The sequence below is a fragment of the Rhizobium sp. O111 genome, from assembly GCF_055616315.1.
In genome coordinates this window covers 2,962,806-3,017,872 of sequence record NZ_JBSHXL010000001.1, presented here as the reverse complement: position 1 = coordinate 3,017,872, position 55,067 = coordinate 2,962,806, and the positions used below count along the sequence as shown (strand labels likewise).

53 protein-coding genes and 3 pseudogenes (2 of these 56 cut by a window edge) are annotated in these 55,067 nt (G+C 62.6%); 30 read left to right on the top strand and 26 right to left on the bottom strand.

The genetic code is table 11. From position 1 onward, the window contains the following. Positions 1-548: the 5' portion of an SDR family oxidoreductase gene (locus ACVTFQ_RS15195; RefSeq protein WP_111564925.1), read on the bottom strand. The gene continues 511 nt to the left of window position 1, outside the view; 548 of the gene's 1,059 nt are visible here — the first part of the coding sequence; its start codon is at positions 546-548; its stop codon lies off the left edge, out of view. 119 nt (positions 549-667) lie between these two features. On the opposite strand from ACVTFQ_RS15195, the gene ACVTFQ_RS15190 reads away from it, so the two are divergent. From ACVTFQ_RS15190 to ACVTFQ_RS15175, 4 genes and pseudogenes are all read left to right on the top strand, one after another. Continuing rightward, a complete protein-coding gene (locus ACVTFQ_RS15190; protein ID WP_111564924.1) occupies positions 668-1,045 on the top strand; it encodes a winged helix-turn-helix transcriptional regulator in 378 nt (125 codons plus the stop codon). Positions 1,046-1,195: 150 nt separating this feature from the next. Further along, positions 1,196-2,245 carry an alpha/beta fold hydrolase gene (locus ACVTFQ_RS15185; protein WP_111564923.1) on the top strand — a complete coding sequence of 350 codons (1,050 nt, stop codon included), beginning with the start codon at positions 1,196-1,198 and terminating at the stop codon, positions 2,243-2,245. A 24-nt stretch (positions 2,246-2,269) separates the two neighbouring features. Further along, positions 2,270-2,768, top strand: a pseudogene (locus ACVTFQ_RS15180) (cytochrome P460 family protein). 198 nt (positions 2,769-2,966) lie between these two features. Next, positions 2,967-3,425, top strand: a complete 459-nt coding sequence (locus ACVTFQ_RS15175) for a hypothetical protein (RefSeq protein ID WP_111564921.1) — start codon at positions 2,967-2,969, stop codon at positions 3,423-3,425. A gap of 18 nt (positions 3,426-3,443) precedes the next feature. Here the strand turns inward: ACVTFQ_RS15175 and ACVTFQ_RS15170 are convergent, their stop codons facing one another. Then, on the bottom strand, positions 3,444-4,475 hold the full coding sequence (locus ACVTFQ_RS15170) for a LacI family DNA-binding transcriptional regulator (RefSeq protein ID WP_047509703.1): 1,032 nt from the start codon (positions 4,473-4,475) through the stop codon (positions 3,444-3,446). A 167-nt stretch (positions 4,476-4,642) separates the two neighbouring features. Between ACVTFQ_RS15170 and ACVTFQ_RS15165 the strand changes: the two genes are divergently transcribed. The 3 genes from ACVTFQ_RS15165 to ACVTFQ_RS15155 all read left to right on the top strand — a co-directional run bounded on the left by ACVTFQ_RS15165 (position 4,643) and on the right by ACVTFQ_RS15155 (position 8,274). Then, on the top strand, positions 4,643-6,166 hold the full coding sequence (locus ACVTFQ_RS15165) for a sugar ABC transporter ATP-binding protein (protein WP_111564920.1): 1,524 nt from the start codon (positions 4,643-4,645) through the stop codon (positions 6,164-6,166). An 81-nt stretch (positions 6,167-6,247) separates the two neighbouring features. Beyond that, positions 6,248-7,249 carry an ABC transporter permease gene (locus ACVTFQ_RS15160; protein WP_018901969.1) on the top strand — a complete coding sequence of 334 codons (1,002 nt, stop codon included), beginning with the start codon at positions 6,248-6,250 and terminating at the stop codon, positions 7,247-7,249. Between the two features lie 77 nt (positions 7,250-7,326). Then, positions 7,327-8,274: a substrate-binding domain-containing protein gene (locus ACVTFQ_RS15155; protein ID WP_018901968.1), complete on the top strand. Its 948-nt coding sequence runs from the start codon at positions 7,327-7,329 to the stop codon at positions 8,272-8,274. A gap of 42 nt (positions 8,275-8,316) precedes the next feature. Here the strand turns inward: ACVTFQ_RS15155 and ACVTFQ_RS15150 are convergent, their stop codons facing one another. Beyond that, a complete protein-coding gene (locus ACVTFQ_RS15150) occupies positions 8,317-10,119 on the bottom strand; it encodes an adenylate/guanylate cyclase domain-containing protein (protein ID WP_111564919.1) in 1,803 nt (600 codons plus the stop codon). Between the two features lie 267 nt (positions 10,120-10,386). On the opposite strand from ACVTFQ_RS15150, the gene ACVTFQ_RS15145 reads away from it, so the two are divergent. Together ACVTFQ_RS15145 and ACVTFQ_RS15140 are read left to right on the top strand one after the other, a co-directional pair. Beyond that, positions 10,387-11,439, top strand: coding sequence for a sugar phosphate isomerase/epimerase family protein (locus ACVTFQ_RS15145; protein WP_112437354.1), 1,053 nt, complete (start codon positions 10,387-10,389; stop codon positions 11,437-11,439). Positions 11,440-11,611: 172 nt separating this feature from the next. Then, a complete protein-coding gene (locus ACVTFQ_RS15140) occupies positions 11,612-12,799 on the top strand; it encodes a Gfo/Idh/MocA family protein (protein ID WP_111564917.1) in 1,188 nt (395 codons plus the stop codon). Positions 12,800-13,020: 221 nt separating this feature from the next. On the opposite strand, the gene ACVTFQ_RS15135 is transcribed toward ACVTFQ_RS15140, so the two are convergent. The 3 genes from ACVTFQ_RS15135 to ACVTFQ_RS15125 all read right to left on the bottom strand — a co-directional run bounded on the left by ACVTFQ_RS15135 (position 13,021) and on the right by ACVTFQ_RS15125 (position 15,230). Continuing rightward, positions 13,021-13,428 (bottom strand): DoxX family protein, encoded by a 408-nt coding sequence (locus ACVTFQ_RS15135; protein WP_111564916.1) that lies wholly within the window; start codon positions 13,426-13,428, stop codon positions 13,021-13,023. A 112-nt stretch (positions 13,429-13,540) separates the two neighbouring features. Then, positions 13,541-14,269: an esterase family protein gene (locus ACVTFQ_RS15130; protein ID WP_112437464.1), complete on the bottom strand. Its 729-nt coding sequence runs from the start codon at positions 14,267-14,269 to the stop codon at positions 13,541-13,543. Continuing rightward, positions 14,241-15,230 carry an acetylxylan esterase gene (locus ACVTFQ_RS15125; protein WP_111564914.1) on the bottom strand — a complete coding sequence of 330 codons (990 nt, stop codon included), beginning with the start codon at positions 15,228-15,230 and terminating at the stop codon, positions 14,241-14,243. The genes ACVTFQ_RS15130 and ACVTFQ_RS15125 overlap by 29 nt, the downstream gene beginning before the upstream one ends. A 409-nt stretch (positions 15,231-15,639) precedes the next feature. Here ACVTFQ_RS15125 and ACVTFQ_RS15120 point away from each other — a divergent pair, with 409 nt between their 5' ends. From ACVTFQ_RS15120 to ACVTFQ_RS15090, 7 genes are all read left to right on the top strand, one after another. Then, complete coding sequence (locus tag ACVTFQ_RS15120) at positions 15,640-17,238, top strand: ABC-F family ATP-binding cassette domain-containing protein (RefSeq protein ID WP_111564959.1); 1,599 nt, start codon at positions 15,640-15,642, stop codon at positions 17,236-17,238. A 113-nt stretch (positions 17,239-17,351) separates the two neighbouring features. After that, entirely contained in the window at positions 17,352-18,755 is a 1,404-nt protein-coding gene (locus ACVTFQ_RS15115; protein ID WP_313760335.1) for a GH1 family beta-glucosidase, read from the top strand. A gap of 365 nt (positions 18,756-19,120) precedes the next feature. Next, positions 19,121-20,152, top strand: coding sequence for a methionine ABC transporter ATP-binding protein (locus ACVTFQ_RS15110; protein WP_112437342.1), 1,032 nt, complete (start codon positions 19,121-19,123; stop codon positions 20,150-20,152). Continuing rightward, positions 20,142-20,810, top strand: a complete 669-nt coding sequence (locus ACVTFQ_RS15105) for a methionine ABC transporter permease (RefSeq protein ID WP_111564912.1) — start codon at positions 20,142-20,144, stop codon at positions 20,808-20,810. Before ACVTFQ_RS15110 ends, ACVTFQ_RS15105 begins: the two co-directional genes overlap by 11 nt. Positions 20,811-20,849: 39 nt before the next feature. Next, complete coding sequence (locus tag ACVTFQ_RS15100) at positions 20,850-21,626, top strand: MetQ/NlpA family ABC transporter substrate-binding protein (RefSeq protein WP_111564911.1); 777 nt, start codon at positions 20,850-20,852, stop codon at positions 21,624-21,626. A 94-nt stretch (positions 21,627-21,720) separates the two neighbouring features. Then, entirely contained in the window at positions 21,721-22,284 is a 564-nt protein-coding gene (locus ACVTFQ_RS15095) for an NADPH-dependent FMN reductase (RefSeq protein WP_111564910.1), read from the top strand. A 139-nt stretch (positions 22,285-22,423) separates the two neighbouring features. Then, positions 22,424-24,634 carry a bifunctional diguanylate cyclase/phosphodiesterase gene (locus ACVTFQ_RS15090; RefSeq protein WP_111564909.1) on the top strand — a complete coding sequence of 737 codons (2,211 nt, stop codon included), beginning with the start codon at positions 22,424-22,426 and terminating at the stop codon, positions 24,632-24,634. A gap of 30 nt (positions 24,635-24,664) precedes the next feature. Here ACVTFQ_RS15090 and trhO read toward each other — a convergent pair whose 3' ends face one another. Genes trhO through ACVTFQ_RS15075 form a run of 3 tightly spaced genes read right to left on the bottom strand, consistent with a single transcriptional unit; the run spans position 24,665 to position 27,034 of the window. Continuing rightward, a complete protein-coding gene (trhO, locus tag ACVTFQ_RS15085) occupies positions 24,665-25,600 on the bottom strand; it encodes an oxygen-dependent tRNA uridine(34) hydroxylase TrhO (RefSeq protein WP_111564908.1) in 936 nt (311 codons plus the stop codon). 59 nt (positions 25,601-25,659) lie between these two features. Further along, positions 25,660-26,568 carry a CHAD domain-containing protein gene (locus ACVTFQ_RS15080; protein ID WP_111564907.1) on the bottom strand — a complete coding sequence of 303 codons (909 nt, stop codon included), beginning with the start codon at positions 26,566-26,568 and terminating at the stop codon, positions 25,660-25,662. After that, positions 26,546-27,034 (bottom strand): CYTH domain-containing protein, encoded by a 489-nt coding sequence (locus ACVTFQ_RS15075; RefSeq protein WP_111564906.1) that lies wholly within the window; start codon positions 27,032-27,034, stop codon positions 26,546-26,548. The genes ACVTFQ_RS15080 and ACVTFQ_RS15075 overlap by 23 nt, the downstream gene beginning before the upstream one ends. A gap of 154 nt (positions 27,035-27,188) precedes the next feature. On the opposite strand from ACVTFQ_RS15075, the gene ACVTFQ_RS15070 reads away from it, so the two are divergent. From ACVTFQ_RS15070 to ACVTFQ_RS15060, 3 genes are all read left to right on the top strand, one after another. Further along, positions 27,189-27,827, top strand: a complete 639-nt coding sequence (locus tag ACVTFQ_RS15070) for a 2-dehydro-3-deoxy-phosphogluconate aldolase (protein ID WP_018901951.1) — start codon at positions 27,189-27,191, stop codon at positions 27,825-27,827. A 276-nt stretch (positions 27,828-28,103) separates the two neighbouring features. Then, complete coding sequence (locus ACVTFQ_RS15065; RefSeq protein ID WP_111564905.1) at positions 28,104-28,817, top strand: tellurite resistance TerB family protein; 714 nt, start codon at positions 28,104-28,106, stop codon at positions 28,815-28,817. Positions 28,818-28,937: 120 nt separating this feature from the next. Beyond that, positions 28,938-29,153 carry a hypothetical protein gene (locus ACVTFQ_RS15060; RefSeq protein ID WP_111564904.1) on the top strand — a complete coding sequence of 72 codons (216 nt, stop codon included), beginning with the start codon at positions 28,938-28,940 and terminating at the stop codon, positions 29,151-29,153. 40 nt (positions 29,154-29,193) lie between these two features. On the opposite strand, the pseudogene ACVTFQ_RS15055 reads toward ACVTFQ_RS15060, so the two are convergent. The 6 genes and pseudogenes from ACVTFQ_RS15055 to ACVTFQ_RS15030 all read right to left on the bottom strand — a co-directional run. After that, positions 29,194-29,340, bottom strand: a pseudogene (locus ACVTFQ_RS15055) (endonuclease domain-containing protein); the annotation flags it as partial. Between the two features lie 6 nt (positions 29,341-29,346). Then, on the bottom strand, positions 29,347-30,438 hold the full coding sequence (locus ACVTFQ_RS15050; RefSeq protein ID WP_470423907.1) for a nickel/cobalt transporter: 1,092 nt from the start codon (positions 30,436-30,438) through the stop codon (positions 29,347-29,349). After that, the gene (locus ACVTFQ_RS15045) at positions 30,432-31,073 is read right to left on the bottom strand and encodes a DUF1007 family protein (RefSeq protein ID WP_111564901.1); all 642 of its coding nucleotides are present in this window, start codon (positions 31,071-31,073) and stop codon (positions 30,432-30,434) included. Before ACVTFQ_RS15045 ends, ACVTFQ_RS15050 begins: the two co-directional genes overlap by 7 nt. 145 nt (positions 31,074-31,218) lie before the next feature. Then, positions 31,219-32,112: a LysR family transcriptional regulator gene (locus ACVTFQ_RS15040; protein WP_111564900.1), complete on the bottom strand. Its 894-nt coding sequence runs from the start codon at positions 32,110-32,112 to the stop codon at positions 31,219-31,221. A 27-nt stretch (positions 32,113-32,139) separates the two neighbouring features. Then, the gene (locus tag ACVTFQ_RS15035) at positions 32,140-32,466 is read right to left on the bottom strand and encodes a type II toxin-antitoxin system PemK/MazF family toxin (RefSeq protein WP_018901945.1); all 327 of its coding nucleotides are present in this window, start codon (positions 32,464-32,466) and stop codon (positions 32,140-32,142) included. After that, positions 32,463-32,777 carry an antitoxin MazE-like protein gene (locus ACVTFQ_RS15030; protein WP_313760333.1) on the bottom strand — a complete coding sequence of 105 codons (315 nt, stop codon included), beginning with the start codon at positions 32,775-32,777 and terminating at the stop codon, positions 32,463-32,465. The genes ACVTFQ_RS15035 and ACVTFQ_RS15030 overlap by 4 nt, the downstream gene beginning before the upstream one ends. A 450-nt stretch (positions 32,778-33,227) precedes the next feature. Between ACVTFQ_RS15030 and odc2 the strand changes: the two genes are divergently transcribed. Continuing rightward, positions 33,228-34,361: an ornithine/lysine decarboxylase gene (gene odc2, locus ACVTFQ_RS15025; protein WP_018901943.1), complete on the top strand. Its 1,134-nt coding sequence runs from the start codon at positions 33,228-33,230 to the stop codon at positions 34,359-34,361. A gap of 139 nt (positions 34,362-34,500) precedes the next feature. Continuing rightward, positions 34,501-35,091 (top strand): GNAT family N-acetyltransferase, encoded by a 591-nt coding sequence (locus ACVTFQ_RS15020; RefSeq protein WP_111564899.1) that lies wholly within the window; start codon positions 34,501-34,503, stop codon positions 35,089-35,091. A gap of 147 nt (positions 35,092-35,238) precedes the next feature. On the opposite strand, the gene ACVTFQ_RS15015 is transcribed toward ACVTFQ_RS15020, so the two are convergent. Continuing rightward, positions 35,239-35,373 carry a hypothetical protein gene (locus tag ACVTFQ_RS15015; RefSeq protein WP_018901941.1) on the bottom strand — a complete coding sequence of 45 codons (135 nt, stop codon included), beginning with the start codon at positions 35,371-35,373 and terminating at the stop codon, positions 35,239-35,241. 606 nt (positions 35,374-35,979) lie between these two features. On the opposite strand from ACVTFQ_RS15015, the gene ACVTFQ_RS15010 reads away from it, so the two are divergent. From ACVTFQ_RS15010 to ACVTFQ_RS15000, 3 genes and pseudogenes are all read left to right on the top strand, one after another. Then, positions 35,980-36,210: a DUF6719 family protein gene (locus ACVTFQ_RS15010; protein WP_111564898.1), complete on the top strand. Its 231-nt coding sequence runs from the start codon at positions 35,980-35,982 to the stop codon at positions 36,208-36,210. A gap of 94 nt (positions 36,211-36,304) precedes the next feature. Then, a complete protein-coding gene (locus ACVTFQ_RS15005) occupies positions 36,305-37,312 on the top strand; it encodes a serine hydrolase domain-containing protein (RefSeq protein ID WP_111564897.1) in 1,008 nt (335 codons plus the stop codon). 102 nt (positions 37,313-37,414) lie between these two features. Further along, positions 37,415-38,571 (top strand): annotated as a pseudogene (locus ACVTFQ_RS15000) (GGDEF domain-containing protein). Between the two features lie 11 nt (positions 38,572-38,582). On the opposite strand, the gene cysE reads toward ACVTFQ_RS15000, so the two are convergent. The 6 genes from cysE to ACVTFQ_RS14970 all read right to left on the bottom strand — a co-directional run bounded on the left by cysE (position 38,583) and on the right by ACVTFQ_RS14970 (position 43,408). Continuing rightward, positions 38,583-39,392, bottom strand: a complete 810-nt coding sequence (cysE, locus tag ACVTFQ_RS14995) for a serine O-acetyltransferase (RefSeq protein WP_112437183.1) — start codon at positions 39,390-39,392, stop codon at positions 38,583-38,585. Between the two features lie 187 nt (positions 39,393-39,579). Continuing rightward, positions 39,580-40,569, bottom strand: a complete 990-nt coding sequence (locus ACVTFQ_RS14990) for a WD40 repeat domain-containing protein (protein ID WP_111564895.1) — start codon at positions 40,567-40,569, stop codon at positions 39,580-39,582. Continuing rightward, positions 40,569-41,705, bottom strand: a complete 1,137-nt coding sequence (locus ACVTFQ_RS14985; RefSeq protein WP_111564894.1) for a CobW family GTP-binding protein — start codon at positions 41,703-41,705, stop codon at positions 40,569-40,571. Before ACVTFQ_RS14985 ends, ACVTFQ_RS14990 begins: the two co-directional genes overlap by 1 nt. Before the next feature lie 117 nt (positions 41,706-41,822). Next, complete coding sequence (locus ACVTFQ_RS14980) at positions 41,823-42,221, bottom strand: type II toxin-antitoxin system VapC family toxin (protein ID WP_111564893.1); 399 nt, start codon at positions 42,219-42,221, stop codon at positions 41,823-41,825. Beyond that, positions 42,218-42,544, bottom strand: a complete 327-nt coding sequence (locus ACVTFQ_RS14975) for a type II toxin-antitoxin system Phd/YefM family antitoxin (protein ID WP_111564892.1) — start codon at positions 42,542-42,544, stop codon at positions 42,218-42,220. The genes ACVTFQ_RS14980 and ACVTFQ_RS14975 overlap by 4 nt, the downstream gene beginning before the upstream one ends. Positions 42,545-42,616: 72 nt before the next feature. Continuing rightward, positions 42,617-43,408: a creatininase family protein gene (locus ACVTFQ_RS14970; protein ID WP_111564891.1), complete on the bottom strand. Its 792-nt coding sequence runs from the start codon at positions 43,406-43,408 to the stop codon at positions 42,617-42,619. Between the two features lie 185 nt (positions 43,409-43,593). On the opposite strand from ACVTFQ_RS14970, the gene ACVTFQ_RS14965 reads away from it, so the two are divergent. The 4 genes from ACVTFQ_RS14965 to ACVTFQ_RS14950 all read left to right on the top strand — a co-directional run bounded on the left by ACVTFQ_RS14965 (position 43,594) and on the right by ACVTFQ_RS14950 (position 47,821). Next, positions 43,594-44,106, top strand: coding sequence for a MarR family winged helix-turn-helix transcriptional regulator (locus tag ACVTFQ_RS14965; RefSeq protein WP_026283624.1), 513 nt, complete (start codon positions 43,594-43,596; stop codon positions 44,104-44,106). 136 nt (positions 44,107-44,242) lie between these two features. Beyond that, a complete protein-coding gene (locus tag ACVTFQ_RS14960) occupies positions 44,243-45,265 on the top strand; it encodes a LacI family DNA-binding transcriptional regulator (protein ID WP_111564890.1) in 1,023 nt (340 codons plus the stop codon). 57 nt (positions 45,266-45,322) lie between these two features. Then, the gene (locus ACVTFQ_RS14955; protein WP_111564889.1) at positions 45,323-46,270 is read left to right on the top strand and encodes a 2-hydroxyacid dehydrogenase; all 948 of its coding nucleotides are present in this window, start codon (positions 45,323-45,325) and stop codon (positions 46,268-46,270) included. A gap of 549 nt (positions 46,271-46,819) precedes the next feature. Beyond that, on the top strand, positions 46,820-47,821 hold the full coding sequence (locus ACVTFQ_RS14950) for an adenylate/guanylate cyclase domain-containing protein (protein WP_111564888.1): 1,002 nt from the start codon (positions 46,820-46,822) through the stop codon (positions 47,819-47,821). Positions 47,822-47,824: 3 nt separating this feature from the next. On the opposite strand, the gene ACVTFQ_RS14945 is transcribed toward ACVTFQ_RS14950, so the two are convergent. After that, positions 47,825-48,604: a gamma-glutamyl-gamma-aminobutyrate hydrolase family protein gene (locus ACVTFQ_RS14945; protein ID WP_111564887.1), complete on the bottom strand. Its 780-nt coding sequence runs from the start codon at positions 48,602-48,604 to the stop codon at positions 47,825-47,827. Positions 48,605-48,905: 301 nt separating this feature from the next. Here ACVTFQ_RS14945 and ACVTFQ_RS14940 point away from each other — a divergent pair, with 301 nt between their 5' ends. Further along, entirely contained in the window at positions 48,906-50,012 is a 1,107-nt protein-coding gene (locus ACVTFQ_RS14940; RefSeq protein ID WP_018901926.1) for a TRAP transporter substrate-binding protein, read from the top strand. A gap of 208 nt (positions 50,013-50,220) precedes the next feature. Here ACVTFQ_RS14940 and ACVTFQ_RS14935 read toward each other — a convergent pair whose 3' ends face one another. The 3 genes from ACVTFQ_RS14935 to ACVTFQ_RS14925 form a co-directional block, all read right to left on the bottom strand. After that, entirely contained in the window at positions 50,221-51,288 is a 1,068-nt protein-coding gene (locus tag ACVTFQ_RS14935; RefSeq protein WP_162718251.1) for an IS5 family transposase, read from the bottom strand. Between the two features lie 178 nt (positions 51,289-51,466). After that, a complete protein-coding gene (locus ACVTFQ_RS14930) occupies positions 51,467-52,975 on the bottom strand; it encodes a TRAP transporter large permease (RefSeq protein ID WP_111563442.1) in 1,509 nt (502 codons plus the stop codon). Positions 52,976-52,996: 21 nt separating this feature from the next. Continuing rightward, positions 52,997-53,536 carry a TRAP transporter small permease subunit gene (locus ACVTFQ_RS14925; protein ID WP_018899834.1) on the bottom strand — a complete coding sequence of 180 codons (540 nt, stop codon included), beginning with the start codon at positions 53,534-53,536 and terminating at the stop codon, positions 52,997-52,999. Positions 53,537-53,866: 330 nt separating this feature from the next. On the opposite strand from ACVTFQ_RS14925, the gene ACVTFQ_RS14920 reads away from it, so the two are divergent. Beyond that, positions 53,867-55,067 carry the 5' portion of a putative bifunctional diguanylate cyclase/phosphodiesterase gene (locus tag ACVTFQ_RS14920; RefSeq protein ID WP_470423906.1) on the top strand. It continues 1,103 nt past the right edge of the window, so the window shows 1,201 of its 2,304 coding nt (coding positions 1-1,201); the start codon lies at positions 53,867-53,869; its stop codon lies off the right edge, out of view.

The following is a 55,067-nucleotide window of genomic DNA, read 5'->3' as shown; positions in this document are numbered from 1 at the left end:
GTGGTGCCCATGTTCATGGCGTTACCCACCGCCTTGCCGACGATGGTGTGCGGACGGTGGACGCTCCAGGTGAAGCCGTCGCGGGCGGCCGCCGCGAAGACCTCGTCTTCCTGAGAGTAATAGAAGTTGTCGATGTCGAGACGGCCCTGCTCTTCGCGGAACGGCGTCTGCGGCAGGCTGCCCTTGCCATAGGCTTCGAAGGGGCCGAGATAGTGCTTGAGGCCGGTGACGAGCGCGACGTGGCGCACGGTTCCCGACGGCCTGACAGCATCGAGCAGATTGCGGACCATGGTCGAGTTCACGCCGATGTTCTCCGCTTCCGTCGGCTGCCGCAGCCAGGTGGAGATGACGATGTGCGTGGGGGCGACATCGGCAAGCGCCGATTTGAGCGACGCGGGATCGAGCAGGTCGGCGGCAAGCGGCTGGACGCCGGGCGCCTGTTGCGGCTTGCGGGCGAGGCCGAAGACCTGCCAGCCCTTGCCGCTCAGAAGTTCCGCCGTTGCGCTGCCGACGATGCCGCTTGCGCCTGCGATCAATGCCTTGTTCAAATGCCTGTCTCCTGATGTTTTTCTGGACGTCTATCGGGCTGTTTTTCCGCATGTAGCCATTTCGATCGTTTGTCGCTAGAAGGCACCCATTCGAGACATAGACACCCTGAGGTAACCACATGCGAGCCGGCTCACCCGATCACGAATGGCGCGAGGATTGCGCGCCGCGCCGCGTTTTGGAGATCTTTTCCAGCAAGTGGACGAGCATGATCCTGCATGTGCTGGACACGCGGCTCGACGGCTGCGCGCGCACCGGCGTGCTGCAGCGAAGCCTTCCCGGCATATCGAAGAAGATGTTGACGCAGACGCTGCGCGACATGGAGGCGGACGGGCTGGTGACGCGTAGGGTCTATGGAACGGTGCCGCCCGCCGTGGATTACACGCTGACGCCGCTTGGCAAGCGGTTCGTGGAGCCGATCGAACTGCTCTACGGCTGGGGGCGGGCCAATGCGGATGCGCTCGACGATCTTGCCGCCAGGCGCGCGGAAAAGGGGTGAGCCTATCCTTGCCGCGCATGGCCGTGTCCGCGCTCTATACCAACATATAGGCCATTTCATACCTCGGTTGCCTGTCGGTCCGTTGGGGCTCGCGCTAGCTCTCAAGCTGAGCATTCGCGCTCTCCTGCAACCGACAATCGAGAGGCCCCCATGTCCGATGATACCAATCACCAACGCCGTCTTTTCCTTGGCGCCGCGGCCTTCGCTGCCGCCGCTGTCGGCATTGCTGGCACTGTCCGCGCGCAGACGGCAGGAGCGGGAAGTAGCGCGCTTGCGTCGGTCAAGTCCGGCACGCATACGTCCTTCCCGGCGCTGAAGCAGGTCAAGACCGGGGTGCTCGATATCGGCTACGCGGAGCTTGGCCCGGCCGATGGACCCGCCGTGTTGCTGCTGCATGGCTGGCCCTACGACATCTATAGCTTTGTCGATGTCGCGCCAGTTCTTGCCGATGCCGGTTATCGCGTGCTCATTCCCTATCTACGGGGATACGGGACGACGCGGTTCCTGTCTTCGAAGACACCGCGCAACGGACAGCAGGCGGCGATCGCCGTCGACATGATCGACTTCATGAATGCGCTGAAGATCGAGCGCGCGGTTATCGGCGGGTATGACTGGGGCGGGCGGACGGCGAATATCATGGCGGCGCTCTGGCCGGAGCGCTGCAAGGCCATGGTGTCAGTCAGCGGCTACCTGATCGGCAGCCAGGCGATCAACGAGAAGCCGCTGCCGCCGAAGGCCGAACTCTCCTGGTGGTATCAGTTCTATTTCGCCACCGAACGCGGACGTGCGGGCTACGATGCCAACAGGCATGATTTCGCCAAGCTCATCTGGACGCTCGCCTCGCCGCAATGGCACTTCGACGACGCCACCTTCGATCGCACGGCGAAAGCCTTCGAAAATCCGGATCATGTCGCGATCACCATTCACAATTATCGCTGGCGGCTCGATCTCGCCAAGGGTGAGAAGAAATACGATGCGCTGGAGCGCAAGCTCGCGAAGCTGCCCGATATCGGCGTGCCGACGATCACCATGGAAGGCGATGCCAATGGCGCGCCGCATCCGGATCCTGCCTCCTACGCCAAGAAATTCACCGGCAAGTACGAGCATCGGACGATTGCCGGCGGCATCGGGCACAATCTGCCGCAAGAGGCGCCGGCGGCCTTCGCCCAGGCGATCATCGATGCCGATAGACTTGCGTGAGTGGTTGCCATGACAGGGAAAATCATGCTGCTTGCCGCCGCCACCGCTGTCGGCGCCACCGTGTTCGCGATCGGCTCGCTCGCCGGCGAGACACCCGCCGCCAAGCCTGTCTCGCCGATCTACGGTGTCTCCCTTCCTGACGGCTACCGGCAGTGGGAGTTGATCGCGCCGGGCACTCGAGGATGCGCCGTTGAACGAGCTGCGCGTGGTTGTCGGCAACGACATTGCCGTCAAGGCCTATCGCGATGGTACGCTTCCGTTTCCTGATGGCAGCGTGCTCGTCAAGCTCGCGTGGAAGCGGACACCATCGGCCGAGTTCGCGCCCGCCTCCGTCCCCGGTGAGGCAACGACGGTGCAGGTCATGGTCAAGGATGCGAAGAAGTACGCAGCCTCCGGCGGCTGGGGATTTGGCCGGTTCATCAATGGCGTTCCAGCCGACCAGGCTCAACACGAGACCTGTTTTGCCTGTCACGAGGCGCGCGTGAACAATCACGACTATGTCTTTACGCGCTATGCGCCGTAACTGACATTGCGCCCCATACTGGCCTAAGGCCGGGAAGTGCAAGCCTCCCGGCCTTTTCCGTTCGGATCAGGTGACGCCGACAGCTCTGCGGTATCTGGTCGCATCGGTGCCTTAAATGCGAATCTGAACATCCGCTTAAGTTGTTTTCAAGCAAATGAGCCACTAAGGGCTGCTGTTCGTGGACAGCGGGTTGCAGAGATGGGCTATGCGACCGTTGTCGATGCTCAGATCATAAAGCCTGAAATTGAATCCATGAATTTTAAAGCAATTTACCTGGCCATGTCTCCGCTGAAGAGACTGCCATACCTCGCCGGACAAATCGGACTTCTGCTGACGGGCGCAGCCGTTCTCGGCGCGCTTCGCCTGGCGGAATACCTCTATCCGACGCGTGACGAGATCATCTTCTATGTGACGATCGCGGTCGCCTTGGCGTTTCTGCTCTATGCGGTGTTCCTGACGCTGAGGCGCATGATGGATATCGGCATAGCATCGTGGAACGCGGCGTTGGTCGTGACCTATCTTGTCGGCAACGCCGTGTATCCTCTTCTCAAGGTGTTTCCGCTTGTCGGCCAGGGTGTCATCGGCATCTATTTGCTGTTGATGCTACTGGTTCGCACCGGTGCCGTGTCGAAAAGAGAGCCCCAGATTCCAGCGTAATCGGCTCGCCCCGGCGTTCTACCTCTTTTCCCAGCCCTTCGACGGCACCGACACCGAGTTGCGGACGACGAGATCCGGCCGCAGCAGGATCTCGGTCTCGGCGGGCTGGCCGTCGCCCAGGAATTCCAGCAGCAGGGCCATGGCCTGCTTGCCGATCGCGGTGCGCGGCTGGCGCACCGTCGTCAGCGGCGGCGACATGAAGACGGCCTGGGGGACGTCATCGAAGCCGGTGACGGAAAAGTCGCGGGGGATGTCGTAGCCGCGGGCGTTGAGGCCGATCATCACGCCGATCGCCGTCTGGTCGTTGACGCACATGAAGGCGGTCGGCAGCGTGTCACGCATGAAGAGTTGCTCAACGGCGTGGCGGCCGCTTTCGAGCGTGCCGTCGCCTTCGAGAATGATGCGCTGGCTTTTCGCGACGCCGGCCGCGTCCAGCCCCTCATCATAGCCCTGGCGGCGCCTGGAATAGGCAAGCCTCGTCTTGCTGTCGCCGATGAAGGCTATTCTGCGGTGGCCTTCTGCGAGCAGCAGGTCGACCGCCTTGCGCGCGCCCTCGATATCGTCGACGCCGACATAGGGAATGCCGCCGTTGAAGACCGGCTCGAAGACGCCGACGCTGGGCGGGAGCCGTGCCGTCATCGTCTGGTGGCCGAAGGGCAGGATGCCGGTGAAGAGAATCAATCCGGCGGCTTGGTTTGAATTTAGAAATTTGAGATATTCGAGGCCGCGCTGGGCGTCATTCTGCGTATGGCCGATGAGAATGCCGTAGCCATGGGCGCGGGCCTCGTTCTCCAGGCCGATCAGAATGTTGGAAAAGTTGGGGTCGCCGATGTCGGGAGCCACGACCAGGATCATGTTGGAACGGCCGAGACGCAGGCTGCGGGCCATGGCGTTCGTTGTGTATCCCGTGATCGCGATCGCCTGGTTGACCTTCAGCCGCGTCGAGTTGGCGACCTTCTCCGGCGTATGGATCGCTCGCGACACGGTCGCGATCGAAACCTCGGCGATCCGGGCGACATCCTCGATGGTTGCTGGCGTGGAATTCGACACTGCGTTCTGCCTTGGGGCTCAATTCGCGGCGACACTACACAGACTGAAGGATACGTCAAAGGGCGAAGCCAAGAGAACTTCGTGATACGATGATGTAAACCTTTACATCGCACATGTAAAGGTTTACACAAGGGTCAAGCGGGTGGGAGCCCGCAGGGGAGGGCATCATGAGTTTGGAGACTGTCGAGGCTGCGCCGGTGGTGTTGTCGGCCCGACGCATATGCAAATCCTTCAATGGGGTGCAGGTCCTCTTCAGTGTCAATTTCGAGCTTCGCGCCGGTGAAATCCATGCGCTGATGGGCGAAAACGGCGCGGGAAAGTCGACCCTCGTCAAGGTGATGTCCGGCTTCGAGCAGCCGACCTCGGGCGAAATCATACTCGATGGCCAGCCGATCGTGCTGCCGCCGAATGGCGCCGCCGAGGCGCTTGGCATCGTCATCATCCACCAGGAATTCAATCTCGCGGACCATCTGACGGTCGCCGAAAGCCTGTTTCTCGGCCGCGAAGTCACGCGCTTCGGCGTGCTTGATCGCAAGTTCATGCGCGCGGAAACCCGCAAGGCGCTCGATCTGCTTGGCTCGCATGTCGACGAGAACGCATTGATCAGCACGCTTTCGATCGCCGACAAGCAGATGGTGGAGATCGCCAAGGCGATCAGCCGCGATGCGCGCGTGGTGTTCATGGACGAGCCGACGGCGGTGCTGTCACGCGAGGAAACCAATTTCCTGTTCAAGCAGGTGCGCAAGCTGCGCGACAAGGGCACCAGCTTCGTCTTCGTCTCGCACAAGCTCGACGAGGTCATGGAGCTGACCGACCGTGTCACGGTGCTGCGCGACGGGCAGTGGGTGAAGACGGCGCCGACGGCGATGCTCGACGGTGAATCGATCGCGCAGCTGATGGTCGGGCGCGAACTTTCCAGCCTCTACCCGACCAAGAACGAGCCCGATGTCGACGAGGAGATCGTGTTGAAGGTCGAGGGTATCTCGACGGGCTATGTGCAGGATGCCAGCTTCGAGGTGCGCAAGGGCGAGATCATCGGCTTTTCCGGCATGATCGGCTCCGGCCGCACGGAGCTGATGGAGGCAATCGCCGGCCTGCGCGGCCGTACCGCCGGCGAGGTGGTCATCCGTGGCGAGAGTGTTGCCTCGGGCGATGTGCATGCGGCCAATCGCGCCGGGCTCGCCTACATGACCAAGGATCGCAAGCACAAGGGCCTGCTGCTCGGCTCCAACATGCTGGCGAACCTGACGCTGCAATCGCTGGGCCAGCATTCTCGGCACGGCTATCTCAGCCCGAGCAGCGAGGCTGCGGCGCTGGCGAAGGCGCGGCGACGCTTCGATATCCGCGTGCGCGACGCCAATATCGTGGCCGGGCGCATGTCGGGCGGCAATCAGCAGAAGCTGCTGCTCGCCAAGGTCATGGAGACCGATCCCGAGATCATCATCATCGACGAGCCGACGCGCGGCATCGATGTCGGCACCAAGCAGCAGATCTATCATTTCATCTCGGCGCTGGCGCGCGACGGGCGCTCGATCATCGTCGTCTCCTCGGAGATGCCCGAGGTGATCGGGCTCTGCACCCGGGTAGCCGTCATGCGCGAGGGGCGGATCGTCGGCGTGCTCGAGGGCGACGAGATCTCCGAGCAGGAGATCATGCGCTATGCGGCGGGCCTGAAGAAGAAGGCCGCCTGAGGCGGTCGCGAGAGATAATCGCCGACGCGGCGGACCAAGAGACAAAATGCCTGCAGGCATGACGGGAGGATGGCTTTGGATATGAGTGCGAACGACGAGACCAGTCAGATCAGACGGCGCTCCTGGCGGGATATCGATCTCAGGGCGGTCGCGCCGTTCGCGGCGCTTGCGTTGCTGCTTGTCGTCGGCGCGCTGGTCAATCCGAATTTCATCGGCATCACCAACCTCGCCAATGTCGCGACCCGCAGCGCCTTCATCGCCATCATCGCCGTCGGCGCCACCTTCGTCATTTCGTCGGGGGATCTCGATCTCTCGGTGGGATCGATGGTCGCCTTCGTTGCCAGCCTGATGATCCTGTTGATGAATTCCGGCCTTATTGCCGATCCGGCCTTGATGCTGGCGGTTGCCGTCGTCTTCACCATCGTTGCCGGCGCGCTTTGCGGTCTGGCGAACGGGTTGATCACCACCGTGGGCAAGATCGAGCCGTTCATCGCCACGCTCGGCACCATGGGCATCTATCGCGGCCTGACGACTTGGCTCTCACAGGGCGGCGCGATCACGCTGCGCTCGGCCGAGCAGCAGTCACTTTATCGCCCCGTCTATTTCGGCTCGATCGCCGGTGTGCCGGTGCCGATCATCGTCATCCTCGCGGTCACCGCGGTCGCCGCCTTCATTCTCTACCGCACGCGCTATGGCCGCCATGTCACGGCCGTCGGCTCGAACCGCGACGTGGCGCGCTATTCCGGCATCGCCGTCAACAAGGTGCGCACCATCGCCTTCGTCATCCAAGGGCTCTGCGTGGCGATCGCCGTGCTGCTCTACGTGCCGCGTCTCGGCTCGACATCGGCGACAACGGGCATTCTTTGGGAACTGCAGGCGATCACCGCCGTCGTCGTCGGCGGCACGGCGCTGAAGGGCGGGGCAGGGCGCGTCTGGGGCACGATCTGCGGCGCCTTCATTCTCGAGCTCGTCGGCAACATCATGCTGCTCTCGAACTTCATCTCGGAATATCTGATCGGCGCCATCCAGGGCTCGATCATCATCATCGCCATGCTCGTGCAGCGGTCGCTGGCGCGCAGGTAGCAAGGGATTGGCCGGGTCGGCGGGGCGCCCGGTCTCAAGGTTCGCAAGCCCTGGGGTTTAATGGGAGGAAAACAGACATGCGTAAGACACTATTCAGTTTGGCGGTCGTGACGGCGGCGCTGCTCGCCGGCGTCGCTCACTCGGCAGACAAGAAGACCATCGGCGTATCGATCCCGGCGGCCGACCACGGCTGGACCTCCGGCGTGGTGTTCCATGCCGAGCGCGTCGCCAAGCTTCTGATGGCCGAGCACCCTGACCTCACCGTCATCGTCAAGACCTCGCCGGATGCCGCAAGCCAGGCAAACGCCGTGCAGGATCTGGCAACGCAGGGCATGGACGCGCTGGTCATCCTGCCGTCCGATCCGGATCCGCTCGTCAACGCCATCAAGGAAGTCAAGGACAAGGGCACCTTCGTGGCGCTGGTCGACCGCGCGCCGAGCACCAACGACGACAGCGTGCGTGACATCTACATCGCCGGCAACAACCCGGCGCTGGGCGAAGTCGCCGGCAAGTACATCAAGGAAACCACGCCGGACGCACAGGTCGTCGTCATCCGCGGCCTGCCGATCCCGATCGACCAGCAGCGCCAGGACGGCTTCGACAAGGGCATCGCCGGCTCCAACGTCAAGGTTCTCGATCGCCAGTTCGGCAACTGGAACCGCGACGACGCCTTCAAGGTGATGCAGGACTATCTCACCAAGTACCCGAAGATCGACGTGGTCTGGTGCCAGGACGACGACATGGCCGTCGGCGTGCTGCAGGCGATCGAGCAGGCCAAGCGCACTGACATCCAGTATGTCGTGGCCGGCGCCGGTTCCAAGGACATGGTCAAGAAGGTCATGGACGGCGATAAGCTGATCCCGGTCGACGTTCTCTATCCGCCGGCAATGGTTGGCACCGCCATGGAACTGACGGCCGCGTCGCTCTACGACCAGGTCCCGGTTCGCGGCACCTACATCCTCGACGCCACGCTGGTGACGAAGGACAACGCCAAGGACTTCTACTTCCCGGATTCGCCGTTCTGATCCTTGTGAACATGAGGCGCCCGCTCGAAAGGGCGGGCGCCTCTATTCTGGCGGCAAGCCTGCCTTGGCGAGGTCGCCGACAAAACGCTCGATGAAGGTTTCGCTCATCGCGGGCTTGAGGCCGAAGTAGAATTCACGCCTGGCATCGTTGAGCGTCATGCCTGGTCGAAAATTGTAGAGCTCGGCGATCGTTCGGCGCGCCTCCTCGATCTTGCCCTGCCGTCCCTGGATCGCCACCAGCGCCATCGCCGGCCAGAAGGTGACGTTCGGCGAGCGCATCGATGCGCGGGCGGCGTCGGCCGCCTCATCGAGTTTGTCCATCTGGTAGTTCGCGAACGCCATCATGCTGTGAAAGGTCCAGAGATGCGGGTCGCGCGGGCTGAGACGAAAGGCTTCGCTGAATTCGGGCATGCCCTCCTGCGGTCGGTCGGCGTAGCAGAGCGCCTGGCCGAGCGCGAAGTGCGCCTGGGCAAAGCTGTGGTCCAGTTTCACCGCATGGCGAAGATGGGCGATCCCGGCTTCCGTGGCGCCGTCGAGCGCAAGCGCGCGGCCGAGTGCCAGATGGGCCGCGGGCTCCTTCTGATCGAGCGTGATCGCGCGTTCGGCAAGCTCGATCGCCTCGCATATGCGCCCGGAACGCTCTTCCAGCGAGCCGTACCAGCCGAGCTGGATGTGGACGTAAGCCAGCCGCGCCTGCGCCTGCGCGAAGCTCGGATCGATGGCGATTGCCTGCTCGAACAGCTGTTTGGCCGTGTTCAACTCGTCGATGGTGAAGCGGTAGAGATGCCAGAGCCCCTTCAGATAGATTTCCCAGGCGGTCATGTCGACGATCGAGCGGCCGCGCAGCGCCGCGAATTCGATGGCGCTCAGTTCGGGCTCGATGGTTCCGGTGATCTCGGAGGCGATCTCGTCCTGGAGGTCGAAGATATCGGCCAGCATACGGTCATAGCGTTCGGCCCAGAGCAGCGTGCCCTCGCTTCCATCCAAGAGCTGCGCGGTGATGCGGATGCGGGTGTCGGAGCGGCGGACGCTGCCTTCGAGCACGTATTTGACGCCGAGATCCTCGGCAACGCGGCGGGCATCGACGGCGCGACCCTTGAAGCTGAAGGAGGAATTGCGGGCGGCGACCAGCAGCCAGCGACAGCGCGCCAGGGTCGCGATCAGTTCGTCGGTGAAGCCGTCGGAGAAGTGCTCCTGCCCCTCTATGCTCGACATGTTCGTAAAAGGAAGCACGGCGATCGACGGGCGCTTGCGCTGAGGCGACTGGCTTGGCATCGCCCGGTCCGGAGTATCCTCGTCGGGGCCGTCCGTCTGGCCGTCCGTCTGGCCGCCCGGCGGAAACCAGCGCCACACCCTGACGGGGTGCTCGATGTTCTTCAGCTTGCGATTGCCGAAGTCGGTGGCCTCGAAATCGAGCGCCGTGCCGATCTGGTCGCGCACCTGCTGGGAGAGGCAGATGCCACCGGCCGGCGCCAGCGCCTGCAGCCGCGCGGCGATGTTGACGCTCTCTCCGAAAATATCGCCATCCTCGTTAAGGACGTCGCCGACATGGATGCCTATCCGCCAGATCATCCGGCGGTCGGGCACGACATCGTGATTGTCGGCGAGAATGGCCTGCTGGATCTCCATCGCGCAGCGCAACGCGTCGACCACGCTGGAAAACTCGGCCAGCGTGCCGTCTCCGACGAATTTCACAACATGTCCGCGATGCCTGGTGATGGTGGGGACGATGGTCTCGGTGTTGTGGCGTTTCAGCGCCGCGAAGGTTCCCGCTTCGTCGAGGCCCATCAGCCGGGAGAAGCCGACAACATCCGCATCCAAGATTGCCGCCAGCCGCCTCGTCATGGACCACCCTCCTGGTCGACCAAGAGTAGCACGCGGTGGCGGGAAGTCTACAAAGATGCGCCGTGGCACGGCCTCTCACGACGTAAGCGCCAAGAAATGCGGTACGTACGTCTTGCGGGTAGGTGCCCGACATGGTTTAGTCCCCACCGCGAAATTATGTTGATCATGATCGATTTGCATTCTCGCCGAAATCGGCTTGCAGAGTGTCAATCGAGTGTTAAAACTGAACCAGAAACGTTTACGGTCATCTTTTAGGGAGGAATTGACATGAAAACGATCAAGGGCCCAGGCTTGTTCCTCGGGCAGTTCGCGGGCGATGCCGCACCTTTCAACTCGTGGGATTCGATCACCAAGTGGGCCGCCGATATCGGCTACAAGGGCGTGCAGGTTCCGACCTGGGCGGGCCAGCTGATCGACCTCAAGAAGGCTGCATCGTCCAAGGATTATTGCGACGAGTTCGCCGGTGTAGCTCGCCAGAACGGCGTCGAGATCACCGAGCTCTCCACCCACCTGCAGGGCCAGCTGGTCGCCGTGCATCCCGCCTATGACGAAGCCTTCGACGGCTTTGCGGCACCCGAAGTGCGCGGCAATCCGAAGGCGCGCCAGGAATGGGCCGTCGAGCAGGTGAAGATGGCGCTGACCGCCTCCAAGCATTTCGGCATCAAGGCGCATGCGACCTTCTCCGGCGCGCTTGCCTGGCCTTACATCTATCCGTGGCCGCAGCGACCGGCCGGCCTTGTCGAAACCGCCTTCGACGAGCTTGCCAAGCGCTGGACGCCGATCCTCAATCACGCCGACGAAAACGGCGTCGACATCTGCTACGAAATCCATCCCGGCGAAGACCTGCATGACGGCGTCACCTTCGAGATGTTCCTCGAGCGCGTGAAGAACCATCCACGCGCCAACATGCTCTACGACCCCTCGCACTACGTGCTGCAGTGCCTGGATTACCTCGATAACATCGACATCTACAAAGACCGGATCAAGATGTTCCACGTCAAGGATGCCGAGTTTAACCCGACGGGTCGCCAGGGCGTCTATGGCGGTTACCAGGGCTGGGTCGAACGCGCCGGCCGCTTCCGCTCGCTCGGCGACGGCCAGGTCGATTTCGGCGCGGTGTTCTCGAAGATGACGGCCAACAACTTCGATGGCTGGGCCGTCGTCGAATGGGAATGCGCGCTGAAGCATCCCGAGGACGGCGCGCGCGAGGGTGCCGAGTTCGTCAAGTCGCACATCATCCGCGTCACCGAACACGCCTTCGACGACTTCGCCGGCAGCGGTACGGACCAGGCGGCCAATCGGCGCATGTTGGGGATTTAAGCTGGGTTTGGCTATGGCTAGGTGGGAGAGGTGGTGCCGCGTGGCCCCCTCATCCGCCTGCCGGCACCTTCTCCCCCACGGGGAGAAGGTGGCCCGAAGGGTCGGATGAGGGGGCCACACGGCAGAACCTCAAATCGAGCGCACCCAGACACACACAATTTTGGAGAAACCAATGACAATCGAAGCATCAACGCAGCAGACGCGCGAACCGCGCATCCGTCTTGGCATGGTCGGCGGTGGCGCCGGCGCTTTCATTGGCGCGGTGCACCGCATCGCTGCCCGCATCGACGATCAGTATGATCTGATCGCCGGCGCGCTGTCGTCGACGCCGGAAAAGGCGATGGCCTCGGGCGCCGATCTCGGGCTCGATCCGACCCGCACCTATTCCAGCTATCGCGAGATGGCGATCCGCGAGGCGAAGCTGAAGAACGGCATCGAGGCGGTGTCGATCGTGACGCCAAACCACGTGCATTATGACGCCGCCAAGGAGTTCCTGCGCCGCGGCATCCACGTCATCTGCGACAAGCCGCTGACCTCGAACCTCGCCGACGCCAAGAAGCTGAAGAAGGTGGCCGACGAGAGCGGTGCGCTGTTCATCCTCACGCACAATTACACCGGCTATCCGATGGTGCGCCAGGCGCGCGAGATGATCGCCAATGGCGAACTCGGCGATATCCGCCTGGTGCAGGCCGAATATCCGCAGGACTGGCTGACCGAAGCCGTCGAGCAGCAGGGCGCCAAGCAGGCCGTGTGGCGCACCGACCCGGCGCAGTCGGGTGCGGGCGGTTCCACCGGCGATATCGGCACGCATGCCTATAACCTCGCCACCTTCGTCTCCGGCCTCGAGCTCGACAGCCTTGCCGCCGATCTCGACAGCTTCGTGCCCGGCCGCCGTCTCGACGACAACGCGCATATGATGCTGCGCTTCAAGGCCAAGGGATCGGAAAAGCCGGCCAAGGGCATGCTCTGGTGCAGCCAGGTGGCCCCCGGCCACGAGAACGGCCTGAAGGTCCGCGTCTACGGCACCAAGGGTGGTCTGGAATGGGTGCAGGCCGATCCGAACTATCTCTGGTTCACGCCGTTCGGCGAGCCGAAGCGCCTGATCACCCGCAACGGCGCCGGCTCCGGCGCAGCGGCAGCGCGCGTCTCGCGCATCCCGTCCGGTCACCCGGAAGGCTATCTCGAGGCGTTCGCGACGATCTACACGGAAGCCGCGCACGCCATCAACGCGCACAAGAAGGGTAAGGCGGTCGACAAGGCCGTGGTGTACCCGACCGTCGATGACGGCGTGAAGGGCGTTGCCTTCGTGGATGCCTGCGTGGCGTCGTCGAAGCGCAATGGGGCTTGGGTGAAGGTGTAAGTTTCGGGTTGGGCTTGGGTGGAGGGGGTGTGCCGCGGGGCACCCCCCTCTGTCCTGCCGGACATCTCCCCCACAAGGGGGGAGATTGGCTGGGCGCACCCGATCGCCCTACGCTCTTTGCTTGGCGAAACCTCACCACGAGTCGATCTCCCCACTTGTGGGGGAGATGCCCGGCAGGGCAGAGGGGGGTATCCTCGCTCCGCCGCCCGTTTCTCAGCCAATCAAGCCGCAACCACACCCCGCTTGCGCTTCATCATCGCATCGACGCTGAACGGACCAGCGCCGGCGGCGACGATGTAGAGGAAGACGAAGCAGAAGAGGATGGCGGCGACGCCGCCGTTTTGGGCGGGGAAGAAGCCGCGCGAGGCGTGGCCGATGAAATAGGCGAAAGCCATCAGGCCGGAGAGGACGAAGGCGGCGGCGCGGGTCTGAAAGCCGATCAGCACCAGGAAGCCGAGCGTCAGTTCAAGCAGGCCGGCAATCCAGGACATCGACCCGACATCGGGCACGCGTTCGGCAGCGGGGAAATGCAGGATCTTCTGCGTTCCATAGCTGAAGAGGACGAGCGCGGAGACGATGCGCAGCAGGCTGAGCAAAGCCGGCTGCAGGGCGTGGATCGAAGCGAACATGAAAGACCTTTCTTTAGGAATGACTGTTCGAAGCCTTTAGCCACGGTCTAGGCAATGACAATTCACGAGTTTTGACTTTGGCGTTATTGGCCGGCTTAAGGCGTTCGGTGGCTCAGATGTAGAGGGCGGCCATCTTGCGCCAGGCGCTGGCGCGGTGGGCGCGGCCGTCCCAGACATGCAGCTGGTGGCCGACCTGCTTGTCCGACAGAAGCCGGCTCAGATAGTGGTTGTTGTCGAGGAAGGGGTCGGCATTGCCGATCGTCATGACGATTTCGACTTCACGCAGCTTGTCCAGCTGCCAGCCTTGATGGAGCCCAGGCAGGAAATGCGTTGGGGTGTGGAAATAGACGGCGCTGTCATAATATCCGTCGAAGAGATCGCCGAAGGCTTCGACGCTGAGCGTCAGGTCGTAGCGTCCTGAGAATGCGACGAGCTTGCGGAACAGATGCGGGTGGCGGAAGACGAGGCTCGCCGCCTGGAAGGCGCCGAGGCTGCAGCCATGCACGATGGTGCAGTCGTGCCCGTTTCTTGCGGCCATCAGCGGCAGGACTTCGTGGAGAATATAGTCCTCGAAGGCCTGGTGGCGGTGGATGCGGTCGGCCGGATGGCGGTCGAAGCCGTAGAAGGTCTCCGTGGCCAGGCCCTCGATGCAATAGAGCTGTAGCTGGCCGGCTTCGAGCTTGTGGGCGAGGCTGGCGACAAGGCCGATCCGTTCATATTCCCAGAAACGGCCATCGCGCGTCGGAAACATCAAGACCTTGGCGCCGGCATGGCCGAACACCAACAGCTCCATCTCGCGATGCAGGCGCGGGCTATGCCAGCGCAGATATTCCCGGTTCATGAAGCTTCAAAAAACCTCGCAGCTTTTCGCGCAGCGCAAAATTCTGTTCCGTCATTCCAGGATAGTCGAAATGTCCGGCGTCGAGGATGAAGATTTCATTATATTTTGACGGCGGCACCGCGTTGGCCACGGCGAACTGGCAGGGCGGGGCGACAGCCGGATCGAACAGGGCTGCGGCCACCAGCATCGGCACCTTGATGCGCGTCGCTGCGGTCGCGGCATCGAACAGGCGCAGATGGTCGAGCACGTCGGGATGGGTCTTCTGGTAGGTCTGGACGGAATCGGCGCTGCCGACTGTCGGTAGCGTGAGCCACTGCTTACGGTCGCCGAAGGTGGGAACGATCAGGTGGCCGCGATCGATGCGACTGTCGAAGGGGATCGCCAGCGCCCCCAGCCCGCCGCCGAAGCTGCCGCCGATATAGCCGATGCGGTTTGCGACCCATGGATAGAGCGCCTGCAGCGTCGAGACGGCGATCCAGAGATCCTCGACGCAGCCGCCGATGACGTAGTCGTCGGGGCTATCGATATCGTGGAGCACATGGCCGGGCGCTTCCGGCGGTATCGGCGCCTGGGCGCTCCGCGACATGCCGCGCGCGCAGGGGAAGAGGATGGCGGTCTGTTCCACCGGCAGGTCGAAATCCGGCGCATCGCGGCCGCCATAGCCGTGGCCGACCACCAGCCCGCGCCGCACCGGCGCATCGCGCGGCAAGAGCAGCCAGCCGCCGATCGTGATGTTGTCCGTCGAGGTGTAGGTGATGTCGAGGACCTGCCAGGCGGGGTGGGTGAGGCTGCTCTGCCTCAGCGTCGGCCGCGGGTCGATGGTGAGCGCCCGTTTGTACCGCTTCTGCCAGAAGGCGTCGAAGCCTGGCGGTGCCTCGGGCGGGACGATGGCGCGCAGCGTGTCGAGCGTCATGCCGTAGGTGGGGTCGAAGGGGAAGGGGTGCGTCTTGGGGATGGTCATGGGGGAGTTGTTTCGTGGAATTGGGGGGATTGCAAGGCGGGGTGAGGGGATTTGAGTGGTGGGGGAGAAGGAGCGCTCCTCATCCTGCTCAAAGACCCCTCCCCACAAGGGGGAGGGGCTAACCCGTGGCACTGAGGTTGCCCTATTCTCTCGACGTCGTAAGTTGAGAGGTTGCAGCTTTGGGCAGGACGTTGCGCCCAGCAAGCCCCTCCCCCTTGTGGGGAGGGGTTGGGAGGGGACTTGCTACGAAAGGCACGGGTCTTTATCGCGACGGCTCCTCGCTCCGCCTTGATTTCACCTCACCACCTGCCTAGATTGCAGCCATCCTCAATACCAACAGGACGGTGCACCATGGATTTCAACCCGATCGCAATGCCGCTTTGCCTTGCCATACGGGAAACCCATGTCCATGCCTGCATCCATTACCCTTTCCAATCTTTCGTGGTCCACGCCTGACGGGCGGCCGCTTTTTTCCAATCTCGATCTGAGCTTCGGGGCCGAACGCGCCGGGCTGGTCGGTCGCAATGGCGTCGGCAAGACGACGCTTTTGAGGCTGATCACCGGTGAGTTTCAGCCGCAATCCGGCAACGTCGCCGTCAGCGGACGGCTCGGTGTGCTCCGCCAGACGGTGCAGGTCGATGCCGATGCCACGGTCGCCAACCTCTTCGGTGTGCGCGCAGCGCTCGATGTCGTCGCGCGCGCAGTGGCCGGCGAGGCCTCGGCCGAGGAGGTCGCCTCCGCTGACTGGACGCTCGAGTCGCGGCTTGCCGATGCGCTTGATAGCATGGGGTTTGCGGCGGAACCCGATACGCTGCTCACCTCGCTCTCGGGCGGCCAGCGCACGCGGGTCGGCTTGGCGGCGTTGATCTTCAGCGAACCGGATTTCCTCATCCTCGATGAGCCGACGAACAATCTCGATCGCGATGGCCGCGAGGCGGTGATTGCTTTCATCGAGAGCTGGCGCGGCGGGGCGCTTGTCGTCAGCCACGATCGGGCGCTTCTGGAGCGGATGGATGCGATCGTCGAGCTGACGACGCTGGGCGCCAAGCGCTATGGCGGCAATTGGAGCGCGTTTCAGGCGCGCAAGGCGGTCGAGCTTGCAGCGGCCGAACACGATCTGGCGGACGCGGAAAAACGCGTGGCGGATGTCGCCCGCAGCGCCCAGCTTTCCGCCGAGCGGCAGGCGCGCAGCGACAAAGTCGGTGCCAAGAAGGCGGCGCGGGGCGACATGCCCCGTATCGTCGCCGGCGGCCTGAAGCGGGCGGCGGAGAACACCAGGGGCGACAAGGTCCGGCTCGGCGAGAAGCGGCGTGAGGAGGCGATGGAGGACGCCAGTGCGGCGCGCGAGCGCATCGAGATCCTGCAGCCCTTTTCCGCCAAGCTGGCGTCGACACATCTGCCGTCGTCGCGGGTGGTGCTGCGGCTCGATGGCGTGACGGCTGGATACGAGCCGGATCGGCCCGTGATCACCGATCTGTCCTTCGCCATGACGGGGCCGGAGCGGGTAGCGGTCGAGGGCCCGAATGGTTCAGGCAAGACGACGCTGCTGTCGCTCGTCACCGGCCGGATCGCGCCGTGGGCGGGAACGGTCTCGGTGCCTGTGCGCCTTGCCGTCTTCGATCAGAGCGTCAGCCTGCTCGACCGGTCGCTGTCGATCGCCGAGAATTTCCGCAGGCTCAATCCCGGTGCGAACGAGAATGCCTGCCGCGCGGCGCTGGCGCGGTTCATGTTTCGGGCCGATGCCGCCCTTCAACAGGTTTCGACGCTGAGCGGCGGACAGCTGCTGCGCGCCGGGCTCGCCTGCGTACTCGGAGGCGCGGAGCCGCCGCCGCTGCTGGTCCTCGACGAGCCGACCAACCATCTCGACATCGATTCCATCGCCGCCGTGGAGGCGGGACTTGCCGCCTATGACGGTGCACTCCTCGTCGTCAGCCACGATGCGGTGTTTCTCGAGCGGATCGGCATCACGCGGCGGCTGTTGCTGCCATCCGGCGAGGATGTGCTCTGAGAGCGGGCACCTTCATCTGCAACGTTACAGATTTGACATTTCAAACCTATACGTAGAGTAGAGAGCAGCCGGAAGCGCGAGGCAGCCGCCGGCGGATTTTGGAGGATTTCAGTTTGACGATTGATGCGAAGACACCCGCCGCGAAGATTGATGCCAAGGGCCTGGCCGCCCGCTTTCCCGGCGATTTCACCTTCGGCGTGGCGACGGCCGCTTTCCAGATCGAAGGCGCTTCGAAGGCCGATGGTCGCAAGCCGTCGATCTGGGATGCCTTCTGCAACATGCCGGGCCGGGTCTTCAATCGCGACAATGGCGACGTCGCCTGCAATCACTATAACCGCCTCGACGAGGATCTCGATCTCATCAAGTCGCTTGGCGTCGAGGCCTATCGCTTCTCCATCGCCTGGCCGCGCATCATTCCAGATGGCACCGGGCCGGTGAACGAGAAGGGGCTCGATTTCTACGACCGCCTTGTCGATGGCTGCAAGGCGAGGGGTATCAAGACCTTCGCGACGCTCTATCACTGGGATCTGCCGCTCTTGCTTGCCGGCGACGGCGGCTGGACGGCGCGGTCGACGGCCTATGCCTACCAGCGCTACGCCAAGACGGTGATGGCGCGTCTCGGCGATCGTCTGGATAGCGTCGCGACCTTCAACGAGCCGTGGTGCATCGTCTGGCTGAGCCATCTCTACGGCATCCATGCGCCGGGCGAGCGCAACATGCAGGCAGCACTTCACGCCATGCACTACATGAACCTCGCCCATGGCCTCGGCGTCGAGGCGATCCGCTCGGAAGCGCCGAACGTGCCTGTGGGCCTGGTGCTCAATGCCATGTCGGTCATCCCGGGTTCCGACAGTGCTAGCGACCAAGCCGCCGGCGAGCGGGCGCACCAGTTCCACAACGGCGCCTTCTTCGATCCCGTCTTCAAGGGCGAATATCCGCAGGAATTCCTGGAGGCGCTTGGCGATCGCATGCCCGTGGTCGAGGAGGGTGATCTTGCGATCATCAGCCAGAAGCTCGACTGGTGGGGCCTCAACTATTACACGCCGCTGCGTGTCGCCGACGATCCCAAGAAGACCGGCGATTTCCCCTGGACGGTCGAGGCGCCGCGCGTCAGCGATGTCAAGACCGATATCGGCTGGGAGGTCTATGCGCCGGCGCTGAAGCATGTGGTGGAGGATCTCTATCGCCGCTACGATCTTCCGGAATGCTACATCACCGAGAACGGCGCCTGCGACAACACCGGCATCGAAGCGGGCGTTGTCAAAGACACGATGCGCCTCGATTATTACATCCAGCATCTCGATATCGTCGCCGACCTCATCAAGGACGGCTATCCGATGCGCGGCTATTTCGCCTGGAGCCTGATGGACAATTTCGAGTGGGCGGAAGGCTATCGCATGCGCTTCGGCCTCGTGCATGTCGATTACGACACCCAGGTCCGCACCGTGAAGACGAGCGGCAAGTGGTACTCGGAGCTCGCCGCGCAGTTCCCGAAGGGCAATCACAAGAGCGCCTGATCGCCTTCGGCATAATTGTCTATGCGGCAGGTAGATTTTTTCCTGCCGCATCGCACAAATAAAAAAACATCCCTGTCCGGTTTCAACCACCGGCGGCATAAGTTGCAGCAACAGGAAAGGCGAAACGTCTTTCTTTCCCGCCCGCAACGAAAGCCGCGTCCATGTCTCGCACCCGTGATTGTCTTCGAATGTGCCGCCCGATTGGCTAATCGGCGCGATAGCGGTTATAGAACCGCCAGTTTTTGAAGACCAACATACGCGAGCATGAAATGACACTCCAACACCAGGCCCAACAAGACGCTGCCCAAGGCGCGTCCGGCGGCCATTCCGGGCGAGAGCCAGAGGGCGCTGCGGGTGCGATCCCGATGGTCGCCTTTGAAGGCGCCGGCAAGCGCTACGGGCCATCAGGCGAGGGCGGTTTCACCGCGGTCGAAAAGGTCGATCTCACCGTGGCGCGCGGCGCCATCACCGGCATCATCGGCCGCTCCGGCGCCGGCAAGTCGACGCTGATCCGCATGGTCAACGGGCTGGAGACGGCGACCTCGGGCACGGTGCTCGTCGATGGCGTCGATGTCGGCGGGCTCAGCGAAGAGGGGCTTCGCGGCCTGCGCCGCCAGGTCGGGATGATCTTCCAGCACTTCAACCTTCTGTCCTCGCGCACCGCCTTCGACAATGTGGCGCTGCCGCTGGAGATCGCGGGTGTCGACAGGCAGACGATCCGCGCCAAGGTCGGGCCGCTGCTCGATCTCGTCGGTCTCGGCGACAAGGCCGGCAACTATCCCTCGGAGTTGTCGGGTGGCCAGAAGCAGCGTGTCGGCATCGCCCGCGCGCTCGCGACCGATCCGAAGCTGCTGCTCTCCGACGAGGCCACCTCTGCGCTCGATCCGGAGACGACGCAGTCGATCCTTGAGCTCCTGAAGCGCATCAATGCCGAACTCGGCCTCACCGTTCTTCTCATCACCCACGAGATGGAGGTGGTGAAGACCATCGTTAGCCACGTGGCGGTGATCGATGCCGGTCAGATCGTCGAGGCCGGACGGACTTTCGACGTCTACACCAACCCGCAGCACCAGACGACGCGCACGCTGCTTGCCTCGGCGCTGAAGCTGCCGGAATGGCTGCGTTCGGGCATCAAAGCCCAGCCGTCCCAGGGCGATCGGGCGCTGGTGCGGCTGGTGTTCTTCGGCGAAACCGCCTTCAAGCCCTTGACCGGGCGGCTGGTCGCGGAGCTCGGCTCCGACGTCAATATCCTCGCCGGCGCGATCGAGGAGATCGGCGGAGAGCCCTTCGGTTCGCTGGTCGTTTCCTATTCCGCCGATCCTGATGTGATCGCGCGTGCCGACCGCTTCTATGCGGAAACCGGTCTCAAGACGGAGGTGCTTGGTTATGTCGCCTGATATGATCTACAACCTCCTCTCCAAGGCCCTGATGCAGACCCTGCAGATGGTGTTCGTCGCCGGCATCGTCGGCTCGATCATCGGCCTGCCAATCGGCGTGTTCCTGGCCACCTCGGGCAAGGGCGAGCTGTTTCCGGCGCCGAAGACCAATCGCGTGCTCGGGCTCGTCGTCAACGCCGCGCGTTCGACGCCGTTCATCATCCTCGTCGTTGCCATCGTGCCACTGACGCGCCTATTGACGGGCACGTCGATCGGTACCTGGGCGGCGATCGTGCCGCTCACCATCGCCACCATCCCCTTCTTCGCCCGCCTGGTCGAATCCGCCATCCGCGAGATCGACAAGGGGCTGATCGAGGCTGCTCGCGCCATGGGCGCCACGCCGTTCCAGATCGTCTTCAAGGTTCTGTTGCCGGAGGCGCGGCCGAGCATTCTGATGGCGCTGACGATGACCATCGTCAGCCTGATCGGCTACTCCGCCATGGTCGGCGCCGTCGGCGGCGGCGGGCTGGGCGACCTCGGCATCCGCTACGGCTACCAGCGCTTCAATCCCGAGATGATGGTGATGGTCGTCATCGTGCTGATCGTTCTCGTGCAGCTCGTGCAGAGCGCCGGCGACGGGCTTGCCCGCCGCTTCGACAAGCGCAACCGGAAAAACTGACGCTTTAACAACAACCATAATTCAACACAGGAGACACCCATGAAGAAGTTCATCATCGCAGCCGCGCTCGCTGCCTTCGCAGCCGGCTCGGCACTTGCCGAAGACATCAAGGTCGGCGTCACGCCGGGCGAGCACGCGCAGATCATGGAAAAGGTCGCCGAGATCGCCAAGACCAAGGGTCTCAACATCGAGATCGTCGAGTTCTCCGACTATGTCGTGCCGAACCAGGCGCTCAACGATGGCGACATCCAGGCCAACTCGTTCCAGCACCAGCCCTACCTCGACAACCAGATCGCCGACCGCAAGTTCGATCTCGTCAGCATCGGCACGACCATCACCACCCCGATGGGCGTCTATTCCAAGAAGGTGAAGAGCCTCGACGAGCTGAAGGAAGGCGCCACCGTCGCCATCCCGAACGACCCGACCAATGGCGGCCGCGCGCTGCTCGTTCTCGCCTCCAAGGGCCTGATCAAGTTCAAGGACAACCCGGGCGTCAAGGTCACCGTCGCCGATATCATCGACAACCCGAAGAAGATCGAGTTTGCCGAAATCGACGCCGCGCAGCTGCCGCGCTCGCTCGATGACGTCGACGCCGCCGTCATCAACACCAACTACGCCATGGAAGCCGGCCTGCACCCGAAGACCGACGCCATTGCCATCGAAGGTGAGAAGTCGCCTTACGCCAACGTGATCGTTGTCCGCACCGCCGACAAGGACGCACCTTGGGCCAAGACGCTGGTCGAATCCTACCACGACGAAAGCATCCGCAAGTTCATCAACGAACAGTTCAAGGGCGCGCTGATCCCGTCCTGGTAAGACCTGGTCTTATCCCTATACGAGATGAAGCGGTCCGGCCTTGCCGGGCCGCTTTTTCGTTGGGGCGAATCGTCTGTTGGCATAGACCAGTAGCATGGAAGCCAAGCCGCTCTTTCTCTATGCGCTCTGCGGCAGCCAGCGGAAGGTCTCGACCAATCGCCGGCTGCTGGAGGCTTTGCGCGATCATGCGCCTGATGGTGTGACGATCGAGATCTGTGATCTCATCGGCGAGCTGCCGATCTTCAATCCCGATCGTGAAGGCGAGCATACGCCTGATATCGTCGAGCGGCTGGGGGCGAAAATGCTGGAAGCCGATGGCGTCATCGTCGCCTGTCCGGAATATGCGCACGGGCTGCCGGGCGGGCTGAAGAACGCGCTGGACTGGCTGGTCTCACGCGACGAGGTGCCGTTCAAGCCCGTGATGATCGCGCATGCATCGCATCGCGGCGACTTCGCGCTGTCTCAATTGACGGAGGTCCTGAAGACCATGTCGTTCGATATCGTCGAGGAGGCGCATCTGCGGATCGGGCTGCTCGGGAAGGACGATGCGGCGCAGGCGGCGGTTCTCGATGCGGCAGTGCGTGACGGCGTTATTTTGAACGCGCTTGCAAAATTCTGCGGGCATGTTCGTAAGGGTGTGCTTTATAAGGATATTTGAATAGTATTATCCGTTTGAAATAAAATGATTTTTATCGCTCTTGCGTTCGTGCCATCGATGCAAAAATGCTTAATCGTTCAACCGCGTTTTAACCGTTTTTTGAAGGCTTCCCGTCAGTATTTGCCGACAGGGAGAATGAATGCCGTCGATCTTCAGCAAACGAAGCGCGATTATCGGAGCTGGTCGCCACACAACCGTGGCCGGCGTTCTGTTTTCGTTTGCCGTCGTCGTCGCTGTGGTCACGATGATGGTGCTGAATGCGCTGGATCACGTGGCGCAGAAATCCAACGTGCTCGATGACGAGCGCTCGCGCGAAACCGTTTCCGGTGCGCTGCAGAATTTCGTGGCCCAACTCGGCGCCACCCTCAACGATTACGCGGCCTGGGACGATGCCGCGACCAATGTCTACGCCACCGACGGCATGGACTGGACGGTGTCGAACTATGGCGAGATGTCCGTCAACAGCGCGCTGTTCGACATGGCTGTTGTCATCGACGACGACAAGACGCCGATCCTGGTCTATCGCGACGGCAAGCCGATGGACGGCAGCTTGCAGGAATTCTTCTCGCCGGCGCTCTGGGCGCTGTTCGACAAGGTGAAGGCTGCCGGCCCGAAGGACCTGCCCGAGGCGTCCGGCTTCATCAGCACGAAGTCGGGCATCGCCGTCGGTGGCGTGGCACTGGTGCGCGAAAAGTCCGGTGCGCTCGCGCCCGCGCCCGGCAAGCATCGCTATCTCATCTTCATCCGTCATCTCGACGCCGCCAAGATCGACGATATCGGCAAGACCTATGTCATCGGCGGACTGCAGCTCGTTGGCGCCGATCAGGCCGCCGCCTATTCCGTGCCGATCGTGGATGCGCTTGGTGCGTCGCTCGGCAAGCTGATCTGGACGTCGCGCGCGCCTGGTGATGTCGGCTATGCAGACGTGCGCAGCCAGGTGGTGCAGGCGATCTGCCTTGTCGGCCTGTTCTTCGTCGTGCTGCTGATCATCGGCTGGCTGGCCGGGCGCAGGCTGAAGAGCGAGGAGATCATCGCGCGTGAGGATGCGCTGCGCGACCGGCTGAGCGGACTTCTGAACCGCGACGGCCTGCGCGTCTCCGTCGATGCGATGGTGACGCTCGCCAGGCAGTCTCAGGATAATGTCCAGCTTCTCTATCTCGACCTCGATGGTTTCAAGGAGGTCAACGATTCCTACGGCCACGGCACCGGCGACCAGCTGATCCGGGCGGTCGCGGCCGGGCTGAAGGTGCTGATCCCCGAGGGTGCCGTGCTTGCACGCATCGGCGGCGACGAGTTCGCCATCGTCTTTGCATCACAGCAGGGCGACGCGGCAGCATTGCAGCTCTCCGAGCATATTCTCGACTTCCTGGCCGAACCCTTGGAAATCGGCCGCCGCGTGGTCGTCATCGGCGCCAGCATCGGGATCGCGGTTTCGCCTGCGGGCAGTGTCGATCGCGAGGAGCTGGTGCGGCGCGCCGATCTTGCCATGTATAAGGCCAAGGAAGCCGGCCGCGCGCGCATGACGCTCTACGATCCCGCCATGGATGCCGATCGCGAGGAGCGCAACGCGCTGGAGCTCGATCTGCGCCAGGCGATCGAAGGCGGCGACCTGACGCTTGCCTACCAGCCGCTGATCGGCGCCGACAGCAATGAGATGGTCGGTGTGGAAGCCCTGGTGCGCTGGAACCGTCCCGGCCATGGGCCGGTGTCGCCTGATGTGTTCATCCCAGTTGCCGAGACCAGCGGTCTCATCGAGGCACTCGGCCTGTTCGTGCTGCGCAAGGCCTGCGAGACGGCCAAGCAATGGCCCGAGCTCAGGATCGCCGTCAACGTTTCGCCCGGCCAGTTCCGCAATCCCGCCTTCACCGATTACGTGCGCTACGTGCTGCGCCAGACCGAGATCGAGGCCAAGCGGGTGACGCTCGAGGTGACCGAGGGTTACATGATCCAGAACCCGAAGCGGACGCGCCAGGCGATCGAGCAGCTGAAGACGCTGGGCGTGAAGATCGCGCTCGACGATTTCGGCTCGGGCTTCTCGTCGATCGGCTATCTCCGCCAGTTCGGCTTCGACCGCATCAAGATCGACCGTTCGCTGATCATGGATATCGAGCACAGCGAGAGCCAGCGCGAGATGCTGAAGGCGACCGTGGCGCTGGCGAGCTCGCTTGATATTCCCGTCACCGCCGAGGGTATCGAGACGCCGGAGCAGGCCGATATCGCCTCGCAGTTCGGTTGCGATACGCTGCAGGGCTTCTACTTCAGCAAGCCCGTCTCCGCCGAGGATATCACCGAGCGGCTGATGGAAGCACGCGCGCGCAAGACCAGCGGACGGCGCGTCAGCGCCGCTTGATCAAGTCCCCATACCGCCACTTGGACGATCTCAGGTGCCGATGTGCTTCTGGCCGCGCTTCTTGGCGAGCGCGATCTGCAGCTGCCGCTGGCGGTAGCGCAGCCGGTCTTCCTCGCTGCGGCTGTCGTAGCAATGGCTGCAGGACACGCCTTCCTCGTATTTCTCCGAGGTGATCTCTTCCGCGGTGATCGGATTGCGGCAGGCGTGGCAGAGCTTGTGGTCGCCCTCCTTCAAGCCGTGCTCGACCGAGACGCGCTCGTCGAAGACGAAGCAGGCGCCTTCCCACAGGCTCTCCTCCTGCGGCACTTCCTCGAGATATTTCAGGATGCCGCCCTTGAGGTGGTAGACCTCGTCGAAGCCCTGCTCCTTCATGAAGGCGGTGGCCTTCTCGCAGCGGATGCCGCCGGTGCAGTACATGGCGATCTTCGGCTTGTTGTGCAGACCGGTGTTGTTCTTCACCCAGTCCGGAAACTCGCGGAAGGTCTTAGTGTTCGGGTCGACGGCGCCCTTGAAGATGCCGATCGCCGTCTCGTAGTCGTTGCGGGTGTCGATGACGATCGTATCGGGATCGGAGATCAGCGCGTTCCAATCCTTCGGCGCGACATAGGTGCCGACGATCTTGTTGGGGTCGATGTTCTCGACGCCCATCGTCACGATCTCTTTCTTCAGCTTCACCTTCATGCGCACGAAGGGCATTTTCGACGCGCGGCTTTCCTTGTGCTCCAGGCGAGCGAATTCCGGCATGGCGCGCAGATAGCCAAGCACCGTCGCGATCCCCGCATCCGGCCCGGCGATCGTGCCGTTGATGCCCTCATGGGCGAGCAGCAGTGTGCCCTTGACGCCATTATCCTCGCACAGCTGTTGCAGCGGCGCGCGCAGGTTCTCGAAGTGCGGCACGGAAACGAAATGATAAAGGGCCGCGACGAGGAAAGGGCTCGTCGCCTGTTGGGTCGATGTGTCGGTCATGCGGCTGGAAATACAGCTTTCGGCGTCTAAGCGCAATCGCCTGCAGATGCGGCTAATGTTCAGCCGCCGAAGGCGATCCAGAGCATCTCGATGCGCATCGCCTCGTCATCCGCATCCGGGCCGAAGATGGTCTCGGCGCGATCCAGCGCATCGTGGCGACCCTGCTGCTGGTGGAAGATGATGGCGTAGAGCAGGTGCGCGAGGTCGTCGGCATTCTCGAAATGGTGATGCTCGGTCTCGACCAGCTCGCACAGCAGCTCAAGATCGTTGATGCGGCCGAGCAGGTCGACCAGCGTGCTCGCCGCGTCGTATTTCGCGTTCATGGCGGTCGGCCAGAGCGGATTGAGCAGCTTGTGATAGGCGCGGTAATCCTGCGTGCGCTTGCGCAGCGTGTGAAAGGCCTCGGCCGAGACATGCCCCTCGCAGGCGGCGAGCGCCTTGCGCGCCTTGCGCATCGTGGTGTCCCACCCATGCGCCAGAAGCCGCCCATGCCGGCGGTGGCCGCCCTTGAGGTTGACGTCCTGAATGGCCGCGATCGCCCGCTTCAGCGCCGAGATGGTGTCGGAGACGACCTTTTCGGGATCGCGCCTGGCGGCGATCAGCCGGTCGCGCCGGGCGGTGAGCGCCACGACGATGCGGCCGAGCGCCTCGGCCTCGTCGCTGTCGCGGGCGCGTTCGTGCAGATAGGTGGCGGTCTCGACGAGGGCCGCCGCATCCCGCAAAGAGGACAGCGAGCGGGCGATGCCGCGCAGCCTTATGTTTTCGCGGGCGGAAAATTTCGGCACGGCGCTCGCGACCAGGCGGTAGAGCGAGCGCACGCGCTTCAGCCGCTTGCGCGCTTCATGGATCGCGTGGTCGGTGCCTTGAGGCCGCGTTTCGAGCACATCGATCGCATGGCGCAGCTGGCGTCGCGCGAGCTTGTGAAACTGTGATTTGAAGGACCGGTCAGGCCGTATGCTGAAGGGCATGCCGGTCGTGCTCAAATTCGGTTGCCAATGCCTGATTTGAGTATCTGAAATCGCCGGTGACCTCGCGGCCGAGCCAGGCGGGAAGCGCCGGCCGTTCGGCTTCCGACCCCATCTCGACCTCGGCGATGACGAGGCCGCGGTGCTGGCCGGCGAAAACGTCGACCTCCCAGACGTAGCCCTCATAGGGCACGCGGTAGCGGGTCTTTTCGATGACGATGCCTATCGCCGCACCAAGCAGCTCTTCGGCGTCGGTAACCGGGATTTCATATTCGAATTCGTCGCGGGTCATCTTGCTGCGGCCGATCTTGGTGGTCAGCCGCGCGCTCTTCCTGTCGATGATGCGCACACGTACCGAGCGATCGTCCATCGACGCGATATAGCCCTGTCTGAGGACGGACTTCGTTTTCGCGCCGGAGCGCCAGCCATCGCTGCGTACCAGGAACTTCCGCTCGATCTCTTTTGCCATGACCGATGAACCTCTTTGACGACGGCGGGTACGCTAGCGCAAATTGGCTGAGGTTGATACCCATTCCATTCCAAAGATGGTTGCGGTCTCGACAAACTTTAGCGGTAGGTCTATTCCGGTGCCGCAATTAAATCGTTTCAAAGGAACCACGGCCATGGGCGAAAAGACAGAGAAACTCCTTTCCATCCTGAAACTGCAGCCCGTCGTGCCGGTTCTGATCGTCGATGACGTCAAGTCGGGCGTTTCGCTGGCGCGCGCGCTGGTCGCGGGTGGTTTGAAGGCGATCGAGATCACCATGCGCACGCCTGCAGCGCTGGACACCGTTCGCGCCGTGGCCGACGAGGTCGAGGGTGCCGAGGTCGGCGCCGGCACCATTCTCAACGCCAAGCATTGGGAAGCCGCGGTTGCCGCCGGCTCCAAGTTCATCGTCAGCCCGGGCACCACGCAGGAGCTGCTCGACGCGGCCCGCGATTCCTCCGTGCCGCTTCTGCCGGGTGCCGCGACCGCCAGCGAAGTCATGGCGCTGCGCGAAGAAGGCTACCAGGTGCTGAAGTTCTTCCCGGCCGAGCAGGCCGGTGGCGCCGCCATGCTGAAGGCGTTCTCCTCGCCGCTCGCGGGCACGCTGTTTTGCCCGACCGGCGGCATTTCGCTGAAGAACGCGATGGACTACCTGTCCCTGCCCAACGTCATCTGCGTCGGCGGCTCCTGGGTCGCGCCGAAGGAACTGATCGCATCAGGCGACTGGGCCGGCATCACCAAGCTCGCCGCCGAGGCGGCCGCGCTGAAGGGCTGAGACGGCTTTCGGGGGGCGCTCGCTTCGTTGCGAAAGCCCTTTGCTTCTTGGCGAAGACCCCTCCCCAACCCCTCCCCACAAGGGGGAGGGGCTTAGATGGGGCGGTGCCACGAGTCTCCTTCCCCCTTGTGGGCAAGGTGGCCGGCAGGCCGGAAGGGGTCTTTGCCCAACACATCCGCTACAGGCCAAGCGTCCTCCCTCTAACGCACCCGTTATTTGCAATCCCCCATCGCCGCTCCTATCTCCCCAACATCAGCAAAAGGGAGACAATCAGGTATGTTCGACGCGAAGAAGCTTCTTGAGCAGTTTCTGGGATCGCAGATTCCGGGTGTCGGCGGCAGCGTTCGCGACCGGGCGGGTGGGGCGATCGAGATGGCCAAGAACAATCCGTGGAAGGCAGGGGCGCTTGCGACCGCCGTGCTCGGCACCAAGACCGGCCGCAACATCGCCGGCAATGTCGCGACGATCGGCGGCCTCGCGGCCGTCGCCGGCCTTGGTTATCTCGCCTACAAGAACTATCAGTCGGGAAAGTCGCCTGAGGCAGCACCGCAGCCTGCCGCCACGACGGGCCAGCCCATCGCGCTGCCTCCCCCGGATTCGGCCTTCAGCCTGGAAGGGCCGCAGCTCTCCAATGATTTCGCCCTGACCCTGATCCGCGCGATGATCGCCGCCGCCAAGGCCGATGGCCATATCGACGATGCCGAGCGCGCCAACATCATGGAGAAGGTGCGCGAAGTCGACCTCGGCTCGGAGGCCGAGGCCTTCCTGCGCAACGAACTCGCCAATCCCGTTGATATCGACGATCTCGTGGCCGCCGCGCGCACCGAGGAGCAGAAGGTCGAGCTCTATACGGCGACGCGACTGACCATCAATCCCGACACCCGCGCCGAACGCGGCTATCTTGACCTGCTCGCCGGCCGCCTCGGCCTGCCGGACGCGCTGCTCGACCATATCGACGCGACCGTATCGTCGGCCAAGGTCACGGCCTGAGCGGGAAAAGGCTTGCCGTTTGACGATTGGCAAGCCTGCGCTCGCGGCGAGTTGCACGGCCAGTTGCCTTTCGCGGGCGGCTGGCCTAAGCCCTTCTCCTCACCCGCAGGAGATTTTCGCATGGCCGACCCCAGATCCGAACGCCGCTCGCCGGCGATTGCCGCCGCGATCATCCTCGTCTGCGCCGGGCTCGTCATCTATTTCCTGCCGTCGGTGGTGCTGTGGATCGGCAATTACTCGCCGACGCTGGCGATCATCGTCGGGGTTTGTCTGGTGATGGCGTTTTTCGCGGTGTTCTGGCTGCGGGCGCGGTATCAGCGTCGGCGGGGTGGGTGAGGGTTGGGGCTTTATCGTCGGTGGCGAGGTTCTGCCGCGTAGCCCCCTCATCCGCCTGCCGGCACCTTCTCCCCGCGGGGGAGAAGAGACTCGTGGCGGGCCGCTCGCTCCATCTTCCCTTCTCCCCAGCGGGGAGAAGGTGGCCCGAAGGGTCGGATGAGGGGGCCTCACGGCACACCCTCACCAACCAACCCTACCCACCAAACCCCACACCCTGCAGCGACGCGCCGAGCAACAGCGCACCCATCACGATGACAAGCAGCGCGCCCAGGAGCTCGATGCCGTTGCCCACCCATGTCGAAACGCGCGAGCCGTGGCCGGCGAGGCGCATGGCGGTGCCTTTGGCGGTGACGGCAAGTGTTGCGAGGATGGCGACGGTGATGGCGGTGCCGAGCGACATCGCGAAGACCGAGAGCACGCCGCCGAGATAGAGGCCATTCAGCAAAGAGAAGGTCAGAACCAGCAGCGCGCCGGAGCAGGGGCGCAGGCCGACGGCGACGATTGCCGACCAAGCCTCGCGGATGCTGAATTTTTCCGCGCCGAGCATCGCGGGGTCGGGCATGTGCGACTGGCCGCAGGTCTCGCAGGCCATGCCTGAAATGAACTTGTGGCCGGCCTTGGCCGCCTGCGTCTCGCCGAAGGCGTAGGAGCTGCTTTCGCCCCGCTGGTCTGCGTCCTGCCAGTCAAGCATCATGCTGACGGGGCCTGACGCCAGCGCTTCCTGTCTTGGCTGGAAGGCCGGGATGATGGCGCGCAGCTTGGGCAAGAGGAGCCACAGGCCGAAGAGGATGACCATGACGAAGCTTGCGATCTCCATCGCCTGCGTGGCCATGGTGAGCGTGATGCCCGAGCCGCGCAGCACCAGCCAGGCGCCGCCGACAAGCAGGATCGCGACAAGCCCCTGAACGAAGGCCGAGACGAAGGAGATGGCGACGCCGCGCTTCAGCTCAATCTCATTGGCGATCATGTAGGAGGAGATGACCGCCTTGCCGTGGCCGGGGCCGGCGGCGTGGAAGACGCCATACGCAAACGACAGGCCGACCAGCGTGCCGAGCTGCCAGGGATCCTCGCGCATCGCCTTCAGCGCGTTGGTCAGCGCGCGGTAGAAGGCCTGCTGCTCGTAATTGATGTAGAGAAAGAGCGGCGCCAGCGGGCCGCCGGAGGGCTGGAAGCTCGGCTCCGCCGTGCCGATGCCGAGCGGCGATTGCGCATGCGCAGCGGCAAGGCCGGTCAGGAGCAGCAGGCCGGCGGCGTAGAGCAGCAGCGTGGGCTTGCGCCTCAGCATGTGACTTCCAGCTTGGTGGCGAAGAGCTTCGACATGTTGGTGCCCGTCGGATCGTTGAAGAAGGCGTCGGTCAGCGATTGCTTGTTTTGCGAGATCACCTGGTCGGCGTCGGGCCGCACCACCTGGTGCTTGCAGGCCTTGAAGGCGTCGCCGACGAGAATCATCTCCTTGTCGGTCGGAAAGTCGATCGAGGTGTAAAGCGTCGGATCGTAAACGCCGAAGGTGAGGTTGCCCTTCAACGGCATCTTCTCGACCGGCTTGACGGCGAAGAACATCAGGAGCTGGCCGTCGCGGTAATCGACATGGATGATGTCGGGCTTCTGAACCGTCACGTTCTTCCCGTTCATCGTCAGGTTCATGTAGTAATCATAGTCGGCCAGTGAATCGCGGACCGTCTTGCCGACCTCGGCGAGCTCGTTCGGCTCCAGCTTCAGGTCGGTGTTCTTGTCGAAATCCATGACGACCGAGGAGGTGAAGACCTCGTCGAAGCGCCAGACGTTGCGGAACTCCGCGACATTGCCGTCATCGCCGGCGACGACCTCGAGGCGGGCCTCCACGAAGATATGCGGATGCGCGAAGGCTGCGGCGGGCACGAGCGTCAGAAAGCCGGCCGTCAGGAAAGTCGATATCTTCATGCGTCCGCTAACTTCATCTCTAGAGTTCGGGCCAAAAATTTAAATGCCGGAGAGGCGATAAATCCGGGTGGGGCGGCCCAAATCAGTTGCTGCGATCTTGCCGGAAAATGGGACCGAATTGGGACCGGATTTCCTTGGGTTCGGCTTAGGGGTGCTTCTTGAACCAATTATAGAGATAGTCGACGAAAATGCGCACCTTGGCCGGCAGGTAGCGGCGGTGCGGATAGACCGCGTAGATGCCGCGATCGGTGGCGATATAGTCGTTGAAGAGCGTCACCAGCTCGCCACTCTCGATTGGCTTGCGGGCGATGAAATCGGGAATGAAGGCGATGCCGATGCCTGACAGTGCGGCGCGCAGCGTCGCATGCGGGCTGTTGACCTCGATCGGGCCGGAGACGGCAACGGCAAACGAGGTGCCGCCGGGGTTCTGGAAGCGGATGCTGCCCTGGCTGCGCGAATTGGTGTCTATGATGAAGGGCACGTTGGAGAGATCGGCCGGGTTCTGCAACTGCGGATGGCGCTCCAGAAACTCCGGCGTGGCGCAGAGATGAATGCGGAAATCCGAGATCTTGCGGGCGATCATGCCGGAATCCTCGAGCTTGGTCACGCGAATCGCGACGTCGAAGCCCTCCTCGATCAGGTCGACGAAACGGTCGTCGGCGGAGATTTCTAGCTGCAGGTCCGGGTTCTCGCGGGCGAAGTCGATCAAGGACTGGCCGACATCGGCATCGACATAGGTGCGCGGCACCGAGATCTTCAGCTTGCCCTTCAGCTGCGCGTTGTTCTCGCGCACGAGATCGGCAAGGTTGTCGATCTCCTTCAGGATGTCGGAAGCGGTGCGATAATAGGTGTGGCCGGCCTCGGTCATCGAGAACTGGCGGGTGGTGCGGTTCAGAAGCAGCGCGCCGAGTTCATCTTCGAGTTCGCGGACGTATTTCGACAGCAGCGCCTTGGACCGGCCGGTCTTGCGGGCGGCGGCGGAAAAACCCTCGGCTTCGACGACGTCGATGAAGGCGCGGATGCGGGTGAGGGTGTCCATGAGATAAGAGAATCCAATTGTAAGGGGTCAATCCACTAGGCCGAGAAGGAATGAAAGCGCGGCGTCCAGTTCTCGCATTTCGCTCTCGGCAAGTTGTCCGATAATCTTGCCGACCTTCTCGCGAGGTACTCCGATGATTTTGTCTGTCATGATTTGGGAGCGAATGCGCAAGCCCGTTCCTTGGCTTGCTTCGAGAACTGGCCGGAATTTCAAATCTATTATTGTTGAAGTGATCGGACAGACGACGGCTGAGGGGTAGTCTTGTGATAGGGCATCGGTCTGCACAACGACCGCCGGTCTCGGTTTCCCATAGTCGCCTTGAATGGCAACGACAACAACGTCGCCACGCCTCATTCTGGCCAGGTCCAGCCGCTGAGATCGGCAGCCTTTTCCGTCCATTCGAGGATTTCTCGTTCCTCGTCCTTGTTGAGAGCCGCCACCTGTTCGGCGATTTGCTTGCGAACTTCCGGCGAGCGCGCGTCGAGGGCCACGATGCGCACCTCGCGCAAGTGGTTCGCCTTCCTGCGTTCCCTCAATGCCTTCATTCGTTCTGCGGCGGCCGTCACGGCGTCCTCCTTGATGATCGCGAAAGTGTAACGCGTTACGCTTCTGCCCGCAAGATTCGCTGATTTTTCCGGTGGCCCAAGTTTTTTGGCGAGGGTCAAAAAAACTCTTGATTATGACCGCGAATATTCTTATTTCGACCTCAGCCCAAAGTCGCACGTGCCCATGGGTGTCCGCCGAACCCTCGAATTGGTGAGGAAATCGGTAAGGTACCTGGAATTAACCCCTCCAGTCGCTATTCCGGCCAACCGGAAAATGCGAGGACGCCTGAAGCAACGACGGTGCGGGCCTTTTTGTTCTCTCCCTGCTTTCCATCAGCGGGGGTTACTGAAGAGGCACACCTTCATTGCCGGAAGTGCGGTAGGGAATCCCCTCCAATCCATGGCAGACAAAGCCGAATCCATGTCGCTTTCGCGGCGTTGATTCATCATTCGCGCATTCGAGCGCTTGCTAAGGTTCCGGGGTCTCCACCGGCTGGTTCCTATGCGAGTGATCGGCTGCCCTTTGTCCTCCGGTTTTTCCGGAGCTCTGGAATTGAAAAGGGAATCGATATGACCACTCAGCGCATCCGCGACTTTCTCGCAACCCGACGTCCCGACGGTCCCTGCCTCGTGGTCGACCTCGACGTCGTGCGCGACAATTTCTCCGCTTTCCGTCACGCCATGCCTGACAGCGCCATCTACTACGCCGTCAAGGCAAACCCGGCTCCAGAAGTCCTGAAGCTGCTCGCCGACATGGGCTCCAACTTCGATTGCGCGTCCGTCGCTGAAATCGAAATGGCGCTCAACGCCGGTGCGACCGCTGCCCGTATCTCCTACGGCAACACGATCAAGAAGGAACGCGACGTTGCCCGCGCGCATGCGCTCGGCGTCAGCCTCTTTGCGGTCGACAGTCACGAGGAAGTCGAGAAGATCGCGCGTGCCGCTCCCGGCGCCCGCGTGTTCTGCCGCGTTCTGACCGATGGCGAAGGCGCTGAATGGCCGCTCAGCCGCAAGTTCGGCTGCGTGCCGCAGATGGCCGTCGACGTTCTCGTCTACGCGCACCAGCTGGGCCTCGAATCCTACGGTGTGTCGTTCCACGTCGGTTCGCAGATGACCAAGGTCGATGCCTGGGATTCGGCTCTTGCCGATGCCAAGCGCGTCTTCGTTCAGCTGGCCAAGCAGGGCATCCACCTGCAGATGGTCAACATGGGCGGCGGCTTCCCGACCAAGTACCTGCGCGACGTTCCGTCGGCTGAAGCTTACGGTCGTGCGATCTACCAGAGCCTTCGTGACCACTTCGGCAACAACCTGCCGAAGACGATCATCGAGCCGGGCCGCGGCATGGTCGGCAATGCAGGCGTCATCAAGACGGAAGTCGTGCTGATCTCGAAGAAGTCCGACAACGACGCCGCTCGCTGGGTGTTCCTCGACATCGGCAAGTTCGGCGGTCTGGCTGAAACGATGGACGAAGCCATTCGTTACCCGATCCGCACCGAGCGCGACGGCGACGAAATGGAGCCCTGCGTCATCGCCGGCCCGACCTGCGATTCCGCCGACGTGCTTTACGAGAAGAACCTCTACCCGCTGCCGCTCACCCTTTCGATCGGCGACGAGATCCTGATCGAAGGCACCGGCGCCTACACGACCACCTACTCGGCGGTCGCATTCAACGGCTTCGAGCCGCTGAAGGCCTACATTATCTAGCACATGACCCTCGGATCGCAGATCCGAGAAAGGCTTATGTGCCAGTAAAGACGACGCCGGCCCCGTAGCCAGCCGGGGCGGCACCTTCACAATGATCTGACGATACCGTTTGAAACGGTTTTGAGTTCGGGAGGCCAAGATGGCCGCTGTTCTTGATTCTGTCCGCGCATTCTTTGCGCATTCCATTTTCACCATCGACGCCGAAAATGCCGGCGATGTCGTTGCGCGCGAGAATTTGCTCGATCGCGCCATGGGCCCGAACCGTCGCCGCAAATCGTCGGAAAAGATCCGCCGTGGCCGCGTTCCGGCCGAAGGCCTGGCGCTGGTTGCGCGTGATCGCGATGGTCACGTGATCGGCACCGTGCGCTTGTGGAATGTCGAAGCCGGCGTCAATGCCGATGGCACGGCCATCGACGCGCTGCTGCTCGGACCGCTGGCTGTTGATTCCAGTTTCGAGGGCAAGGGTGTCGGTTCGGCGCTGATGCGCGCCGCCATGTTGGAAGCCAAGACCCGTGGTCACGGCGCTATCCTGCTTGTGGGCGATGCCCCTTATTACGAGCGTTTCGGCTTCTTCGCCGCAAAGGCTCAGCATCTCGTCATGCCTGGTCCGTTCGAACGCTCGCGCTTTCTGGCGCTCGAGCTTGTCGAGGGCTGGCTTGACGGCGCGGCCGGCATGATCGTCCCCACGGGGCGGATGCTGGCCAGCGCGCCGATCCGCAGGGCGGCCTGACTCAGGCCTCGTCCGGCTAGGCCTCTCCCCTAGAGGGAGGGGCTTTTTCGTTTCATTTCCAGTTTGAGGAAATCAGTTTGAAGGGGCGCCGGAAGAGCCGGCGGACTATTTTCCCCTCTGTATTCGCTGCGCCTTTTCTAGCGGCGCTTACTTGACGACGCTTGCGTCGACCAGCTGTGTCCCGGCAGTCTGTACGATATTGTCCGGTATGGCGGCGATGAAAAACATCGTGAAAGCATAGACCGCGAATATGGTCGCTGCGGCTGTGGCCTTAAGAATCATTCATGCACTCCTAGTTCTCTGGTATCTAATGTGAGCGCAAAAGTCGGCTTTCCCAAGAGTTTTCTGAACGCCAGATGAACAAAAAACTGTGACGCTAAATTTTAACGATATTTTAGCAACACTGCAGCTTCGCCTTTATGGGGAAGAAATTCACTTTTCGTTCTAATAAAATGCAGAAAAAACAATCATATGGATGAAAATATGGGCGAGAATCATCCCCATGGCGTAGGGTCGGCGCATCATGAACGCGTCATCGAGCAGGGAGCCGGGTTCATGAACCGGTTCGGTCTCCGTTCATAATTCGGCGCTCGATGACGGTCGCGAAAGGTCGAATCGGATGCCGTCAGGGCAGATGATTCGTCCGGGGACGCCAGATCGAGAGACGCTCCTGTCGGTCTGATGAAGCCGGAAAGCCTGAAACGATCGGGCAGGCGGACCAGCCTGACATCCACTACCCATACCTCGACCGCCTGCCTTCTCCCCTTTTTTACCGCCGTGGGCAGCCCGCGCGCGTATATTCGTGCTGCCCGCCGATCGGATGACTTGCCGCCGGCGCGATTCCGTAGGAATGTATTTTAGTAATCACTAAAACGTGAGGGCGAGCATATGATACGGTCTCTGCTTCTTTCCCTTTTCGCCGCCTGCCTGCTGTCGCTTGCAGGCGCGTCGACTTCCTTTGCAGCAATCAAGACGGTGACGGCGAAGCCGACGGCCGAGACGATGGGACCGGGAGAATCCGTGCTCTTCGACGACAAGAAATGTCCGGCGGGGATGATCGCGAAATTCACCAAGGCGCAAAAGCGGCCCTCAGTGTCGCGCAGATGCGTGCATCAGTGACCTTGAGCCAAGCGCGATCATAAGGTTTCACATCCATGTGAGTTTGAAGGGACGGCCGATGATTTGATCGGCCGCCCGTCATAGATAATGGCGCATGATCAAGCGTCTCGCATTTCTCTTCGTCCTGTCGCTCACTCCGGCCGTCGCCTTCGCGCAGCAGCCGAACCCGTTTGCCACGCTGCTCGATGGCGGCTCGTCGCGCGAGGAGCTGCGGCCGCTGAAGGCTGTCATCGTCGCCAGGGATGGCGAGGTCATCGCCGAGCATGGCTATCGCGGCCACTCGACGCGTGAATCCGTCAACATCAAGTCGGCCTCGAAGTCGATCATCTCGAGCCTTGTCGGCATTGCCATTCAGAAGGGCCTGCTCGAAGGGCCGGACCAGAAGATCGCGCCGATCCTGAAGGCCGACCTGCCCGACAATCCGGATCCGAGGCTCGGCGAGATCACCATCGGCAACCTGCTTTCGATGCAGGCGGGGCTTGGTCGCCTGTCCGGTCCCGACTACGGGCGCTTCGTGTCGTCGCGCAACTGGGTGCGGTTCGCGCTTGCGCAGCCGTTCGCCGATGAGCCGGGCGGGCAGATGCTCTATTCCACAGCCTCGACCCATCTGCTGTCGGCGATCCTGACCAAGGTCGGCGGGAAATCGACGCTCGCCCTGGCGCGGGAGTGGCTGGCGCCGGTCGATGGCTTTCGCATCGGCGCATGGGAGCGGGATCCGCAGGGGATCTACCTCGGCGGCAACCAGATGGCCATGACCGCCCGCTCGCTGCTTGCCTTCGGCGAACTCTATCGCAACGGTGGCAAGGCTCCAGATGGCACGCAGGTTGTTCCTGCCGACTGGGTCGTTCAATCCTGGCAGCACCGCACCAATTCGCGTTTCTCGGGCGATGACTACGGTTACGGCTGGTTCTCGCGACAGATCGGTGGCGAGCAAGTGCATTTCGGCTGGGGCTATGGCGGCCAGATGCTCTATATCGTGCCGTCGCTGAAGCTCACCGTCGTGATGACGTCAGACGAAAACGGCCCCTCGGCGAGGACCGGCTATCGCGATGCCCTCCACGGGCTTCTCTCCGAGATCATCGCCGCCGCACGCCCTGCCTGAGCGGGCTTTTCGGCCCATTGATTAAAATGCGATCGAGCGTTCCAATCAAAACGCAATAGCGATCTCGTAACGTGTCCGCGCCGGTGGATTGGAGGCGCGTACATGATTTTGGATCTGCGGACGATCTATGTCGTCTCCGCCATGACGCTGCTGGTTCTCGGAAGCGCGCATATGGTGAGCTATTGGACCGGGCGGTTCGGCCGCTGGCCGGCCTGGTGGGGCGCCAGCTATCTGGTGCTCGGCGTCGGCACGCTGCTCGTCTGCCTGCGCAATTTCATTCCCTATGTGCTGTCGATCCAGCTTGGCAATGTGCTGACCATTGCCGGCTACCTGCTGTCGTTCTTTGCCATCCGCGTGCTCGCCGACCGGCCGGTGTCGATGCGCGTCTGCGCGCTGGCGCTCGTCTGCATCAGCCTTCCGGTTGCGGCTCTGCCCTCCGGCGATATGTCTGTGTCGGTGCGGCTGTTCTATGTTTCGGCCATCTGCTGCCTGTGCGATCTGGCGGTGCTGCCGAGGGTATCGGCATCTACAGGCGCGAGAAGCTTTTCTCGGCGGGGCTGCTCGCATGGCTTTATCTGCCGACGGCGGCGATCTTTCTAGTGCGGAGCGTCATGGCGGCAACGGGCGAGATTGCGGGTCCTGACCCTTATGGCGCCACCGTCGCCCATAGCTGGATGGCGTCGACGGCGGTTATTTTCCTGGCGCTGCGCAGCATGCTGATCGTGCTGATGGCGGCCGAGCGCAACAGGAGCGAACTGATCGCGATGGCGCATCATGATCCGCTGACGGGAGCGCTTAACCGCGGCGGCTTGGCGCAGCGGCTGCCGGTGCGCGACGCCCACGCGTTGGCGCTCCTGGTGGTCGATATCGATCACTTCAAGCAGCTGAACGATCAGCACGGTCATCTTGTCGGAGACGATGTGCTCCGGCTGTTTTCAAGTGCGGCGCGCAGCGTGCTGGGGTCCGATGATCTCTTGTCGCGCCACGGCGGCGACGAGTTTCTCGTGGTGCTGAAGAATATCGCCGAGGATGGGGCGATTGCCGTCGCCGAGCGGATGCGGCTGGCATTTTCGGAGCAGGTTTCGGCGATGGCGGTGTTCGCATCGCTTCCGACGCTCAGCATTGGCGTCGCTGCCTGCCACGGCCCGGACATCGATTTCAAGAAGCTTCTGGAGCGGGCCGATACGGCGCTCTACGCCTCCAAGCGCCAGGGCCGCGACCGGGTAGAGGCATCACCCGCGCAGGAGCAGGCGGCTTAGCCCGTTTACGCTCAGATATTCTGGTCCATGCTTTCGGCGGGAATTTCGCTGGCCGAATGGATGCGCACCACCGCTGCCGGGACGCCGGCCACCGTGCAATGGGCCGGAACAGGCTTCACCACCACGCTGCCGGCCGCCACCTTGCTAAAGGCGCCTATCTCGATATTGCCGAGGATCTTGGCGCCGGCGCCGATCATCACGCCGCAGCGGATCTTCGGGTGGCGGTCTCCGGTTTCCTTGCCGGTGCCGCCGAGCGTGACGCCCTGGAGGATGGAGACCTCGTCCTCGATGACAGCAGTCTCGCCGATGACGATCCCGGAGCCGTGGTCGAGCATGATGCCGGAGCCGATCCTGGCAGCCGGATGGATATCCGGGCCGAAGACCAGCGAGGCCAGATTAGCAAGCCAGCTGGCGATCTCGACGCGGCCATCGTTCCACAATTTGTGGGCGGCGCGGTGGATCTGCAGGGCGTGAAAGCCCTTCAGATTGAGCAGCGCATGCAGATAGGTCGTGCAGGCCGGATCGCGCTTGCGCACCGCCATCAGATCGGCCTGGATCTCGGTCAGAATATCAGATGTCAGCGTCTCCTGGAGGAGCGTCGTCAGAGCCGCCGTATCGACATCGGCGCGCGAGAGGCGCGCTGCGAGCACGCGGGCGACGATTGTCGCGCTATCCGCAGCCTCGATTACCTGCGATGTCAAAAGAGGCCGCAAGACCGGTTCGCGTTCGCACAGCGCCAGGGCCTCGGCGCGGATCAACACCCATGCCGAGGCATCGTTGGCGGCTGCGGTTTCGGCGATGGCGGTTCTGGTCTGCGACATCTGGCTCAGCTCTCTGTTTTCACGCCATTGCTTTCAACCGTGTCTTTATCCCGAAACCGGTGGCCAGTCTCGGGATATGTGTCTTAAAGCGTGTCGCGATCCTTCGGATGCGCTCGTCACGCTTTAAGTCTTTGTTCTGTCGCATGTCGGTGCCGCAAAACCGCTGCACACTTTTGCGCGACATGCTTTAGGCGGCGATATCGACCACGCCGCAATCGCCGGCTTCCGAAGCGAAGGCCAGCAGCTTGCCGTTCTTGCTCCAGCTCATGGCCGTGATCGCACCCTTGCCGGGGCGGCGTATCAGTGCTTCCTTGCTGTCGGCGAGGCGAACGGCGAGGATCATGCCGTCGATGAAGCCGATGGCGAGGATGTCCTCGGCCGGGTGGAACTTGACCGCGGTCGCCATGATGTTGGCGCGGGTGCCGAGCTCGAGCGGCGACCTGCCCATCGGGCCGTCCTTGCCCTGGAAGGGCCAGACGATGGCAGCCGGAGCGCCTGATGAGGCCAGCCACTTGCCCTTGGCCGACCAGGAGAGCGACTTGACCTTGGCGGGGTAGCCGGTCATGCGCATGTGGCGAGCTTCGGCGCCAGGCTTGGTGTCGAGCTTCCAGCCGTGGAGCGCGTTTTCCTGCATTGTCGTGACGAGGAAGTTGCCGTCCGGCGAGAAGGTGACGCCGGTATGAGCGCCTTTCCATTCGAGATCGACGGGCTTGGCTTCGCCCACAACCCAATGCAGCGATACGCCATTGTAGCGGGCGGCGGCGACGCGCATGCCCTTGGGGGCAAAGGCGAGGCCTTCGACGGTGCGCTCCTCGGTGAATTCGCGGGTGGTGCCGTCAGAAAGGCGAACGATCGCGCTCTTGCCGTGGGAATAGGCGATGGCGCCCTGCGGGCCGGCGGCGAGCTGCGAGATCCACTTGCGCGGCGCATGCGCCAGCTCGGTGACGCTGCCATCGGCCGCAATCCGCAGCACCTTGCCGTCTTCGCCGCCCGAGATCAGGCTTTCGCTGTAGGGATCGCGGATGCAGGTGAGCATGCCCTGATGGGCTTCGGTGACCTTTTCCGAGCCATCCAGCCGGTGAAACGTGCCGGTGGCGCTGGCGAACAAGGGGGTATCACCTAAAAATTCGACGGCCAGGATATGGCCGTCGATATCAAACGGGGCAACAGTCGGCATCAGGCAGAGGCCTCGCACGCCTTGAAGGAAGCTTCGAGCTTTTCGCGGTCAAGCTCGCGACCGATGAAGACGAGACGGGTCTCGCGCTTCTCGCCGTCCTTCCAGGCGCGCTGGTGGTCGCCTTCGATGATCATGTGCACGCCCTGAACGACATAGCGCTCGGCATCGTCCTTGAAGGCGATGATGCCCTTGAGACGCAGGATGTTCGGGCCCTGCGTCTGGGTGATCTTCTGGATCCAGGGGAAGAAACGATCCGGGTTCATCTCGCCGCCGCGCAGCGACACCGACTGCACCGTCACGTCATGGATCGGGGAGACGGCGCCGTGGTGATGGTGGTCGTGTCCATGATCATGATGGTCATGCCCATGGTCATGATCATGGTGGTGATGATCGTGATCATGGTCGTGCGCATGGTGATGGTGGCCATGGTCGTGGCCGCAATCGGGACCACAGACATGGTCGGGGTGATCGTGGTCGAGGAAGTGCGGGTCGTTTTCCAGCGCACGTTCCAGGTTGAAGGCCCCCTGATCGAGCACGCGGGCGAGATCGACGCCGGACCGGCTGGTCTTGTAGACGCGGGCCGACGGGTTGATGGCGCGCACGACGTCTTCGATCTGCGCCAGCTCTTCCGGGGTCACGAGGTCGGTCTTGTTGATAAGCACGACGTCGGCAAACGCGATCTGGTCTTCGGCCTCGCGGCTGTCCTTCAGGCGCAGCGGCAGGTGCTTGGCGTCGACGAGGGCGACCACGGCATCGAGCTCGGTCTTGGCGCGAACGTCGTCATCCATGAAGAAGGTCTGTGCGACCGGCACCGGATCGGCAAGGCCCGTCGTTTCGACGATGATGCCATCGAAGCGGCCAGGGCGGCGCATCAGGCCTTCAACGACGCGGATCAGGTCGCCGCGCACCGTGCAGCAGACGCAGCCATTGTTCATCTCGTAGATCTCTTCGTCGGATTCGACGATCAGGTCGTTGTCGATGCCGATCTCGCCGAACTCGTTGACGATGACGGCATACTTCTTGCCATGCGCTTCCGTCAGGATGCGGTTCAACAGCGTCGTCTTGCCGGCGCCGAGGTAGCCGGTGAGAACGGTGACGGGGATGGGCTTGGGTTGCGTCTGGAGAGCGTCGGTCATGAGAACCTCGATAGGTGGGGGCTTGCTCGGGTTTTCTCCCGGGCCTTTCAAATTCGTCGTCTCATATAAGGGGTGCGGCGCGGCAGTTCAAAGGGATTCGTATGTTATAAGATCACATTAGGATGTGGAGGCCGCGATAGCCGATGGGATATCGGTCTGGGCAAAGTCATTGCCGATGAAAAGCAGGGGGCAATTGAATTCCTTGGCGGTGGCGTAAGCGAAGCAATCGCCGAAGTTCAGGGAAGCGCGGTGGAAGTTTCTGCCCCAGTGCGTGTAGGCGGTGGCGGCGAGTTCAGCGCGGGCTGGGGTGACGTCGATGATCTTCACGGTAACGGCTGAAAGAATGGCGCGCATCTGGTTGGACATCCCTCTTCTAGCTGCGACGATGAGCGCCTCAAGGACCGTCCCAGCCGACACCAGGATGAGGTCCTCGCTTTCGAATATCTTGCGGCAGGAAGGTGCCTGCGGTTCGTTCGCCAAGATCGCGATCAATGCCGACGTGTCGACGGCGATCACTTCGGCAGGCCGTCTTCGTCGTAGAGGAAATCCTGGCTATGAGCGGCGTCGGGGCCGGGTGGCAGGTTCAGCTTCCGTACCTCTTCCTGCAGCCTGCTGATCAGCCGGGACTTCTCCTCACGGCTGAGCGGTGGCCTTGTGGCGTCATTCCGCAGGCGCTGGATGAACTGTTCCCGCTTGACCGGATCATCGATGAATGTGGTTGCCGCCTCAATGCGAGCGGCGGGCTGGCCATCCTGCGTCAACACGATCTCTTCGCCCTGATTGGCAAGGCGGACCAGTTCTGTCAGCTGTCCTTCAGCCTCTTTCACGGAAATGCGCATGCGGGCCTCCTTGGTGAGCCACTGCGATTGCAATCAATATGATGAAAAGCACCGGCCGATACAAGCGGCCCGCTATGTTAGCGTGTTCCCGTCGAAGGCGTCCACATCCTCCAGCAATTCCACCAGGCCCTTTACCGCATGGGCGATCAGCGCCTCGCCTTTTGCGGCGGTCGCCTTGGCGGCGTTGCCGGCGACGCCTTTATCGTTGAGGTCGGACATCTTCCAGCCGAAGGCGTGTTGGCCGTAAGCGCGCAGGTGCTTGTAGCGGGCGGCGAAGTCGGATTGGCGGGAGGGGAAGTTCTCGGCTTTCGACATGTCCACCTTGTCCGGGTGCAGCGCCAGCATGACCGAGGTCTCGATGTCGCCGCCGTGGATGTCGATCGCTTTCTCTTCCGGAGAGATCACGCCATCCGGCAGGCCGAAGCGGGTCCAGCTGGTGGCGACGGCGAGCATGTTGAAGCGCACGCGGGCTTCTGTCGCGACAACAGTCATCAGCGGCGAGTTGCCGCCATGGGCGTTGAGCATGACGAATTTGCGGATGCCCTGCCGCGACAGTTTCTCGGCGATGCCGAGCCAGCGTTCGATCGCCTCGCCGTAGGACAGCGTTTGCGTTCCTGTCACATCCATATGCTCGATTGAGTAGCCGACTGATTCCGTCGGCAGGAAGGTCACCGGAAGCGTCTTGGGAAGCGCGGTTTTGAGCCTGCTAACGATGCCGTCGGCGATCAGCGTGTCGGTATCGAAGGGAAGGTGGGGGCCGTGCTGTTCATGGGCGCCAAGCGGCAGGACAACGATGTGCTGGTTGCGCTCCGCACCAGAAAATTGCGGATCGTGGTCGTCGAACTCGGTCGCTGGCGCGTTCATCCGGCTAAGGCCTCTTGTTTATGACGAGATCATGCGCAATGTCATAACGCAACGATCTCAATGCTTAATGCATAAGCCTTTAAATCAAAATGGATTTGGAGGAAGGCTTAGGCGCCAAATGAAACTGTTGCCGTCTCTCACAACCTCGATTGGGTGCAGGGCGCGGCAAGATCAAAGGGACGGCAATGGGTAAGAAGCACAAGGACGGCAAGAAGCAGAAGTCGAAGAAGAAGGACCAGACCGAATATACGGTGGTCGATCTTTCGCCGGCTTTGACGCAGGCCGCCCGCTCGATGCGCACCGTGCTTTCCCGCAACCTCCTGGAGAGCGGGCTCTATGCCGGGCAGGATGGCGTCATCACGTCGCTTGCCGAAAGCGACGGCATGACGGCAGGGGCGCTGGCGCACAAGCTCGGCGTCAAGGCGCCGACCATGACGCGCACGATCGGCCGTATGGAGGCGCAGGGCTTTCTCGAGCGCAAGGCCGATGCCGACGACGCGCGCCTCACCAAGGTCTACCTCACCGATCTCGGCCGCGGCAGTGTTGCGGCCATCGAGCAGGCCGCGACAGCCTGCGACCGGCTGGCGACACTCGACTTTTCCGAGAAGGAAATCCGCAATCTGGTGCGGCTTCTGAAGGCGATCGACGGCAATCTGCAGGCCGATGCCATCGTGCTCGACGAGCCGGATGAAATCTGACGGTTTTGTGAAATTAGAAATTGCCTGCTCCGGTTTAATCTTTTAATTAAACATTTTAAGGACGCTCGGCTCACAGCTGGTCGGGTGCATATGTTCATCGCGCGTCACAGTCCTTCCGCGCGATCCGGGAGGCACAGTGGCGCAGAAGATCAAGCTTTCGACGATCGCCGAAACGCTCGGCATTTCCACCGCAACCGTATCCCTGGCGCTTCGCGACAGCCCGCTGGTCGCCGGCGCCACCCGCGACAAGATCAAGGAACAGGCGCGCGCGCTGGGCTATATCTACAATCGCCGCGCGGCTAGCCTGCGCACCTCGCGCTCGGGCATCATCGGCGTCGTCGTGCACGACATCATGAACCCGTTCTACGGGGAAATCCTGAAGGCGATCGAAAGCGAGCTCGACCGCAGCCGACACACTTTCATTCTCTCCAACCACTACGATTCCGTCGAAAAGCAGCGCACCTTCATCGAGACGCTGCTGCAGCTCGGCGGCGACGGCGTCATCATGTCGCCGGCGATCGGCACGCCGCCAGAGGACATGCAGCTCGCCGAGGATAACGGCATGCCCGCCATTCTGGTCGCCCGTTCCTTGGATGGGTCCGATCTCCCGACCTATCGCGGCGACGACAGCTACGGCATCTCGCTTGCCACCAATCATCTGATCGGCCTCGGTCATCGCTCGATCGCCATGATCGGCGGCACCGACCAGACCTCCACCGGCCGCGACCGCTACCAGGGTTATGTCAACGCGCTGCGCAAGGCGGAGATCGAGGTCGATCCCGGCCTGCGCATTCCGGGCCCCCGCTCGATGCAGGGCGGCTTCGAGGCGGCGGTGCACTTCCTGTCCCTGCCGCAAAAGCCCACGGCCGCCGTCTGCTGGAACGACCTCGTCGCCATCGGCCTGATGAACGGCATTGCCCGCGCAGGTCTCGTGCCCGGCACCGATATTTCCGTGACCGGCTATGACGATCTCGAGGAGGCGTCGATCTCGATGCCGGCGCTGACAACCGTGTGGAACGGCCAGGCCGAAGTCGGCCGGCTCGCCGCCCGCGCGCTTCTCGATCGCCTTGCCGGCAGCCACGAACCCGACGGCATCCATCTCATCAAGCCCGAGATGCGCATCCGCCAATCGACCAGCCCCTTCCGGCCCCGGTCATAATCCCCGCCCTTCATCCCAAGTCATCAAGGGCGCGCGACAAATCGAAGAGGAAAAGCCATGTCCCGTACCGCTGTTCTCGTTCCGGGGAAAATGCACGAGCGCGTTCTGGCGCGCCTGAAGCAAGGTTTTGACGTCATCGAGGCCGACGCCAAGTCGCTCGACGCGGAGACCACAGGCCGCATTCGCGGGGTTGCCGTGTCCGGCACCTTCACTGCCGCCGATATCGATGCGCTGCCCAATCTGGAACTGATCTCCAGCTTCGGCGTCGGCTATGACAATGTCGATGCCAGGCATGCCGCCACCAAGGGCGTGGTTGTCACCAACACCCCTGATGTCCTCAACGACGAAGTGGCCGACACCGCGATCGGGCTGCTGCTCAACACCATCCGCGAATTTCCGCGCGCCGAAAACTGGTTGCGCGCCGGCAATTGGAAGCCGGGGCAGAGCTATCCGCTGTCACGCTTCTCGCTAAAGGGCCGGCATGTCGGCTTCTACGGCCTCGGCCGCATCGGCCAGGAGATCGCCAAGCGGCTGGAACCGTTCAAGGTGAAGATCAGCTATCACACCCGCTCGCGCAACGAGGCGCTGCCCTACGATCACTATCCGACGCTGGAAGGTCTCGCCGAAGCCGTCGATACGATGATCGCGATCGTTCCGAAGACGCCGCAGACGCACAAGACCGTCAATGCCGATATACTTAAGGCGCTCGGGCCGGATGGCGTGTTCATCAATGTCGGGCGCGGCTGGACGGTCGATGAAGATGCGCTGATCGAGGCGCTGTCTTCAGGTGCCTTGGGTGCTGCCGGTCTCGACGTGTTTTATGACGAACCATCAGTGCCAGACGCGCTGATGGCGCTCCCGAACGCCGTGCTGTTGCCGCACATCGCCTCGGGCTCGGTTCCAACACGCAATGCGATGGCCGATCTGGTGGTCGACAATCTGGTTGGGTGGTTCGATGCGCGCAAGCCGCTGACGCCGGTGGCCGAGACGCCCGTCAAGGGGTGATGGGTTTGGGGGCGGTGCTTTGTGACCGCCCTCGCGGTTGCTCCATCCCCGTTGCATTCTTGGACGCGTGCTTAGATCCTCGGGACGAGCCCGAGGATGACGGTGGAGTAAATGGCGCATCTCCGTAACCTATTGAAACACTGCGACAAACATCCTTTCGACGTCATCCTCGGGCTCGTCCCGAGGATCTGCGCACGGTCCCATTTGCTCGACTTCCATGGACACTTGGCGCTAGTGAGAGATGAGCAGCATCGTCTCGTCGGCAGTGGGTAGCCCACGCCAAAGATCGGCCAACGTCTGCAAGGACAGGCTCGTCTATGGGCGTCGTCCCGCTTTCCCCATCTCCGTTGCATTCTTGGATGCGTGCTTAGATCCTCGGGACGAGCCCGAGGATGACGGTTGCGTGAGTGGATGCCGCCAGTAACCTATTGAAGCACCGTCACAAACATCCCTTCAACGTCATCCTCGGGCTTGTCCCGAGGATCTGCGCACGGTCCCGCTTGCTCGACTTTCATGGACAGTTGGCGCTAGGATGCAACGCGTGAGGTCATGCGAGGGGGAGGCGACGTGGCGGAGGTTCCGAGTGAGACGCAGCGCAAGCTGACGACGATCTTTTCGGCGGATGTGCAGGACTATACGCGGCTGATGGGCGTCGACGAGGAGGGGACGCTCGAGACGCTGAAGCGGTATCGCGACCGGATGTCCAGGCTGATCGAGGCGCATGGCGGACGGGTGGTCAATACCTGGGGCGATGGGCTGATCGCCGAGTTTCCGAGCGTGGTCGAGGCGGTGCGTGCAGCCGTCGACGTGCAGAACGAGCTCGCGGGGCTGAATGCCGCTCGGCCTGCCGATGGCCGCATGCTGTTTCGCATCGGCATCAATCTTGGCGACGTGATCGTCGAGGGCAGCGATATCTATGGCGACGGCGTCAATATCGCCGCGCGGCTGCAGGCACAGGCGCCGGCCGGCGGCGTGGTGATCTCGAACACGGTTTACGACCAGGTGCGCAACAAGGTGGCTGTCGGGTTCGATTTCCTGGGACCGCTTGCCGTGAAGAACGTCGCCGAGGCGGTGCCGAGCTATGTCGTCAGGATCGGGGACGGTGCTGGCGACGCGGCGGCGGGGCATGTGCGTTCCGGCGGGTCGCCGTCGGGCGCTGTGGTTCAATCGGCGGGGCCGGGTCCGTTGGGCGGTGGGCGAGGGGGGCTGTTGGCCGGCGTGTTGTCAGGTCAGAACGCGGGGCAATCGCTGAATCAGCGTCGAAACCTTGAGGTGCTTGGCGTGATCGCGGCAGCACTCGTCGTCATCAACACGCTGACCTGGCACGGGGTCTTCTGGGCGGCGTGGCCGCTCTTGGCGCTGGCCTATGTCGCGGCCATGCGCTGGGCGCATCTGCAGGATCGGTTCGATCCACGGCTTGTGGCGCTTGCCATCTCGGCGCTCGGGCTGATCGGCATCAACCTTCTCTCCTGGCACGGCACCTTCTGGGCGACCTGGCCGCTTCTCGCCATCGCCGTCGTGGGCGGTCTGCGCTGGGCGCGGCGGGGTTGAAACCTACGCCACCACCTTCGCGGCCTTGGCCGGCAGCTTGGTCGCTGCATAGTCGCGGACGGCGTCGCCGAAGGCGGTGAAGAGCTGGTTGGAGGGCTTGTCGGTTTCTGCCCAGTATTCGGGATGCCATTGTACGCCGACGGCAAAGGCTTTTGCGTCGATGACGGAGACGGCCTCGACCGTGCCGTCCTCGGCCACCGCTTCCACGGCAAGGCGAGGCGCCGTCTCGGCGATCGCCTGGCGGTGCAGCGAGTTCACCTTGATCTCGCCCGATCCGACGATGCCTGCGATACAGGAACCCTCCCTGACGATGACATTCTGGCGGATGGCGTACATGCCGTCGCGGTCGACATTATCGGGCTTGCGGTGGTCCCAGATGCCGGGCTGGTCCTGGATTTCGCTGGCGAGCGTGCCGCCCAGCGCGACGTTCAATTCCTGGATGCCGCGGCAGATGGCGAGCAGCGGAATGGCGCGGTCGATGGCGCGGCGGATGAGGGGCAGCGAGGTGGCGTCGCGGGCGGGGTCGAAGGGGCCGTCGGCCTCGGTCGCTTCCTTGCCGTAGCGCGCGGGGTGGACGTTGCTGGCCGAGCCGGAAACGAGGACGCCGTCGACGCGGTCGAGAATGGCGTCGCTGTCGTAGCCTTCCTCGAAGGCCGGGATGATGAAGGCCATGACGCCGGAGGCGTTGAGCGCGGCGCGGACATATTGGTGCTGCACGGCATGCCAGGTGGCCCCGTCAAAGCTGCGGATATCGGCGGGAACGGCGACGATGGGCTTGGTCATTGTCTATCCTGAGGGCGATCATCTCTTGCCAATGAGAGAAACCAGAACGGCTTTCCTGTCAACGTGTGCCTGATGTGCCCGGCCAAATTGCGGCAAGGCCATGTGCCGGCGGCGCGACGAGACGACGACGAGGCGACTAAGCCGCTGATTCCGATCGAAATGCCGTACTCGCCATATTGGTGTCGTGATCCCAAAGACTAATAGGCCGGCGCTTGAATCACCTGCGTCCGCATGCTTAGCTTCCCTCGTTCCGCGGGTGGGGAGAGTTTGGCCCTGCTGAACCAACAATGGGAGGTTTTTGATGGATCGTCGTTCATTCTTCAAGAAGGCAGGAACAGCGGGCGTCGGCGCCGTTGCTGCCTCGGCTCTGGCGGCACCCGCCATCGCCCAGGAAAATCCGAAGATCGCCTGGCGCATGACGTCGTCGTTTCCGAAGAGCCTGGACACGATCTATGGCGCGGCCGACGATATCGCCAAGCATCTGGCCGCATCGACCGACGGCAACTTCACCATCCAGCCCTTTGCCGCCGGCGAGATCATTCCCGGCCTGCAGGCGGCGGACGCCGTCAGCGCAGGAACGGTGGAAGCGGCGCACACCTGCTCCTATTACTTCGTCGGCAAGGACCCGACCTACGCGATCGGCACCGCCATTCCCTTCGGCCTCAACGGGCGTCTCACCAATGCCTGGTTCTACGAGGGCAACGGCAACACGCTGATGAACGAATTCTACGCCACGCAGGGCATCTACGGCCTGCCGGCGGGCAATACCGGCGCCCAGATGGGCGGCTGGTTCCGCAAGGAAATCAATACGCTGGACGATCTGAAGGGCGTAAAGATGCGCATCGCCGGCCTCGCCGGCCAGGTGATCAGCAAGCTCGGCGTCATCCCGCAGCAGATCGCCGGCGGCGATATCTATCCGGCGCTGGAAAAGGGCACGATCGATGCCTCCGAGTTCGTCGGCCCATACGACGACCTGAAGCTCGGCCTGCACAAGGTCGCCAAGTATTACTACTATCCCGGCTGGTGGGAGGGTGGCCCGACCGTGCACGCCTTCTTCAACCTGGAAAAGTGGAACAGCCTGCCGAAGCACTATCAGGCGGCACTCACCGATGCCTGCGCCTTCGCCAATACCAACATGATGGCGAAGTACGACATGAAGAACCCGCCGGCGCTGAAGCAGCTGGTCTCCGAGGGTGCGACGCTGCGTCCCTTCAGCCAGGAGATCATGGAAGCCTGCTTCCAGGCCTCGCTCGGGATCTATGCGGAGATTTCGGCGTCCAATCCCTACTTCAAGAAGATCTACGAGGATCAGACGGCGTTCAAGCGCGATGCGTATCTCTGGATGCAGCTGTCGGAATATACGTTCGATACGTTCATGATGATCCAGCAGCGGGCTGGGAAGATCTAGCTCGAGTTCGAAGGGGCTGACGTTCTGGCGTGAGGCCCCCTCATCCGCCTGCCGGCACCTTCTCCCCGTGGGGAGCCGTTGCAAAATACGCGATCGCGGCAGCTCTATGGCGAACCGACCTGCCCTTTTCCCCGCTCAATGCCTTGAGCGGGGTTTTTGTTGGCTTCAGGCTGGCGTTTTCAGGTTTGCGGGCGCAGTTCGGCCTTGGTCACGTCGCCATCGTCACCCAGCGGCGCATGTTGAAGGCGATCGTCGCCATCAGCACCTGGGCCCGCGCCTTGACGAGCCCGCGATAACGGATCAGCCCGAGGCCCATGCGATGCTTGAGCGTGGCGAAGGTCGTCTCAACGGCCGCACGACGTTTCGATATCATCCGGTTGAGGCGGGCAAGCCTTGGCGGCAGGACGCGGTGATGCCGGTTGGGCCGGCGCATCAGCCGCGGCTTGATGCCCTGGCTCCTCAGGGCCTTCTCGCGTGCATGGGTATGATAGGCGCTGTCGGCCAGCACGCAGGATTCGTCGCCGGTAATCAGAAGGTCGGCGACGACGGTGTCGTTGACATTGGCCGGCGTGGTCACGACCCTCAGGATCAGGCCGGATCCTTCATCGACCCCGACATGAGCCTTGTAACCATAGGCCGAACCTGCCTTGCCCTTGCGCTGCGTGAACCGCGCATCCGGATCGCTCGGTGCCTGACGCGGCAACCGCTCGCCCGGCTCGTCCCCGTCCGAACCGGACGCGTCGGCATCGAGATTGGCATTGGCATCAAGGTCGCCATTGCGACCGCGAGGCGGGCGGGCCGCCGTCGTCTCGATCACCGTCGCATCCAGCATCGTGCCACGCCGCAGGATCAGACCGGCGGCATCCAACTGCCGGTCGAGCTCGGCAAACAGCTTGTCCAGCAGCGCTTCGCTGATCAAAAGGTTGCGAAATCGGCACAGCGTTGAGTGATCCGGAAAAGCTTCATCCAGAGCAAGGCCGACGAAACGCTTGAACGACAACCGGTCGCACAACGCTTCCTCAAGCTCCATGTCCGAGAGGCCGTATAGCGACTGCAGAAGCAGCGCCTTGAACATCACCAGCGGTCTATAAGCGGGCCGACCGGCGCCCTTGCCCGTGTCATCACGCAGCCGCGCAAGGTGCTTCTCGAAACGGTACCACCTCACCAGCGACGACAACTTGTCCAGCCGACCCGACCCTTTGCCCTGAGGGATCAACGCATCGGCGAAACTGAACTGGCCACCATCCCGAACCGACATCGCATCATCTCCGCTCATCGCTAAGACAGAGAATCACAACGGTGAGATTTTGCAACGGCTCCCGCTGGGGAGAAGGGGAGATCGGCGCGAGCGGCCCACCACGAGTCTCTTCTCCCCAGCGGGGAGAAGGTGCCGGCAGGCGGATGAGGGGGTTCCGTGCTCCCACCTATCCAAAATCATTATCCAACTAAAATCCCTACTTGATCACCGGCGGCTGGCTCAGATCCGGCTGCGCGGGCTTCGGCTGCGCCGGCGGTTGCCCCGGCAATCCGTTCATCGGCGGCAGCGACAAACCAGGCATCCCGGGTGGGGTGCCAAGCCCGTTGCCGCCAAAGCCGGGGACCTCGATCTTGATCGTGTTCAGATCCACCTCCGGCCCCTTCTTCAGCCAGTAGGTCACCGATTGCGGCCAGAAGATCACGATGGCGACGAGGATGAGCTGCATGCCGACCCAGGGCAGGGCGCCCATGTAGATGTCGGAGGTCTTGACGCTGCGGTCGGCGATCGAGCGGAGATAGAAGAGCGCGAAGCCGAAGGGCGGGTGCATGAAGCTCGTCTGCATGTTGACGCAGATCAGAACGCCGAACCAGATCAGGTCGATGCCGAGCGCGGAGGCAACAGGGGCCAGCATCGGGATGACGATGAAGGCGATCTCGAAGAAATCGAGGAAGAAGGCCAGCACGAAGATGAAGATGTTGACGAAGATCAGGAAGCCCACGGGCCCGCCGGGGATGCCCGAGAGCATGTGCTCGATCCAGCGCGAGCCGTCCATGCCCTGAAAGACGAGGCTGAAGCAGGTGGAGCCGATCAGGATCATCACCACCATGGACGTGATGTGCATGGTGGAGCGCATCGCCTCCTGCATCAGCGGCCAGGTCAGGCGGCGGTGCATGGCGGCGAGCGCCATGGCGCCGACGACGCCGAGCGCGCCGGCTTCGGTGGGGGTCGCGAGCCCCATGAAGATGGTCCCGAGCACGAGGAAGATCAGCACGATCGAGGGCACCATGCCCGAGAGCACCTTGAAGAGCAGCGCCCAGGTGAAATCGCCGCGCACCTCCTTGGGTAGCGGCGGCACGGAGGCGGGTTTTACGATCGACAGGATCAGGATGTAGATCATGAAGATCGCCACCTGCAGGATCGAGGGGCCGATAGCGCCGAGATACATGTCGCCCACGGACTTGCCGAGCTGGTCGGCGAGGACGACGAGGACGAGCGAGGGCGGGATGACCTGGGTGATGGTGCCGGATGCTGCAATCACGCCGGTGGCGAGCCGCGGGCTATAGCCGTAGCGCAGCATGATGGGCAGCGAGATGACGCCCATGGTGATGACGGAGGCCGCGACCGTTCCGGTGATGGCGCCGAGCACCGCGCCGACGAGGATGACCGCATAGGCAAGGCCACCGGGGATGCGGCCGAAGAGCTTGCCCATGCCCTCCAGCAGATCTTCCGCCAGGCCGCAGCGCTCCAATATGGCGCCCATGAAGGTGAAGAAGGGGATGGCGAGCAGGAGATCGTTGGAGACGATGCCGAAGAAGCGCAATGGGAGCGCCTGCAGGAAGGCCTCGCTGAAATGACCGGTGGCGACGCCGATGATGCCGAAGAACAGGCCGACGGCCGCCAGCGAAAAGGCCACCGGGAAACCATAGAGCATGAACAGGACCATGCCCACGAACATGGCCGGCGGAATGATGCCGAAATCGAACAATGGCTTTCCTCCCGGTCGCGGTTACTGCAGCGGCTTTTCGTATTTGGTCTCGACGACCAAATGACCCGTCAGCGCGGCGATGCGCTTGATCAGCTCGGAGAGACCCTGCAGCGTCAAAAGGCCGAAGCCGGCGACCAGGATGAGCTTGACCGGCCAGCGGATCAGGCCGCCGGCATTGGAGGAGACCTCGTGCTGGACATAGGAGAGCCAGAAGAAGGGCCAGCAGAGCCAGGTGAGGAAGATGCAGGCCGGAAGCAGGAAGACGATCAGGCCGATCGTGTCGATCCACAGACGCGCCCGGTCCGACACCGAGCCGTAGATCAGGTCGACGCGGACATGTTCGTTCATTCTGAGCGTATGGGCCGCACCCAGCACGACGACGAAGGCGAAGAGATACCATTGGATCTCGAGCCAGCCGTTGGAGCTGTAGTTGAAGGTATAGCGGATTAGCGCGTTGGCGGCGCTGATCAGGCAACAGAACAGCACCATATATTCGGACAGCTTGCCCATGAACTGGCTGACAGCATCGATCAGCCGGCTGGCGGCTAGAAAAACCGGCATGCCTTTCCCCCTCCTATTTCATGGGTTTTACCCCATGCTCTCCCACCTCAAGTGGTAGATCACGGACCTTGAAATTGGAAGCGGAAAGCCCGGATGTTGGATTATAGTCTTATATCGTGGGCGACCCGCCAGCAGCGCTTGCCGACGACGATGGCGACAACCTCTGGATGGACCGCCTTATTGTAAAACATCCCCGTGAAGCTGCAAAAACAGCCGATTCGCGCCATAGCTCTCGCTAAGATTGTAGAAAAATCAACCAAATGTGTGCGTGGCCTGAAATCAATTTTTAAAGGGTTGGCGGTAATGTTTCGCCGCACAGGGAAAGTATGGATGAAGCCACATAACCCGAACAGGGTCCCTACTGACGTATATCTGTCTTTCGTGAGTTCCCTTTTCGGGAACCGGATGACGCTCGTCGCGGGTGTGGCCGTGCATGTCGTCGCGTTTCTCGCCGTTGCCGCCAAGACCGATTCCCCGTTCTACGTCCTTCTCTCCATCGCTTTCCTCATCGTCTTTGTCGCGCGCATGATCACCTTTCGCATGTTCGACAAGGTGGACAAGTCGACGCTTTCGCGCGAGCGGATCGAGCATTGGGAAACGGTCTATGTGATCGGCGCCGCCTCGACCGCCGCCATTCTCGGCATCGGCAGCGGCTACGCGATCTTCTTCCTGCAGGACCCCTTCGCCGAACTCGCCTGCACGGCGGTGACGATGGCTTCCATGGTCTCGGTCGTCGGCCGCAACTATGGTTCGCAGAAGGCGATCGACCTGCAGACGCTGGCCTGCTGCCTGCCGATGATCCTCTGCAGCCTGATGGCGCTCGATTTCTATCGCACCATGCTGTCGGTGTTTCTCATCCCCTTTGGCCTGACGACGCGGGCCATGGCCAATGGCGTGCGCGAGTTTCTCTATGAGAACGTGATTGCCCGCCGCGAGATCACCCAGATCGCCGATCGTTTCGACACGGCGCTCAACAACATGCCGCACGGCCTCGTCATGGTCGATCCGGAAAACCGCATCCAGGTGATCAACCGCAAGGCTTGCGATCTGCTGAAGATCGGCGATCCCGGCCGGCTGAAGGATCGCGATCTCGGTGCGGTGCTGCGCTACGGCGCGCGCTACAGCTTCATGGATTCGACGCAGCCGGAGCTCATCCTCAGACAGATGACGCATGTCGCCGAAGGCAAGCTGTCGCGCACGCTCATTCATTTCCCCGAGGACTTGTCGCTTGAATTCTCCGCCAGCCGCCGCGCCGATGGCGGCGCCGTCTTGATTTTCGAGGATGTGTCGAGCCGCGTGAAGGCGGAGCAGAAGATCCTGCACATGGTGCGCTACGACGCGCTGACGGGGCTGCCGAACCGCGAGTATTTCAGCCATCTCGTGCAGGATTATCTCAACAAGCACCACAAGAAGCGTGGCCCCGTCGGCTTCATGGTTCTCGATGTCGACGAGTTCAAGCACGTCAACGATATGCGCGGTCATATCACCGGCGACCATCTGCTCTGCAATATCGCCAACCGGATCGAGGAGC

What these genes read in the sequence shown, in the direction of transcription:
- ACVTFQ_RS14970 (WP_111564891.1), bottom strand. Translation starts at nt 43,408, where the DNA reads ATGAACGCGCCAGCGACCGAGTTCGACGACCACGATCCGCAATTTTCT.
- ACVTFQ_RS15130 (WP_112437464.1), bottom strand. Translation starts at nt 14,269, where the DNA reads ATGAACCGGGAATATCTGCGCTGGCATAGCCCGCGCCTGCATCGCGAG.
- ACVTFQ_RS15145 (WP_112437354.1), top strand. Translation starts at nt 10,387, where the DNA reads ATGAAAACGATCAAGGGCCCAGGCTTGTTCCTCGGGCAGTTCGCGGGC.
- ACVTFQ_RS14955 (WP_111564889.1), top strand. Translation starts at nt 45,323, where the DNA reads ATGTCCCGTACCGCTGTTCTCGTTCCGGGGAAAATGCACGAGCGCGTT.
- ACVTFQ_RS15075 (WP_111564906.1), bottom strand. Translation starts at nt 27,034, where the DNA reads ATGGCAAAAGAGATCGAGCGGAAGTTCCTGGTACGCAGCGATGGCTGG.
- ACVTFQ_RS15125 (WP_111564914.1), bottom strand. Translation starts at nt 15,230, where the DNA reads ATGACCATCCCCAAGACGCACCCCTTCCCCTTCGACCCCACCTACGGC.
- ACVTFQ_RS15045 (WP_111564901.1), bottom strand. Translation starts at nt 31,073, where the DNA reads ATGAAGATATCGACTTTCCTGACGGCCGGCTTTCTGACGCTCGTGCCC.
- ACVTFQ_RS15105 (WP_111564912.1), top strand. Translation starts at nt 20,142, where the DNA reads ATGTCGCCTGATATGATCTACAACCTCCTCTCCAAGGCCCTGATGCAG.
- ACVTFQ_RS15120 (WP_111564959.1), top strand. Translation starts at nt 15,640, where the DNA reads ATGCCTGCATCCATTACCCTTTCCAATCTTTCGTGGTCCACGCCTGAC.
- ACVTFQ_RS14945 (WP_111564887.1), bottom strand. Translation starts at nt 48,604, where the DNA reads ATGACCAAGCCCATCGTCGCCGTTCCCGCCGATATCCGCAGCTTTGAC.
- ACVTFQ_RS15150 (WP_111564919.1), bottom strand. Translation starts at nt 10,119, where the DNA reads ATGACGAGGCGGCTGGCGGCAATCTTGGATGCGGATGTTGTCGGCTTC.
- ACVTFQ_RS14975 (WP_111564892.1), bottom strand. Translation starts at nt 42,544, where the DNA reads ATGCGCATTTCCGTGAAAGAGGCTGAAGGACAGCTGACAGAACTGGTC.
- ACVTFQ_RS14940 (WP_018901926.1), top strand. Translation starts at nt 48,906, where the DNA reads ATGGATCGTCGTTCATTCTTCAAGAAGGCAGGAACAGCGGGCGTCGGC.
- ACVTFQ_RS15160 (WP_018901969.1), top strand. Translation starts at nt 6,248, where the DNA reads ATGAGTGCGAACGACGAGACCAGTCAGATCAGACGGCGCTCCTGGCGG.
- ACVTFQ_RS15050 (WP_470423907.1), bottom strand. Translation starts at nt 30,438, where the DNA reads ATGCTGAGGCGCAAGCCCACGCTGCTGCTCTACGCCGCCGGCCTGCTG.
- ACVTFQ_RS14950 (WP_111564888.1), top strand. Translation starts at nt 46,820, where the DNA reads ATGCGAGGGGGAGGCGACGTGGCGGAGGTTCCGAGTGAGACGCAGCGC.
- ACVTFQ_RS15060 (WP_111564904.1), top strand. Translation starts at nt 28,938, where the DNA reads ATGGCCGACCCCAGATCCGAACGCCGCTCGCCGGCGATTGCCGCCGCG.
- ACVTFQ_RS15110 (WP_112437342.1), top strand. Translation starts at nt 19,121, where the DNA reads ATGGTCGCCTTTGAAGGCGCCGGCAAGCGCTACGGGCCATCAGGCGAG.
- ACVTFQ_RS14985 (WP_111564894.1), bottom strand. Translation starts at nt 41,705, where the DNA reads ATGACCGACGCTCTCCAGACGCAACCCAAGCCCATCCCCGTCACCGTT.
- ACVTFQ_RS15065 (WP_111564905.1), top strand. Translation starts at nt 28,104, where the DNA reads ATGTTCGACGCGAAGAAGCTTCTTGAGCAGTTTCTGGGATCGCAGATT.
- ACVTFQ_RS15010 (WP_111564898.1), top strand. Translation starts at nt 35,980, where the DNA reads ATGATACGGTCTCTGCTTCTTTCCCTTTTCGCCGCCTGCCTGCTGTCG.
- ACVTFQ_RS15020 (WP_111564899.1), top strand. Translation starts at nt 34,501, where the DNA reads ATGGCCGCTGTTCTTGATTCTGTCCGCGCATTCTTTGCGCATTCCATT.
- ACVTFQ_RS15185 (WP_111564923.1), top strand. Translation starts at nt 1,196, where the DNA reads ATGTCCGATGATACCAATCACCAACGCCGTCTTTTCCTTGGCGCCGCG.
- ACVTFQ_RS14990 (WP_111564895.1), bottom strand. Translation starts at nt 40,569, where the DNA reads ATGCCGACTGTTGCCCCGTTTGATATCGACGGCCATATCCTGGCCGTC.
- ACVTFQ_RS14925 (WP_018899834.1), bottom strand. Translation starts at nt 53,536, where the DNA reads ATGCCGGTTTTTCTAGCCGCCAGCCGGCTGATCGATGCTGTCAGCCAG.
- ACVTFQ_RS15190 (WP_111564924.1), top strand. Translation starts at nt 668, where the DNA reads ATGCGAGCCGGCTCACCCGATCACGAATGGCGCGAGGATTGCGCGCCG.
- ACVTFQ_RS14935 (WP_162718251.1), bottom strand. Translation starts at nt 51,288, where the DNA reads ATGAGCGGAGATGATGCGATGTCGGTTCGGGATGGTGGCCAGTTCAGT.
- ACVTFQ_RS15175 (WP_111564921.1), top strand. Translation starts at nt 2,967, where the DNA reads ATGGGCTATGCGACCGTTGTCGATGCTCAGATCATAAAGCCTGAAATT.
- ACVTFQ_RS15080 (WP_111564907.1), bottom strand. Translation starts at nt 26,568, where the DNA reads ATGCCCTTCAGCATACGGCCTGACCGGTCCTTCAAATCACAGTTTCAC.
- odc2 (WP_018901943.1), top strand. Translation starts at nt 33,228, where the DNA reads ATGACCACTCAGCGCATCCGCGACTTTCTCGCAACCCGACGTCCCGAC.
- ACVTFQ_RS15005 (WP_111564897.1), top strand. Translation starts at nt 36,305, where the DNA reads ATGATCAAGCGTCTCGCATTTCTCTTCGTCCTGTCGCTCACTCCGGCC.
- ACVTFQ_RS15135 (WP_111564916.1), bottom strand. Translation starts at nt 13,428, where the DNA reads ATGTTCGCTTCGATCCACGCCCTGCAGCCGGCTTTGCTCAGCCTGCTG.
- ACVTFQ_RS15070 (WP_018901951.1), top strand. Translation starts at nt 27,189, where the DNA reads ATGGGCGAAAAGACAGAGAAACTCCTTTCCATCCTGAAACTGCAGCCC.
- ACVTFQ_RS15035 (WP_018901945.1), bottom strand. Translation starts at nt 32,466, where the DNA reads ATGAGGCGTGGCGACGTTGTTGTCGTTGCCATTCAAGGCGACTATGGG.
- cysE (WP_112437183.1), bottom strand. Translation starts at nt 39,392, where the DNA reads ATGTCGCAGACCAGAACCGCCATCGCCGAAACCGCAGCCGCCAACGAT.
- ACVTFQ_RS15090 (WP_111564909.1), top strand. Translation starts at nt 22,424, where the DNA reads ATGCCGTCGATCTTCAGCAAACGAAGCGCGATTATCGGAGCTGGTCGC.
- ACVTFQ_RS15140 (WP_111564917.1), top strand. Translation starts at nt 11,612, where the DNA reads ATGACAATCGAAGCATCAACGCAGCAGACGCGCGAACCGCGCATCCGT.
- ACVTFQ_RS15095 (WP_111564910.1), top strand. Translation starts at nt 21,721, where the DNA reads ATGGAAGCCAAGCCGCTCTTTCTCTATGCGCTCTGCGGCAGCCAGCGG.
- ACVTFQ_RS15040 (WP_111564900.1), bottom strand. Translation starts at nt 32,112, where the DNA reads ATGGACACCCTCACCCGCATCCGCGCCTTCATCGACGTCGTCGAAGCC.
- ACVTFQ_RS15015 (WP_018901941.1), bottom strand. Translation starts at nt 35,373, where the DNA reads ATGATTCTTAAGGCCACAGCCGCAGCGACCATATTCGCGGTCTATGCT.
- trhO (WP_111564908.1), bottom strand. Translation starts at nt 25,600, where the DNA reads ATGACCGACACATCGACCCAACAGGCGACGAGCCCTTTCCTCGTCGCG.
- ACVTFQ_RS15100 (WP_111564911.1), top strand. Translation starts at nt 20,850, where the DNA reads ATGAAGAAGTTCATCATCGCAGCCGCGCTCGCTGCCTTCGCAGCCGGC.
- ACVTFQ_RS15155 (WP_018901968.1), top strand. Translation starts at nt 7,327, where the DNA reads ATGCGTAAGACACTATTCAGTTTGGCGGTCGTGACGGCGGCGCTGCTC.
- ACVTFQ_RS14965 (WP_026283624.1), top strand. Translation starts at nt 43,594, where the DNA reads ATGGGTAAGAAGCACAAGGACGGCAAGAAGCAGAAGTCGAAGAAGAAG.
- ACVTFQ_RS15165 (WP_111564920.1), top strand. Translation starts at nt 4,643, where the DNA reads ATGAGTTTGGAGACTGTCGAGGCTGCGCCGGTGGTGTTGTCGGCCCGA.